This is a genomic window from Bradyrhizobium sp. MI1.10, from assembly GCF_055811035.1.
The window spans coordinates 56,556-113,675 of sequence record NZ_JBVVPN010000012.1 but is presented as its reverse complement, the minus strand read 5'-3'; the positions used below and the strand labels follow the sequence as shown (position 1 = coordinate 113,675).

Genomic DNA, 57,120 nt, shown 5'->3' with positions numbered 1-57,120 from the left:
TCACGCATCAGGATTCGATTCCGCGCGTTGAGAGCACCGCCTTCATCCGCCGCGTCGCCAACTCCGGATCGGCGAGCAGCCCGGCCTTGTCGGCCAGCCGGAACAACTCGGCCAGATGCAGCGTCGAGCGCGTGCTCTCCTGCCCGCCGACCATGGTGAAGTGGTCCTGGTGGCCGTTGAGATAGGCCATGAAGACGACACCGGTCTTGTAGAACCGGGTCGGCGCCCTGAAGATGTGCCGCGACAGCGGCACGGTCGGACCCAGCACGTCGTGGAAGCCTGCCTCATCACCAGCAGCCAGCCGCGACAAGGCGTAAGACGCCGCCGGCGCGATCGCATCAAAAATGCCGAGCAGCGCGTGCGAGAAGCCCTGCCCGTCTCCGGCGATCAGCTCCGCATAATTGAAATCGTCGCCGGTGTACATCTTGATGCGCTTGTCGAGACGACGGCGCATGTCGATCTCGCGCTGCTTGTCGAGCAGCGAAACCTTGACACCGTCCACCTTGGCGGCGTTGCCGTTGATGATGGCGACCGCAATATCCATTGCCTTGTCGAGATCGTTGGTGCCCCAATATCCCGTCAGCGCCGGATCGAACATGTCGCCGAGCCAGTGGATGATCACGGGCTCGCGAACCTGCGACAGCACACGGTCATAGACCTTGGCATAATCGTCGGCGTTGCGGCCCAGCTTCGCCAGCGCGCGCGACGCCATCAATATGATGCGGCCGCCGACCTTCTCGACTGCCGATATCTGCTCCTCATAGGCGCGGATCACGTCGTCGAGATTCTTGGCGTCCTCGACCGCAAGATGGTCCGTGCCCGCTCCGGAAAACACCAGCGCGTTGCGGCGCTTGGCGGCGGACACCGAGCGCGTGATCAGCTCCAGCGAGGTCGGCCAGTCCAGCCCCATGCCGCGCTGCGCGGTATCCATGGCTTCCGCCACGCCGAGACCGAGATCCCAGACGTGCTCGCGAAAGGCGATGGTCTTGTCCCAGTCGACGGCAGCGGAGAGCCACGGGTCGTTGTCGGCAAAGGGATCGATCACGGTATGGACGGCGGAGAACGCAATGCGGTTCAGCGGACCCTCGAGCTTTGCGGGAAACGTTCGCGAGGCCGCGAGCCGGTAAGTCTCGATCGAGCGATCGACCTTCGGCAGTTTGAGCGACAACGACAACATCGGCTGGACGGGCTTGTTCATGATTTCAGACCTCTCCCCGTCATTGCGAGGAGCGAAGCGACGAAGCAATCCAGACTGTGTCCGCGGAGGGTTCCTGGATTGCTTCGCTTCGCTCGCAATGACGGCTCAACAACATCGATGATTATCCGATAGACCTCAGACCTTGATCGGGGCGACGTCGATCCATCGCCGCTCCTTCCAGCTCTTCAGCGCGCATTCGGCGAGCTGCACGCCCTTGACGCCTTCGAGCAGCGTGAACTTGTAGGGCGCATCCTCGTAGACATGGCGGATGAACATTTCCCACTGCTCTTTGAAGCCGTTGTCGTAGGTGACGTTGTCAGGCAGCTTCTGCCAGTCGCTGTAGAAATCGTGCAGCCGCTTCTCGTCGGGATTCCACACCGGTCGGGGCGTCGCCTGCCGCGCCTGGATCATGCAGTCGGAAAGGCCGGCGACGGCCGAGCCGAGCGTGCCGTCGACCTGGAAGGTGACGAGATCATCGCGATAGACGCGCGTCACCCAGGACATGTTGATGTGGGCGATGGCGCCGCCCTTGAGCTGGAACGTGGCATAAGCGGAGTCGTCGGCGGTCGCCTTGTACTTCTTGCCCTGCTCGTCGAAACGCTCGGGAATGTCGGTGTTGCCGATGCAGCTCACGCTCTCGACCTCGCCGAAAAGATTGTCGAGCACGTAGCGCCAGTGGCAAACCATGTCGAGGATGATACCGCCGCCGTCCTCGTCGCGGTAATTCCATGACGGCCGCTGCGCCTCCTGCCAGCCGCCTTCGAACACCCAATAGCCGAACTCGCCGCGCACCGAGAGGATGCGGCCGAAGAAGCCGGAGTCGCGCAGGAAGGCGATCTTCTTCAGGCCGGGCAGGAACAGCTTGTCCTGCACCGTACCGTGCTTGACGCCCTTGGAATTGGCGAGCTTGACGACCTCGAGCGCCTCCTCGAAATTGGTCGCGATCGGCTTCTCGCAATAGACGTGCTTGCCGGCATTGATGGCCTGGGTCAGAAGCCCCGGCCGCGCCTGTGTGGTCGCGGCATCGAAGAACATGGTGTCATTCTTGTCGGCGAGGGCGGCGTCGAGATCGGTGGTCCAGCGCGCGATGTTGTAGCGCTTGGCGAGCCCCTCGACCTTCTCGGCGCTGCGGCCGACCAGGATCGGGTCGGGCATCACGCGGTCGCCGTTCTTCAAGCGGACGCCGCCCTGCTCGCGGATCGCGACGATCGAGCGGATCAGATGCTGGTTGAGTCCCATGCGGCCGGTGACGCCGTTCATGATGAGGCCGAGGCGTTGGGTGGTCATGCCGACTGCTCCTGCAGAGATTTTGGCTGTTCGAGCGGGCGTAGCGCCGACCAGTCCGGATGAACCGACGTCGCAAAGCCCGTTGCATTGAGCGATCCCGTGAGGAGATCGCCGTTGTGAATGGAGAGGCGGATGCCCTGCCCGGCATCCGCGTAGAGATCGGGATGCGCGACGGCGAAAGCCTGGGCCTCCGCGGCGGGCGTATCACCGAAGCCATCGACGTAATGGTGGCCGTTACGTTCGGCATGGGTGATGCCGATGAAGGCCCCGAGCGCAAGGTCCTGCTGCACGGCGAGGCCCGCCTGGCAGGTGAGGTCCTCGCCGGTCACGAAGAATCTTTCGCCGGCCAAGCTCCATTTCGCCGCGCGTGTCGCGTTGACGATGGACTTGTAAAGCCCTTTGCAGGACTTCGAGGAGATGCCGTGATAGCCGAGCGCCCGTGCCGCGGGAAACGCGTCGTAGGAATCGTCGGCTTCGTCGATGATGAAGCCGCGCGCCGCGAGCGAGCCGAGCGGCGACTGCCTCGTGACATCGCGCGGCATCGGCTGCTCGACATAGAGCAGCCTGGATGAAATCGATCGCAGCGCAGTGTCATGGTCGAGCCGGCCGATGAGTTCATGCAAGGCTGCGAGATCGGCATATTGCTCGTTGGCATCGAGCGTCACTTTGTAGTCCCGGTCCAGCGCATCGAGCTCCTTGCCAATGCGCGCCAGCCGCGCTGCATCGCCGACGGGGTCCCCCGACAGCTTCAGCTTGAAGTATCTTGCACCGGAGTTCTCGTGGGGATCTGCAACTCCGCCCTCGCCTTCAACGGTGTCGTCGAGACCGACGGTATGCCTGATGGCAACGCGCGCCAGCGGCTTCCGGCCGGATAGAAAGGCCGTGATATCCGTTTCCTTCAGGTCGGACGAAAGCCGCGCATCGATGCCGGCGATGTTGCCGGCCATGCCGCCGAAGAAATTGGTCTCGGCAGCGCGGAGCAGCGCATCGAGGATCGCTTTGTCGATTTCGGCGGGTCCGCAAGCCGCGGCAAGCGCCGGAATGTTCTTTTTCGCACAGGTCGCGACCTGGGCACCGATGCACGATGCATGCAGATCGAATGCCGTCAAAAATCCGGTTCGCGCGAGATAAAGCCCCCGCGCGATCTCCAGCGAGCGGCGCAAGTCATCGACGGTCTGGGCCGGCGAAAGCTCCGGCCGCTTGTCGAACCATTTTGGCACCAGCAGCTCGGCACTCGCACCGACAGCACTTCCCCTGCCCTCGACCTCGATCCCGACCCGCACGAACAGCTGCGGAGTCGCGTTGATCGTGATCGCGCCAAAGCGGAACGGCCGCGCGAACTGCACGGGACGTTCGAAGAAGGCAATGTCTCGCAGCTTCAGGCGCGGTGACATGGTGTCGCAACGAAATGAGGTGAATTTGGTGCGAGCGGTACAGCCGCGGGCGACTCGCCTCTCCCGCTTGCGGGAGAGGTCGGCACGAAGTGCCGGGTGAGGGCTTTCTCCTCTGGGGGAGTGTCCCGTTGTTGAGACACCCTCTCCCCAGCCCTCCCCCGCAGGCGGGGGAGGGAGCGCACCGTTCGCGCAGCAGAGGCCACGGGAAATCCCATCCGTCCTAATCCAACGTCCCTTGCGAGAAGAAATGCTTGCGGATCCGCTGCACCAGTTCGGTGAAAACAGGATCGGCCATCACGTCCAGCGAACGGGGCCGCGGCAGCGGCACGTCGTAGATCGCGGCGATCGCGCCGGGCCGCTCGGTCATCACCAGCACGCGATCGGCGAGGAACACGGCCTCGGGGATCGAGTGCGTGATCAACAGCACCGTCTTCCTGGTCTCGCGCTGGATCCGCATCAGCTCGACATTCATGCGCTCGCGCGTCAGCGCATCGAGCGCGCCGAACGGCTCGTCCATCAGCATGATCCGGGGATCATGCACCAGGGCGCGGCAGATCGAGGCGCGCTGCTGCATGCCGCCGGAGAGCTGCCACGGCAGCTTTTTCTCGAAGCCTTCGAGCCCGACCAGCTTCAACAGCGCCTTGGCCCGGTCGAGATATGTCTGCCGCGGCAGCCCCTTCATGTCGATCGGCAGCATGACGTTGGACAGGATGTTGCGCCACGGCAGCAGCAGCGCGTTCTGGAACACGATGCCGACATTGCCGTGCGGCGCCGTCACCTTCTCGCCCTCGACCAGGATCTCGCCCGTCGTCGGCGGCAGCAGCCCCGAGATCAGCTTGAGCAGCGTGGACTTTCCGCAGCCGGATGGGCCGACGACGACGAAGAACTCGCCGTCATTGATATGGAAGTCGAGCGGCCGCAACGACGGCACATCGCCGTCGCGCGTCCGGTAGGTCTTCGACACGCCTGAAAGCTTGATGCCCGACGCATCGCCGGCAGCCCGGTCGCTCACCAGTCTCAGATGCGCGGCCGGTTGCAGGGTTTCACTCATGTTCGTCGCAGGTTTCACGAACCGCTCTTCGGCAGATAGTCGTTGGTGTAGAACGCCTTCGGGTTCTCCTTGGCCTTGGCATCGAGCCCGCCATATTCGACCATCAGATTGACCGAGTCCGTCATGTTCTGGTCGGTGACCTGGAACGGGCGCTTGCCCTTGGTCTCAGGCGTCCGGTACAGCGGAATGGTCAGCTCAAAGCCCTGCGTCAGCGTGTCGATCTTGCCGCCCTTGGGGTTGGCATCGAGGATCGATTGCGCCGCGGCCTTCGGCTCCTTCTCGGCGGCTTCGACCGCCTTGGTCGTCGCCGACATGAAGCGGCGGACGAGGTCGGCATTGGCCTTCACATAATCAGTGTTGGCGATGATGCCCGACGAGACCATGTTGATGCCGTAGTCGGCGAACTTGATCGGATAGACGTCCTTGCCGGTGGCGTCCTTGATCTTCATCGACTGGTCCATGACGTAGCCGAGCAAGAGATCGGCCTGGCCGTTGATGACGGCGTTGAGCTTGGTCTGGCCATCGCCCGCCACCGTCTGGAAGTCGCTTTCCTTGAGGCCGGTCTTCTTCAGGAACAGCGGCCAGATCTGGGTCATGGAATCGGCCGGCGTGATCGCGACCGTCTTGCCCTTGATATCCTCGGGCTTCCTGATGTTCTTGTCGACGAAGCCCATCGCGGACATCGGGCTGGTCTGGAGCAGCACGCCGGTCGCAACCACTGGCGCACCCTTGATCGCGGCGCGCATCATGGTGGGCACGTCGACATAGCCGAAATCGGCGGTCTTGGCGGCCACCGCCTGCGTGGTCGCGGCCGAGCCGCGGCCTTCCTGGATCTCGAGGTCGATGCCTTCGGCGGCGTAGATGCCCTTGGCCTTGCCGTAATAGAACGGTGCGTGCTCGCCATAGACGTACCAGTTCAGCATCAGCACGACCTTGTCGGCCGCTTGCGCCGGCATGGCCGCGAACACCATCAGCGCCGCCGAGACAGCTCCTATCCATCGCTTCATCGTCACTCTCCCTTGTCGTTGTTTGCGTCGGCCGTTGGCGGCCGTTCGTTGCTTTGGTTGTCGTCAAGAGGCGAAAATCACGTCCTCGCGCTGGCTGACATGCCAGGGAATGACCAGCTTCTCGATCCGGTCCACGATCCAGAACAGGATGACGCCGAGCAGCGCGAGGATCACGAGCGCTGCGAACATCGTCGGCAGGTCGAAGGTGCCGATCGAGCGCTGCATCACATAGCCGATGCCGGAATTGGAGCCGACGAACTCGCCGACGACGGCGCCGACCACGGCCAGCGTCACCGACACTTTGAGGCCGGAGAAGATCGCCGGTAGCGCATGCGGCAGGTTCACCGCGCAAAACACCTGGAAGCGGCTGCCCTGCATGGCGCGGGCGAGATCGACCATATCTGGATCGACCGATTTGAAGCCCTGCACGGCGGAGACCACCACCGGAAAGAAGCCGAGCAGGAACGCCGAGATCACTTTCGGAATGATGCCGAAGCCGAACCAGACCACGAACAGCGGCGCGATCGCGATCTTCGGCACGGACTGAGAAAACACCAGCAGGGGATAGACGTAGCTCTCCACGGTCTTGGATCCCGCGATCAGCATCGCGATGGGGATACCGAACAGCGCCGAGAGCGCGAAGCCGCAGACGGTCGCATAAGTCGTCGGCCAGGACTGGCGCAGCAGTTCCGGCCAATCGGTGCGCAGCACCGCAATGACATCGCCCGGCGACGGGATCTGATAGGCGGGAATCTTGAACAGCCGGATCGCGAGATCCCAGGCCACGACGATGAACACCAGGAACAAAAACGGCCGGATCCAGGCCGCATTCAGCATCTTGGACACCGCACTCTGCGGCTTCAGCTCAGCCACGTCTCACTCCCGGTCGTCTTGTTCGTTGGGCGAGAAATTAACCCGTTGGGTAAATACTGTCCAGCGGTTTTCCTGCGACGTTTTGGGCGGGGGTTCCGCAAGGTTTGGGCGGGGGATCGCGGCGGAACGTGCCGTCCCTCCAAACATTCGGTGTCGTCCTGGCGAAGGCCAGGACCCATAACCACAGGGTGAAGTTTGGCGAGGCTGGTCGTTCGGGATTGGCACCACGCGCGGTCGATGGATCACGCGGTATGGGTCCTGGCCTTCGCCAGGACGACGTTGGGGGTGCAGTCCGACTCCACAATTTCCATTATCGCAAGCAGCGATACGACGAAGTCGCGCTAAACCGTCTGCACCACCGCGGCGCGCGATTTCGGCGTCTTGGTCATAGCTAACAGTGCGGCCGACTGTCCGGTCAGCGCTGCCAGCACGAGGCCGACCATGTGGTCTAGCCGCTCGTCCTTGGCGTCCTTGGCCAGCAGATCGCGACCGAAGATCACGCTGAGCGTCGCCGAGTTCGAGAGATAGAAGAAGCACAGCCCCGCGATCGAGATGTAGAGCTGGACAGGATCGACCGCGACCTTGAAGTCGCCGCCGGACACACCGCGCCGCACCACGGTGCCGATCATTTCGACGAAGGGCGAGTGCATCGACTTGACCTTGGTCGAGCGCTTCAGGTGCTTTGCACGGGCGAGATTTTCGGTCTGGAGCAGCGACAGGAATTCAGGATTGCGCAGGAAATAATTCCAGGTGAACTCGATCAGGCGGCGGATCGCCTCGGGCGGATCGAGATGCTCGAGATCGAGCCCGCGCTCCTCGCTGCGGATCTTGTCGTAGGCGCCTTCGAGCACCGCGAGATAGAGCTCGTCCTTGTTGCCGACGTGATAATACAGCATCCGCTTGTTGGCGCCGGCGTTGGCCGCGATGCGGTCGACGCGCGCACCGGCGAGCCCGTGCGCCGAGAATTCCTGCTTGGCGGCTTCGAGAATGCGCAGCCGCATCCCCTCGGGATCGCGCTGCCATTTCAGAGTTCGCTTTGCCGCTGCTTTCGCCAAACCGGGTGCTCGCTGGATGCTTCAAGACGCATGTAACACGCGCGCGGCGGTTTGAGAACGATCTCGTGCCCCGGACGCAGCGCAGCGCTTCTTCAGCGGTGCGCTGCAGAGCCGGGGCCCATATCAATGAGAGGTCGCCGCCTTCTGGGTCCCGGCTCTGCGCAGCAGCGCTGCGCGCTGCAGCGCGTCCGGGACACGAAGAGAGCGGAGATCAATCCACCGGCTTCGGCGAGCGCTCCAGCAGGACCGTCTGGATGCCGCAGGTGCCGGTCCTGACCGTCATCACCCGCGTGCCCGGCTTGCGGCCGTTGCGCACTTCGCTGACGTCGAGGCCGGCGGCGATCAGGCGGGCGCGCGTGGCGTCGATGTCGGTCACCCGCCAGCTCAGGCCCCAGAGGCGGTCATGCAGGGGATCGCCGCCCGCAACAGGGCGGCGCACCAGCTCGACGACGAGATCGCCGCAGCGGAAGAACATCAGCTGGCCCCAATCCTGGTGCGAGCGGTCGAGCGCCAGATCGAGCCCGAGCCGCGCGCCATACAGCGCGGCGGCACGATCGGAGTCCTCCGTGGTGATCACGACGTGGTCGAGTGCATCGATCGGCCCGATATCGGTCGCCGGCGAAAGCGGACGCTCATCAGCCAGTTCGAGGAAGAAAATGCGCACGCCGCGCGTGAGCTCCGTGGCGGCGCGCGTCCGCTTCCAGTGCAGGACCGCGCCGCTCTCCGCGTCGCTGCTTTCGACCTCGGCAACCGGATCCGGCTTGAGCGCCACCCGCTCCAGCCGCCGGTGCATTTTGCTCATGTCCGCGACACGAAAGCACAGGCTGGCGAGCACGCCTTCCTGGTCGCCGAGCAACGCGCGCATGCGGTCGGCGGTCACGCTGAAGCCGTTCGGCGCCATCAATTCGATGGTCATGTTGGCGAGAGTGAACAGCACCCGATCTGCGCCCTCGCCCGAATTCTGCCAGGCCGGCGCGCGCCCGAGCAGCGTCTGATAGGCCGCCCTGGCCGCACCGATATCCCTGACCAGTGCGACGACGTGATCGAGGCCGGTGATCATGCTACCCCCTGTTGAACGGCCCGGAACCGTGGACCGAGAGACGGCGTTTGTCCGGGCTTGGCATTGTCCGGTGATGGTCGTATTCCGGCCGCATGCCGACCTCAAGCATTCCGGGCGGCGGTTTTGCGAATAATTTCAGCGGTCCCGCGGCGGAACCGGTGTTACAGTAAGCGCGCCGGCCGGGACCACAAAGCGCATCACGGACAAGCAATGCAGGCTCTCTTCATCGGACAGACCTATATCGACGTCGTCTTCATCACCGACCACATGCCGACCGGCGACGAGAAGCACGTGGCCTCCGACTACGCGGTTTCCTTCGGCGGCAATGCGGTGACCGCGGCGTTCTGCTGCGCCAAGCTCGGCATCGTGCCCGATCTGATCGCGACCGCGGCCAATGACTGGCTCGGCCGCATGTTCATGGACATGTGCGCGAAATACGCGATCTCGCTGCATGGGCGGAAGGTCAACCAGTCCTCGCTGTCCTTCATCATGCCAAAGGACGGCAAGCGCGCCATCGTCCGCTGCCGCGACGACGACCACATCCATCCGTTCCCGATGCTCAATCTCGGCGGCTGCCGCGCGCTGCATGTCGACGGCCATCAGCCCGATGCCGCGATCCACTACGCAAAAGTCTGCCGCGAGGCCGGCATTCTGACCTCGCTCGACGGTGGCGGCCTTCGCACCAACACGCATGAGCTATTGGAATTCATCGACGTCGCCATCGTTGCCGAGCGCCTGTGCGAGCAGATGGATCTGACGCCGGAGAAGATGCTGGATTACCTCAAGAGCCGCGGCTGCAAGATTGGCGGCATCACCATGGGCGAGAAGGGCCTGCTCTGGTACGACGAGACCGGAACGGTGCAGGTGATGCCGGCGATGCCGATTCCGCGCGAGCGCGTGATCGACACCAACGGCGCCGGCGACGTCTTTCACGGCGCCTATGTCTATTCTTATCTCGCCCATCCCGGCAAAAGCTGGCGCGAGCATTTCGATTTTGCCCGGGCAGCCTCGACCTTCAAGATCCAGCGTCTCGGCAACGAAGCCGGCCTGCCGACCCTTGTCGACATCGCCAAGGTCAGGCACGAGTTCGAGGTCAGGGTCTAGCGTTCGCAGAGGTCTCTCATGGGGCGGGTCTTCGTCGCCGGCAGCATCAACATGGATGTGGTGGCGACGGCCGATCGCCATCCCCGGGTCGGCGAGACCGTCGCCGGCAAGCAGGTGTTGTATTTTCCGGGTGGCAAGGGCGCCAACCAGGCGGTGGCGGCGTCGCGGCTTGGCGCGCGGACCACGCTGATCGGCCGGCTCGGCAAGGATTCGTTCGGCGGTGAGCTGAGGACGTTCCTCGGCGCGCAAGGCATCGATCTCGGCGCGATCCGCGAGACGGCCGAAGCGCACACCGGCACCGCCATCATCACGGTGGCGGAGGCCGACAACACCATCGTCGTCATTCCCGGCAGCAATGCGCTGGTCAGCGTCGATGACGTCGCGGCCGTCCCGCTGGCAAAGGGCGATGTCGCGGTCAGTCAATTCGAGATCCCGCTGCCGACGATTGCCGCGTTCTTTCAACGGGCTCGCGACACCGGCGCCACGACGCTGCTCAATCCGGCCCCGGCACAAACCATGTCGAGCGAATTGCTCGCGCTGGTCGACATCCTCGTGCTGAACGAGACCGAGCTCGGCCTCCTCGCCGGCGTGGAGTTGTCCGACAGTGACGAGGCCGCGCGGATCCTCGACGTCGCGCGAAAACTTCAGGCGCGCGAGGACCAGACCATCTGCGTCACGCTCGGCAAGCGTGGCGTGCTCGCGCTCGCCGGACGCGAGGAGATTTCGGTGTCCGGCCGCGTGGTGAAGGCGATCGACACCACAGGCGCAGGCGATTGTTTTGTGGGAGCACTCGCGGCGCAACTTGCCGACGGCGTCGACTTGCGCGCGGCACTCGCCTTCGCCAATGCCGCCGCCTCGATCTCCGTGCAGCGCATGGGCGCGGGGCCGTCGATGCCGACAGCCGCGGAAGTCGGCGCGGTGATGTAGACCGCGCGCTTCCTTCACCTCGCCCCGCAAGCGGGGCGAGGGAGAAAAGCTCATGCCAGCGCGCCCTTCAGGTCGAAACTTTCGTCGGCGGCCTGCTCCGGCGTGATCGAGCGATCCAGGCCGAACAGGCGGCGGCCGAACATGTGGTCGCCGGCACGGTTGACCGATTCGATGCCGAGCAGACTGTCGCCCTTGTAGCAGAACGCCGAGAACGCCTTCTTGCCGGGATCGCCGCGCAGCACGACGCGGTCGTAGCCGGTGGTGAGGCCCGCGATCTGGAGCTTGTCCTCGCCCTGGTCGCTCCAGAACCAGGGATGGCTGTCATAGGCCTTGCGGTCGCCGGTCAGCCGCGCCGCGAGGCAGCGCGCGTGATCGGTGGCGTTCTGCACCGATTCCAGCCGCTGCGATCCGCCGAAGCGCGGGCTGTTGAACAGCGCGCAATCGCCGATCGCCGAGATATCGGGATCGGCCGTCGCGAGATATTCGTCGACGATGATACCGGCGGCGACCGGCAGCCCCGCCTCCGCCGCAAGCTCGATGTTCGGCAGCACGCCGACGCCGACCACGACGAGATCGGCCGGCAGATGCCTTCCGTCGCTCAAGGAGACGCCGGTGACCTTGCCGCCCTCAGCCTCGATGGACGTTGCCTGCACGCCGAGGTGAATGCGGATGCCGGCCTCGCGATGCCGCGCCTGAAAATACTCCGAGACCTCCGCCGTCACCGCGCGCGCCATCACGCGCGGGGCGAGTTCGAGCACGTCGACCTCGAGGCCCTTGATGCGCGCGGTGGACGCGAATTCGAGGCCGATGAATCCCGCGCCGATCACGACCACCCGCGTCTTCGAGGGCATGATCTTCCGCAGCGCCTCGCTGTCGTCGAGGATGCGCAAATATTTCACGTCGGGAAGGTTCGCATTGGGCAGATCGAGCAGCCGGTTGCGCGCGCCGGTCGCCAGCACGAGGTGGCCATAGGGCAGCGTCCTACCCGAGGCGAGCAGCACCTTGCGCCCCGCGCGGTCGATCGACACGGCGCGGTCCGCCACCAGCTCGATGGTCTGGTCCTGGTAGAATTTCTCCGGCCGGAACATCAGGCTCTCCGGCCCGGCCGCGCCCTTGATGTAGGCCTTGGACAGCGGCGGCCGCTGATAGGGCAGATGCGCCTCGTCGTTGATCAGGCAGATAGCAGCGGAAAAGCCCGCCTGGCGCAGGGATGCCGCGACCTGGTAGCCGCCATGGCCGGCACCGACAATGATCACCGGGCCATCGGTCATTGGACAGCCCATTTCCGCAAGACACGAGCGTCACCCATGTCGTCTCCTCTCTCGCTGATTTTGGCTTGCTTGCCCAGGAGGAGCCGGCGCTCGTGTCCGTCCCTGACGAAGGCAGGCCCATTTGAACCTATCGTTCCGGCTTGCGCAAGGGCGGCTGGCAGGGATTGTCACCCCTCGCCTTCTGCGATTTAGTCGCACGAACGACCTCATGCCGGGGATTACTCAGATGCCTGCTCCCGTCTCCCAGCCCGATGATCCCGCCTTGCTGCGGATCGACGGCCCGATCGCGACCATCACGCTGAACCGCCCCGCCGCGTTCAACTCGATCAATCTGGCGATTGCGCAAAAGCTCGAACAGCTCGCGGCCTATCTCGAGGGCGACGATGGCATCAGGGTTTTGGTGATTGAGGGCGAAGGCCGCGCCTTCTCGGCCGGCGGCGATCTGCAGACGATCGGTGCCGCGGCCGAGGCCAATACGGTGACGCCTGTCGTCGGCGAGCTATTGAAGCACTATCATGCCTTCATCGAGATCATCCGGCGCATGCCGAAGGTCTCGCTGTCGAGCGTGCACGGCTCGGCGGCCGGCGCCGGCATGGGCCTCGCCTTCGTCACCGATCTCTGCATCGCCGCGGAGGATGCCAAATTCACGCCGGCTTATGCCAAGATCGGGGTGTCGCCGGATGGCGGATCTACGGTCGGCATCGTCAACACGGTCGGCTCCCGCCGCGCGCTGCAGATTTTCCTGGCCGAGGATAATTTTACCGCGCAGCAGGCCCATGAATGGGGCCTGGTTGCGAAGCTAGTTCCCGCCGCCGAGCTGAAGGCGGCAACGCGAACCCTCGCCGAGCGTCTGGCGCAGAACCCGATCGCCGCGATTGCCGGCACCAAATCGCTGGTCTACCAGGCCGCCACGACGTCGGTGAAGCAGCAGCTCGACGCCGAGGAGCACAAGATCATCATGGCCATGAACACGGAGGAGTTTCGAACCGCCGTGAAGAAATTCACCAGCAAGAGCAAGTAGCGTTCACTCAAGCAGGCTTACTTGGGACAGATGTACCCAGTCCCCGCCGGCGACTTGAAGCAGCCGACCGATTCCGGCAGCACTTGCCGCGGCAGCCACAGCACCACGCTCGGGAAATAGATCGCAAACGCGATCGTCCCGAGGAACACCAGATAGATCGGCAACGCGGCGCGTAGCGCCTTTGCGAAACTGACGCCGACGAATTTCGAGGCCATCAGCAGCACCAGGCCATAAGGCGGCGTGATCAGGCCGAAGGCGAGCGTGGCGATCAGCACCACGCCCATATGCACGGCGTTGATGTCGCCGGCTTCCGTCAGCGTGTTGACCAGCGGCATGAAGATGATGATGGTCGGCACCGGCTCGATGAAATCGCCCACGATCGTGAACAGCAGCACCATCAGCAGCATGATCAAATGCGGATCGTTGCCGGCGATCGAGGTGATGACTTCGGCGATGTAGCTTGCACCGCGCAAATAGGCGAGCATCCAGCCGAACGCATTGGCGGCGCCGATCGTGATCAGCGGCAGCGAGAAGATCAGGCCCGCAAGGCAGAAATCGTACGGAATCTTCCTGATATGGCCGCGGTTGAGCGCGGGGATCACGACCGCGACAATCCAGACCACCGCAACGACGCCGGCTTCCGTCGGCGTGAACCAGCCGGTCAGAATGCCTCCTAACAGGATCACTGGGATCATCAGCGGTAGCGCCGCATCGCCGGCCGCGAACACCACCTGCCGCAGCGGCGCGCGCGGCTTGCGCAGGCCGGACGGGCCGAAGAAATAGCAATAGATCATCAACCCGAAGCCGATCATCAGGCCCGGCACGACGCCTGCCATGAACAGGCCGGCGATCGAGACGTTGCCGACGGCGCCATAGACCACGGCCGTGATGCTCGGCGGCACCAGCGCGGCGATGGTCGAGGCCGACGCGATGATCGCGGCGATGAAGGCGGGCTCATAGCCCTCGCGTTTCATCGGGCCGCCCAGCGCGCGGCTCATCACGGCGACGTCAGCGGTGGTCGAGCCCGACATTTCCGAGAAGAACATGCTGAAGACGACCACGACCTGCGAGAGGCCGCCTCTGATATGCCCCACCAGGGACACCGAGAGGTTGGCTATCCGGACCACCACATTGGCCGAGCTCATGAGCTCGCCGACCAGCAGGAAGAAGGGGATCGCCAGCAGTGCCTCGGAATCGACGCCGTCGAAGATCTTCTGGATGATCGCGGCGAGCGAGACGTCCGACAGCAGCGCGCCGATGAAGACGCCGGCCATCAGCGAGAACGGCACGGGCACGCCGAGATAGCCGAAGGACAGGAAGCAGACCGTCATCAACGCCAGAACAATGGGTGCGCTCACGGCTGCGCCCTCATCTGCGCGTCGGTGATGACAGGCGCCCCGTCATCCTCTTCGGGCGGCTCGGGGTGGTCAAAGCCGTTGCGCACGCCGTTGACGAGCTGCTCGATGGTGAACAGGCCGATCAGCACGCCCGACAGCGGAATGATCGCGTAGAGCGAGGCGATCGGCGTGCCCGACGGCAGGCGAAAACTGCCGAAGCCGCGAAGATAGTTCTGATAGCCGTACACGATCAGGCAGAAGGCGACGCCAAGCACCACGATCCGGATGATGATCTCGACGATCAGACGCGGCGTGCCGTGCATCGCCTCGGAGATCGCGGTGAGATAGAGGTGGTCGTTGCGCCGCGTCGCAGCCGCTGTGCCGACGAAGATGGCGTAGATGAACAATGTCGAGGTCACTTCCTGGAGCCAGAGCCAGGGATGGCCGATGGTGCGGGTGACGATGTCGGCGGTCACCGACAGCGAGAAGCCGAAGCAGAGCACGCCGCAAAGGATCATCAGCGCGAGTTCGAGCCAGTCGAGCCCGCGCCATTTGAGGTGGCGTTGGCGTTGCACCAGCAGTTTTTCGGCGATGGGCATTGTTGCTCCCGGCTGCGGGTTTTCTGAACCTCTCCCGCTTGCGGGAGAGGTCGGCGCGAAGCGCCGGGTGAGGGCTCTCTCCTCATCGGGAGTCTCTCCGCGGAGACACCCTCTCCCCTACCCTCTCCCGCAGGCGGGAGAGGGAGCGCACCGTCTTTCGGCATCACGTCAATTGATCGAGCGGATCAAATCCTTGATCTTCTCGGCGTGCGGGCCGAGCTCCTTGGCGAGCTTGTCGAGATAGGGATCGGCGACCGCCGTGAAGCTCTTCTTGTCGACGTTGTCGACGATCTTCACGCCCATCTTCTTGAGCTTCTCCGCCGCGGTGCGTTCGAGGTCGAAGGCCTTCTGCGGCTCCTTGGAGCTGACCTCGTTCCCCGCCGCCTGCACCCAGCCCTTCTGCTCCGCCGACAGGCTCTGCCAGAGCTTGTCGGAGATGAACACCAGCGCGTTGTTGGCCTCGTGCTCGGTGATGTTCAGGACCGGCGCGACCTCGTAGTGCTTGTTAACGAGGTAGACGTTGATGCTGTTCTCGGCGACGTCGACGACGCCGGTCTGCAAGCTCGTGTAGACGCTCCCGAACGGCATGTGCACGGTTTGGGCGCCGTAGGCCGGGAACATGGTGTCCTCGGTCGCGGTCGCCTGCACCCGGATCTTCAGGCCCTTGATGTCACCGACGTTATGGATCTCCTTCTTGGAGTACATGTGGCGCACGCCCTGCGAACCGGTCGCGATCACATGCAAACCCTGCGTGGTCTCGTCGATCATGGTCTTGAGCGCCGCGAACACTTTTGGATCGGCCAGGCCCTTGACCACGTGGTTCTCGTCGCGGAAGAGGAAGTGCAACGACATCACGCCCGCTTGCGGCGAGATCGTCGCGGTGTTCGCCGAGGAGATGATCGCAAATTCGACGTCGCCCGCTTTCACGAGCTGGAGCACCTGCGGCTCCTGCCCGAGCTGCGCGCCCGGATACTGGTCGATGATCATGGTGCCTTTGCTCAATTCCTTGAGCTTTTCGGCAAAGAGGTCGCCCGCGATCGAATAGCCGGTGTTGCGCGGCTGGTCATAGGCGAAGCGATAATGCTTCACCTCCTGTGCCGACGCGCTCGTTACGAAGAGAACAGCGGCCGTTGCCGCCAGCCCAAGCATGGATCGTGCAATCATCGTTTCCCCCTGTTTTATCGCTCGCCGCTTTAGCGGTCTAAGCGTTCGTTCGGGTGGTTGGTCACCCCTTATCCGTCTTCTTCCCAGTTCTCTGCATAAAATCGAAATCGCAGCCCTCGTCGGCCTGCATGATGGTCTCGTTGAACAGCCAGGCATAGCCGCGCCGCGCCTCGTCGGGAGCGGCTGCCGGCTTCAATAAGGCATGGCGCCGTTCCAGCTCGGCCGCATCGACCAGCAGCTCGATGCTGCGCTTGGCGACGTCGAGCCGAATCATGTCGCCGTTCTTCACCAGCGCCAGCGGCCCGCCGACGGCGGATTCCGGCGTGATGTGCAGCACGATGGTGCCGAACGCGGTGCCGCTCATACGCGCGTCGGAAATGCGCACCATGTCCTTGGTGCCGCCACGCGCGAGCTTCTTCGGGATCGGCAGATAGCCCGCCTCGGGCATGCCGGGCGCGCCCTTGGGCCCGGCATTGCGCAGCACCAGCACATCATCGGCGGTGACGTCGAGATCGGGATCGTCAACCCGCAGCGTCATATCCTCGACGGATTCGAACACCACGGCACGTCCGGTGTGCTGCAACAGTTTTGGGCTTGCAGCTGACTGCTTGATCACCGCGCCGCGCGGGGCGAGGTTACCGTGCAGGACGGCGAGGCCGCCTTCCTTCTTGATCGGATTGTCGCGCGCGCGGATCACGTCCTGGCCGGGTACGTGTTCCGCGTTGGCGGCGACATCGCGCAGGCTCTCGCCCGTGATGGTCTTCGCGTCGAGATCGACGAGGTCACCAAGCTGCGCCAGCAGTTTCGGCACGCCGCCGGCGTGATGGAAATGCTCCATGTAATGCTCGCCGGACGGCTTGAGATCGATCAGCACCGGCACCTCGCGGCCGATCTGGTCGAACACGCCGAGGTCGAGCCGGTGCGGCGAGCGATGTGCCATCGCGGTCAAATGAATCAGGCCGTTGGTCGAGCCGCCGATCGCCTGGAGCACGACTTGGGCATTCCTAAAAGATGCAGGCGTCAGCACCTCGCTCGGCTTCGGACCCTTGGTCTTGGCCATCTCGGCGGCCACCCTGCCGCTCGCTTCGGCGAGCCGAAAGCGCTCCGCATGCGGCGCGGGGATCGTCGCGCTCATCGGCAGCGACAGACCCATGGCCTCGATCATGCAGGCCATGGTGGAGGCCGTGCCCATCACCATGCAGGTGCCAACCGACGGCGCGAGACGGCCGTTGACCGCCTCGATCTCAATGTCATCCATTTCGCCGGCGCGATACTTGCCCCAGAGACGGCGGCAATCGGTGCAAGCGCCCAGCACCTCGCCCTTGTGATGACCAACCACCATGGGGCCAACGGGAATGACCACCGTCGGCAGATCGGCGCTGATTGCGGCCATCACCTGCGCCGGCAGTGTCTTGTCGCAGCCGCCGATGACGATCACCGAATCCATCGGCTGGGCGCGGATCATCTCCTCGGTGTCCATCGCCATCAGATTACGCAGATACATCGAGGTCGGATGCGCAAAGCTTTCGGCGATCGAGATGGTCGGGAAAACGAACGGCATCGCGCCCGACAGCATCACGCCGCGCTTGGCGGCCTCGATGATCTGCGGGACGTTGCCGTGGCAGGGATTGTAGTCGCTATAGGTGTTGGTGATGCCGACGATCGGGCGCTCCAGCGCGTCGTCGGAATAGCCCATGGCCTTGATGAACGCCTTGCGCAGGAACAGCGAGAAGCCGGCATCGCCATAGCTTGTCAGCCCTTTGCGCAACCCACTCGTCATCATACCGCTCCCATTACCGGGTCATTGTCGTACAGCCTGCCCCTTGATTGTCAATAAGACAGACGTCAAACCTGCTATTTTGGCCGTCGACGCCCCGGTGATGACCAGATTATTGACAATCCAAGCCTTCCCTGCTCCACAGGACGGACCGGCCGAGCGCCGGGAGGCCGAGGGCATGTCCGACACTCACACCGCAGATGCCACGATGGTCCGGCGCGACGATCCGGACGACATCGTCGCGCGGCTCGAGGAGGACATCATCTTCGGCCGCCTCGCGCCCGGCGCGCGCCTGACCGAGGACGCGCTGATGTCGGCTTACGGCACCTCGCGGCACTTCGTGCGCCAGGCGCTGGTGGATGCCGAGCGCCGCGGCATCGTCCGCCGTGAGAAGAATGTCGGCGCCACCGTGCGGTTCTATTCGGCCGAAGAGGTCCGGCAGATCTACGAGGTCCGGGAGATGCTGACCCGGCAGGCGGCGCTGATGATCCCCCTGCCCGCACAGCAAGGCCTGATCGACGAGCTCTCCGGATTGCAGCGGCAATATTGCGCGCGAGCGGATTTGCAGGACCTGCGCGGCATCCATGAAGCCAATGACGCCTTCCACCTCGCGCTGTTCTCGGCCTGCGGAAATCCGTATCTGGTGCGCTCGCTGCAGGACTACATGAACCTGACGCTGCCGATGCGCGCCAAGAATCTCGCCGACCGAGACGGCCTGGCGCAATCACGGCGCCAGCACGAGCTGATGATCGAGCTGTTGAAAGGCCGCGACAGCTGGGCGCTGGCCCAGCTCTGCGTCGATCATATGCAGTTCAGCAAGAAGGATTATCTGGCGCGGATTGCGGGTGAGGCCGAGCGCTAGCGCGTGCGCCCGTTAGGCCATGGCAAGCCAAGTCGCAGGTTCAGTACCGTCTTAGCAGGCCGCGCTCCACGCTGGTATCACCGTAGTCGGCGCAGGCCGCTTTCGGGTCGTTGATCAACTGCGCTCGGATGCGCCTGAACGTTTTGGCGGCCGCGTCGGACACCTCGATGCGGAATTTACCGGCATCGTAGTTTTCGCCGTCGCGGGCCTTGATGGCTGCCGCATAGGCGTCGATCATCGCCATCGCGGCATCCGTGCTGCCGAGAAGTCGGGCGCCGAGCTGGACACTGCCGGCACCATTGACCTCGTAGCCGACGCATCGTTGTTCGAGCACCGCGGACGCGGTGACGAGCTGGTCGAGAAACGTCGCCTCGGCGTCGCTGAGCATCGCGGCTCGCGCCGGGGCCGACATGATCAGCGCTAGCAGTACGACGGCTGGCAATTTGATTTTCATTGTTCTGACTCTCGCCGCCGCAATCGAACCGTGATCGCGGCACCGGTTGCCGAAATGCGATCGCGCAGATCGAGAACCAAATGCCGAAGGCAAGGTTGACCTGGATCAATGGGCAGGGCGGCCAAGCCAAAGCTCGGCCCCCGCATGCGCTCGTCCTCAATGAACCGGGGGCCACCGCGGGCGTGATGGACATCAAAACCTTTTGTCAACCCATCGAAATAGCGCGCCGTCGGAAATAGATAGGACCGGCGTCCAGCCGCGAATCGCACGTTCTTCCCCGTATTCCCTCCCGAATGAAATGCCATGACCGAACAAACCCTGACCGAGCCGATCGTCGAGTCGCAGGAGCGATCCCGCGGTTTTACGCGCTACCAGACGATCCTCGTTGCGCTGCTGGCGCTGGTCCAGTTCACGATCATCATCGATTTCATGATCATGTCGCCGCTCGGCGCCATCATGATGCCGGCGCTCGATATTTCGGCCGCTCAGTTCGGCGTGGCGGTCTCGGCCTATGCGTTCAGCGCGGGAATTTCCGGCATCCTGGCGGCCGGCTTTGCCGACCGGTTCGACCGCAAACGGCTGCTGTTGTTCTTCTACGCCGGCTTCACCCTCGGCACGGCGCTGTGCGCGATCGCGCCCAACTATCATCTGTTGCTGCTGGGGCGGATCGTGACCGGCCTGTTCGGCGGCGTGATCGGCTCGGTCGTGCTCGCCATCGTCACCGATCTGTTTACGCTGCAATTGCGCGGCCGCGTCATGGGTTTCGTGCAAACCGCCTTCGCTGCAAGCCAGGTGCTGGGCATCCCAGCCGGCCTTTTCCTCGCCAACCAGTGGAACTGGCACGTCGCGTTCGGCGCGCTGGTCGGCCTTTCGGTGATCGGGATGACCGCCGTGATGTTCGTGATGAAGCCCGTGAACGGCCATCTCGGGCTTAAGCAGGATCGAAACCCGTTCCGGCATCTGATCGCAACGGTCTCTCAGCCGCGTTATTGGATGGCTTTCTCGGTGACGACCCTGCTGGCGACCGGCGGCTACATGCTGATGCCGTTCGGCAGCGCCTACACCGTGCACAATCTCGGCATCGACATCGTGCATCTGCCGACGATCTATCTCGTCTCCGGCCTGTTCAGCATTGTCATCGGCCCGCTGGTGGGACGCGCGAGCGATGCCTTCGGCAAATACCCGACCTTCGTCTTCGGCAGCGCGATGTCCATCGTCATGGTGCTGATCTACACCCATCTCGGCGAGGTGAGCCTGACGGTCGCGATCCTGGTCAACGTGCTGATGTTCGTCGGCATCTTCTCCCGCATGATTCCGTCGCAGGCGCTGATTTCCGCAATCCCCGAGCCGGCGCAACGCGGCTCCTTCAGCGCGGTCGGCGCGTCGCTGCAACAGCTCTCCGGCGGGCTCGGCTCCGTGCTCGCCGCCGCGCTGATCGCGCAGGACGCCGACGGTACGCTCCGGCATTTCGACCGGCTGGGATACGTCGTCGTGACGACGGCGGTGATTTCCTTGATCCTGATGTATTTCGTGCAGAGGCCCATCGCGGCCCAAGCCGGCAAACGCGTTGTCTAGGGCGTCGATTCCGACGCCCTAGATTTGCGAATGCGCTCCTACCGCTTATTCCAATCGATGATCCGACTTGTGTCGCCGTCGAACTCGGTGCTGCAGAACGCGCCGCCCTGATAGTAATCGCCGACCGGATCAGGCTTCAGCTTGGCTTGCTCCGCCATCGCGTGCGCCACGTGGTCCTCGGAGCGCCCGGTGGGGCGGTAGCCGAACTCGTAGGCGCGGTGGTTGTCCCACCAGGCGCGCTCGTTCAGGGACACGCCGTAGAAGATCTCGAAATGAATGTCGGGATGCTCGAGCCCGATCTGGCAGAGCTGCACCAAATCTTCCGGCTTCAGCCAGATCGAAATCCGGCGAAGGTCCAGCGGCACGTCGCCGAAATTGCCAATGCGAAGGCAAGTCACCTTCAGGCCATGCTTGTCGGCATAGAGCGCGCCGACCGCTTCGCCGAACACCTTGCTGACGCCATAGCGGCCGTCGGGGCGCGGGGTCACATCGGTGCCGATCTTGTGGTGGCGCGGATAGAATCCGACGGCATGGTTCGAGGAGGCGAACACCACGCGCTTGACGCCCTTGCGATACGCGGCCTCGAACAGATTGTAGCCGCCGATGATGTTGGCCTGGAGGATGTCGTTCCAGGGACCTTCGACCGAATAGCCGCCGAAATGGATGATGCCGTCGACGCCCTCGCAGATCGCCTCGCACTGCGCCAGGTCAGAGAGATCCGCCGCCTTGAATTGCTCGTTCGCGCCGAGGTCCTTCGGCGGGCGGATATCAGAGAGCAGCAGGTCCGGATAGATCGGCGGCAGCAGTTTCCGCAGGCGCGTTCCGATCCCGCCCGAAGCTCCCGTCATCAAGATACGCGGCATGTCTTTCCTCGCCTTTGGCAACCAATTTGCGGTCACATGTCTCTGATGATAGCAGGATTGTCCAGAGGGAACGAAACGAGAGAACCGACATGAATGAGGCATCGTCCTATCCCCAGGAGCGGCCAGGCTGGCGGCCGGCGAGCTACTATCCCGATCCGGCGATAAAGGCACTCGATCCCCGCTTCGAAAAATACTGGCTAAAACTCTCGGCGGTAGAGCGGCTGACGACCGGCCTGCGCTGGGCCGAGGGTCCAGTGTGGGTCGGCGATGGTCGTTACTTGTTGTGCAGCGACATTCCGAACCAACGCATCGTCAAATGGGAAGAGGAGACCGGTGCGGTCTCGGTGTTCCGCAAGCCCTCCAATTTCGCCAATGGCAACACTAGGGATCGCCAGGGCCGGCTCGTCACCTGCGAGCATGGCGGCCGACGTGTCACCCGCACCGAATATGACGGCAGCATCACCGTGCTGATGGACTCGTTCGGCGGCAAGAAGCTCAACTCGCCAAACGACGTCGTGGTGAAGTCGGACGGTGCGGTCTGGTTCACCGATCCCACCTTCGGCCTGCTCGGCAATTACGAGGGCTACAAGGCCGAGCCCGAGATCGAGCCGAACGTCTACAGGTTCGATCCCGCGACCGGCAAGGCGACCATCGTTGCCGAAGGCGTGCTCGGGCCGAACGGGCTGTGCTTCTCGCCGGACGAGAAAATCCTCTACGTCGTGGAATCGCGCGGCGTGCCGAACCGCAAGATTCTTGCTTATGACGTCTCGCCTGACGGCACCACGATCTCCAACAAGCGCGTCCACATCGACGCAGGTCCTGGCACGCCGGACGGCATGCGCTGCGACATCGACGGCAATCTCTGGTGCGGCTGGGGCATGGGCGATCCCGAGCTCGACGGGGTCGTGGTGTTCGCGCCCGACGGCGTCATGATCGGCCGCATCGCGCTGCCCGAGCGCTGCGCCAATCTCTGCTTCGGCGGCGTCAAGCGCAACCGCCTGTTCATGGCGGCGAGCCAGTCGATCTACGCGCTATATGTGAACACGCAGGGCGCGGTGGGGGGATAGGCTCCCCAACTCTCTCCTCGTCATTGCGAGGAGCTCTTGCGACGAAGCAATCCAGACTGCACCCTCGGAAAAATTCTGGATTGCTTCGCTTCGCTCGCAATGACGGAACGAAAAGCGCCGGAGCGGTTTCCCGCTCCGGCGTTTTGTTTACCCAGGCGATATAGCCTACGCCGCGTTGAAGCCCGCAACCGCCTTCACTTCGAGGAAGTCCTCGAGGCCGTACTTGCCCCATTCGCGGCCGTTGCCGGACTGCTTGTAGCCACCGAACGGCGCGGAGCGGTCGTTGGGCACGCCCTGCAGATTGACGTTGCCGGCGCGGATCTGCCGGCCGACGCGCTTGGCGTCCTCGACGGAAGCACCCGTGACGTAGCCGGCAAGCCCATAGGGCGTGTCGTTGGCGATGTGCACGGCCTCGGCTTCGTCCTTGGCGCCGATGATGGTGAGCACCGGTCCGAAGATCTCTTCACGCGCAATCGTCATGTCGGGGGTGACGTCGGCAAAGATGGTGGGACGGACATAGAAGCCCTTGTTGACGCCTTCGGGCAGGCCGGGGCCGCCGGCGACGAGCGTTGCGCCCTCATCGATGCCCTTCTTGATCAGGCCCTGGATCTTGTCCCACTGGCCGCGGTTGACCACCGGACCAATGGTGGTGCCTTCGGCGCGCGGATCGCCCGCCTTGGTCTTGTCGGCGACCGCCTTCGCGATCGCGGCGACTTCCTTCATCTTCGAGGCCGGCACGATCATGCGCGAGGGCGCGTTGCAGGACTGGCCGGAGTTGTTGAACATGTGCATCACGCCGCCGGTCACCGCCTTCGTGAGGTCGGCGCCTTCGAGAATGACGTTCGGCGACTTGCCGCCGAGTTCCTGGCTGACGCGCTTCACGGTCGGTGCGGCGCGCTTGGCCACGTCGATGCCGGCGCGGGTCGAGCCGGTGAAGGAGATCATGTCGATATCGGGATGCTCGCTCATGGCGGCGCCGACCTCGGGGCCGAGACCGTTGACGAGATTGAATACGCCCTTCGGCACGCCGGCTTCATGCAGGATTTGCGCGAAGATCAGCGCCGAGGTCGGGGTGAACTCCGACGGCTTCAGGATCATGGTGCAGCCGGCGGCAAGCGCGGGCGCGACCTTGCAGGCGATCTGGTTGAGCGGCCAGTTCCAGGGCGTGATCATGCCGACCACGCCGACCGGCTCGCGCAGCACCATGGCGGTGCCGACCGGTTCCTCGAAATGATAGTTCTTGAGCACGTCGAGCGTGGTCATGAGGTGGCCGAGACCAGCGCCGGCCTGCAGCTTCTCCGCCATCGGCAGCGGCGCACCCATTTCGTCGGAGACGGCAGCACCGATCTCCTTGAGGCGGCCCTTGTAGATCTCGATGACCTTGGTGAGCAGCGCGACGCGCTCGTCACGGCTGGTCTGGGAGAACGTCACGAACGCGCGCTTGGCGGCGGCAACGGCTTTATCAACGTCGGCCTTGGAGCCCAGCGCAACCTCGTACATCGCCTCTTCCGTCGCCGGATTGACCACGGCGGTGGACTTCTTGACGGCGGGATCGACCCAGGCGCCGTCGATGTAGAACTGCATGCGATTGACCATAGTGAACCTCTTCTTGGGGGCTTGGAGGGGGCGTTTCGGCAGGCATCCTTGCACGAAAGCGCCGGCAATTGAACCCGCCATATGCGGGGCCAGCATTGCGGCGGACGGAGGTTATATGAGCCGATGGCGGAGGGGTGGCAAGGTCTCGCCTCACTCACGATGTCATCCCGGCCTAGTGCCCATTGCGCGCTAGGCCGGGATGACGAACTACACAGCCATCTTCCGATGCAACACCGGCGCGCCGGTGGTGAGGCTTTCGGCCGCATCGATGATGGCGTTGGCGTCGATGCCGTAGTGGCGGTAGAGGTCGGCGATGGTGCCGGTCTGGCCGAACTGCTCGACGCCGAGTGCCTCGACGCGATGGCCGCGGACGCTGCCGAGCCAGCCGAGCGCCGCCGGATGTCCGTCGATCACGGTCACGATGCCGCAGTCGCGCGGCAGCGGCGCGAGCAGTTTTTCGATGTGGCTGAGATGCTGCACGCCGCGCCGATCCCGGCGCAATTTCCGTGCGGCGGTCCACCCCGCATGCAGACGATCTGCGGACGTGATCGCGAGCAGGCCGATGTCGCGCCGGCTCTCGCCGATGAAGCCGGTCGCTTCGATCGCTTCCGGCGCAACTGCGCCGGTATAGGCGATGACGGCTTCGGCATTGGGGCCCGGCTTGCGCAGCCAATAGGCGCCGTCGGTGATGCCCTGCGCGAGCTCCGGCGTCATGATCCGCTGCGCCTGCTCGATCGAGCGCGTCGAGAGCCGCAAATAGACCGAGCCGCCCTCGCCCGGATCGCGCTGCATGTGGTTGAAACCCCACCCCATGATCACGGCGAGCTCGTCGACGAAGGCAGGCTCGAACGAGGCGAGGCCGTCCTGCGCCATGCCGATCAAAGGCGTTGCGATCGACTGGTGCGCGCCGCCTTCGGGTGCCAGCGTGATGCCCGACGGCGTTGCCGCCACCATGAAGCGGGCATCCTGGTAGCATGCATAGTTCAGCGCATCGAGACCGCGCTCGATGAAGGGATCGTAGAGCGTGCCGACCGGCAGCAACCGCTCGCCGTTGATCTGGTGCGACAGGCCGAGCGCCGAGAGCATGATGAACAGGTTCATCTCGGCGATGCCGAGTTCGAGATGCTGGCCCTTGGGCGAGAAGTCCCAGTTGAAGGTGGATGGAATTTTCTCGCTGCGGAATAAGTCCGCCTTCTCGCCGCGCGCAAACAGGCCGCGCCGGTTCACCCACGGACCGAGATTGGTCGAGACGGTGACGTCAGGCGACGTCGTCACGATGCGCCTGGCAAGCTCGCTGTCGCCGCGCGCGATCTCGTTCAGCACCAGCCCAAAACCCTGCTGGGTCGACATCTGCGGCGCCGGCTTGAAGGCGAGCTGCGACGGCACTTCGATCACAGGCGCGGTGAGCCGGCGGCCGTCCTGGTTGAACGGCACGCCCGCGAGGAAGGCGTCGAGCTCGGCAGGACTTTGCGCGAGACCCTCGTATCTGTCCCATTCGTGTCCGGGCCGGATGTTCTGGCTGTCGCGATATTTCTCCATCTGCGCGACTGTCATCAGGCCGGCGTGGTTGTCCTTGTGGCCCTGGAACGGCAGGCCGACGCCCTTGATGGTGTAGGCGATAAAGCAGACCGGGCGATCGTGATCGATGGATTCGAACGCATCCAGCATGCTCGCCATATCATGGCCGCCGAGGTTCGACATCAGCGCCAGCAATTCGTCGTCGCTGCGCTTGTCGATCAGTTTGGTGATGGGGCCCTGATCGCCGATCTCATCGTGAAGATGTTTGCGGAACGCCGCGCCGCCCTGAAAACACAAGGCGGCGTAGAGCGCGTTCGGGCAATTGTCGATCCAGCGCTTCAACGCCTCGCCGCCAGCTTCGGCAAAGGCCTCGCGCATCAGGCGGCCGTATTTCACGATCACCACGTCCCAGCCGAAATTGCGGAATACGGTCTCGAACTTTTCCCAGAGGCCTTCGCGGACGACGGCGTCCAGCGACTGCCTGTTGTAGTCGACCACCCACCAGGTGTTGCGCAGGCCGTGCTTCCAGCCTTCCGCCAGCGCCTCGAAGATGTTGCCCTCGTCCATCTCGGCGTCGCCGACCAGCGCAATCATCCGCCCTTCGCGGCGATCCTTCATCCAGCCATGTGCCTTGACGTAGTCCTGCACCAGCGAGGCGAACAGCGTCTGCGCGACGCCGAGGCCGACCGAGCCCGTGGAGAAATCGACGTCGTCGACGTCCTTGGTGCGCGAGGGATAGGACTGCGCGCCCTTGAAGCCACGAAAATTCTCCAGCTTCTCGCGGCTCTGCCGGCCGAACAGATACTGGATGGCGTGGAACACCGGGCTCGCATGCGGCTTCACCGCGACGCGATCTTCGGGCTTCAGCACGTGGAAATACAGCGCCGACATGATGGTTGCGAGCGAGGCCGACGAGGCCTGATGTCCCCCAACCTTGAGGCCGTCCGCGTTCGCGCGGACGTGGTTGGCGTGATGGATGGTCCATGACGACAGCCACAGCGCCTTGCGGGCGAGCGCGGTCAATGTGTCGAGGCGGGCGATATCAACGGGCATGGCAATGCTCCCGGAAAACAGGTGCCGATGATACCCCTGCCGGAAGCGCCAAACTTCTCAATTTTTCGCGCAGTACCAGCCCATATTGGGATATCTTACCAATCGATCGGTAAAAACGACAGGTTCATCCCAATGCCCGCCCTCGACGCCATCGACCGAAAAATCCTCAGCTACCTCCAGAACGACAGCCGGCTGACCATGCAGGAGCTGGCCGATAAGGTCGGGCTGTCGGTGTCGCCCTGCCATCGCCGGGTCAAACTGCTCGAGGAACGCGGCGTCATCTCGCGCTACATCGCGACCGTCGACCAGAAGGCGCTGGGGCTGCATGTCAGCGTCTTCATCTCGATCAAGCTGGCGCGGCAGAAGGAGGAGGACCTCAACCGCTTCGCGCGCGCGATCTCGAAATGGGACGAGGTGCTGGAATGCTACCTGATGACCGGCAACCGCGACTATCTTTTGCGCGTCGTCGCAGCCGACCTCGCCTCCTACGAGACCTTCCTCAAGACCAAGCTGACCCGGCTCGACGGCATCGCCTCGATCGAGTCGAGCTTCGCGCTCAGCCAGGTGAAATATTCGATCGCGCTGCCGGTGTGAGGCATCACCGCCACGGCTGCACGATGATCTTGGTGTGCGCCTCAGGGTTGGCGAGATCGGCGAAGGCCTTTGCGACGCCGTCGATGCCGATCTCGGCCGTCACCATCGCAGCCGCATCCACCTTCCCTTCCGCGATCAGGCGCAGCGAAGCTGCGAATTCGTCCGGCGTGTAGCCGAGCACGTACTGAACGTTGAGCTCCTTCATGATGCCGAGCATGGGCTCGCTCCTGTCGGTCTCCATGCAGACGCCGACCACGACGATCCTGGCATCGCGCGGCGCGCCTTCGAACACCTGCTGCAACAGACCAGGCACGCCGACGCATTCGAAGATGATCGCGGGCTTCAGCGCGGGCAGCATCGCCTGGAACGGCGGGCGCGCCGCCTTTTCCTCGTCCGACATTTGCGCATGCTCGGCCCAGATCGCATAGGGCTGCGACACCCTTGGATCCACGACGATATCGGCGCCGAGTTTTGCCGCAAGCGCGCGCCGCGCCGGCGAATAGTCGGCCGCGACGATCGGATGCAGGCCCTTGAGCTTCAGCGCCGCAATCACCGCGAGCCCGACCGGGCCGCAGCCGATCACGAGCGGCACTTCGCCGCCTCGGATATTGGCCTTGGCGACGGCGTGAACGCCGACCGCGAGCGGTTCGGTGAGCGCGGCATGCTCCGGCGCGAGACCGTTGGGTACCTCGAGCAGCAGCGCTTCGCTCAGTAGCATCGCCTCGGCATAGCCGCCAATATTTTCGTTGGAATAGCCGATGCCCTCGATGCCCTGCGGCGTCACGAGGGCCGGCAGCGAGCACACGCGCGTGCCCGGCTTGAGCTTGCGCACAGTGCCCGGGCCGAAATCGACGATCTCGCAGCAGAACTCATGGCCGAACACGACGTCGCGGGCGAGGTCCATCGGCTTGCGGCCGCTCTTTCGCGCCATCTCCACCATGCGATGGGCGTGCTGGCGCGCGTGCAGGTCAGAGCCGCAGATGCCGCAGGCGAGCGTCTTGACCAGCACCTGGCCGGGGCCGGGCTTTGGCTCCGCCATCCGATCGACGACAATCTCACCGTTCCTGAAAATCGCAGCGCGCATTCGGCTCCTCCCGGCTTGTTGGAGCCATTGATAGCACGAAGCGGACGCGTGAACTTGCGTCAGGGGTTCGGGGAACGCTCTTCCATGATCAGGAGCTGGGCGCGACGGATGCGCTCCCGATGGGCGATGTAGAGGCCGCTGGCGACGATGAAGGCTGCACCGGTGACGGTCCAGACATCAGGCACTTCGCCGAACAGGAAGAAGCCCAAAATGCTGACCCAGAGCAACTGTGTGTAGGAGAACGGCGCCAGCACCGAGGCATCGCCGTAGCGATAGGCCAGGACGATGATCCACTGGCCGACGGTGGAGGCGACGCCGATCACGATGCCAAGCCCGATCGCGGTCCAGGTCGGCGTGACCCAGACGAATGGTACCATCAGGGAGAGGATCGCAACGCCCGTCAGCGCCGAATAGGCCATGGTGGTGAGGACGGCTTCGCGCCCGCTCATCATGCGCGTCAGGATCAGCGCCGCAGCCCAGCAGAACGCCGAGACGATCGGGAAGAACGCGGCGGCGTGAAACGCGCTGGAGCCCGGGCGCAGGATGATCATCACGCCCGTCAAGCCGATCGCGGTGGCGATCCAGCGGCGCATGCCCACCTTCTCGCTCAGAAACACGATCGAGAGCGCGGTGACGAACAGTGGCGAGACGAACCCGGTCGCGGACGCTTCCGCGATCGGCAGGAAGCTCAGGCCGGTGATGAAGAACAGCGAAGAGCCGAGCAATGCCGCGCCGCGCATCAGCTGCAGGCCGAGGCGCTCGGTGCGCATGGCATGAAGCGGCGAGCCCGGCAGCATTACCGGCGTGAACATCAGCGCGAACGTTACGAAGCGGATCCAGGTGATCTCGATCGACGGCAGGCTCGACGACAAATATTTCGCGGTGACATCGGAGCAGCCGAGAAAGATCGTCGACAGCAGCACCAGCGCGATGCCCTTGAAGGGATGATCGACGCGCGCCGGCGCGCGGCGCGCCTGCGGCTTCTTTTCCGGCATGGACATGGGAATACTGTCGAGCCTTGCGGCTGCGGCGGGCGGCGGGGTCACGGCTGGAACCTAGGAGATGCGAATCGGGAATGATCGTTAAAAACGATAATTGCGCCGCTTTCACAACTTCCGAAAACAGGATGCCGATATGCGCTCACGTCCGCGCGCGTCAAGACTCCATTAAGAATAGGCGTTTGTGCACTACAGCATGGGCAGACCGCGCGGCTTCGGACCGCGCGGAAACGCCGCATCGAGCGCCGCGATCTCGTCTTTCGTCAGCACGAGATCGCCGGCCGCGGCATTTTCGCCGGCGTGTTCCGCGGACGACGCCTTCGGGATGGCGAACACCGTAGTCGCACGGGTGAGGAAGCTCAGCGCGATCTGGCGCGGCGTTGCGCGACGCGCCTCCGCGATGCGCGCCAGCACTACACCGCCCTTGCTGTTGCTCGCAGGGAAATCGTCGTGGCCGAACGGCGAGTAGGCGACCACGGCGACACCATGCTGTTCGCACCACGGGATCACCGCGTGCTCGATCGCGCGTTCCCTCAGATGATAGAGCACCTGATTGCAGGCGATGCGGCCTTCGCCGGCAGCGTCGAGCATCTCGTCGAGATCATCGGCATCGAAATTGGAGACACCCCAGGATTTGATCTTGCCGGCCTTCACCAGTTCCTCGAACGCGGCCACAGTGTCCTCCAGCGGATACGAGCCGCGCCAATGCAGCAGATAGCAGTCGAGCCGATCCGTCTTCAGCCGCTTCAGCGAGCGCTCACAGGCGGTGATGGTTCCGCGGCGCGAGGCGTTGCTCGGCAGCACCTTTGACACGAGGAACACCTCGTCGCGTCGCCCCGCGATCGCATCGGCAATGACGAGCTCGGCGTCGCCATACATCTCGGCAGTGTCGATGTGGGTCATGCCGAGATCGAGCCCGCGCTGAAGCGCCGCGATCGCGCGCTTGCGATCGCCGTGGTCGAGATACCAGGTGCCCTGCCCGATGACAGAGACGCTGGCGCCGGTTTTGCCGAAGGGGTTCGTGTTCATATTTGCTCCGATACCACTCGTTCGCTCAGGCAACCGCCATCGAGCTCAAGAGTTCAATCCGCCGATGTCAGCGACCAGTACGCTACCGGTCGCAGATTCCGTGATGTAGAGCTGATCTTTGTTCGCGCCACCAATCGCGACATTGGTGCAGTTCGGCCCGGCACACGACTTCACCCGCGCGATCAATTCGCCGTTGGGCGCGAACACGAAGACATGGCCGAGCGATGCGTGGCCGACGAACAGACGGCCCTTGGCATCCATGGTCAAGCCATCGGGGCCGCTGGTACCGAACAGCGAACAGAAGCGGCCGACCTTCGAGACACTGCCGTCCTTCATGAACGGCAGCCGCCACACTGCGTTGTCGCGCGTCATCGCGACGAACAGCACGGTCTCGGTTGGATCCAGCACCAGACCATTCGGACTGATTCCAGTGTCGATCAGGCAATCCAGCCGGCCGCCTGGCGTCAGGCGATAGACGCGGCCGCTCGGGTCATGCAGGCCGGTCTGACCCTGGTCGGTGAAATAGATATCGCCGTTGGACGCGAGGTGCAGGTCGTTGCAGCCGCGGAAGGATTCCGAGTTGCGCGAGGTCAGCAACGGCGCCATGCGCCCCGCGTTGGCGTCGAACTCCATGATGCCGTGCCTGTAGTCGGCGACCAGGATGCGGCCGTCCGCCGCGATCTTCAGCCCGTTCGGCCAGCCCTCATATTCGATCGCCAGCGACCACTCGCCGTCAGGCGCAATGCGGAAGATCCGCCCGAAAGGAATGTCGACGATGTAGAGATTGCCGTCCCTGTCGAACGATGGCCCTTCGATGAAGGAGTCCGTCGGCACACCCGGCCGGTTGGCATCGGCCCAATCCGTCCGCTCGCCTTTGCGGCGGAATTTGTCGGGCATGGCGGAAAAGAGCCTGGTTTCGATCAGGCGCGGCGGCGTTTCCAGGTACATCATTGTTGTTTTTGTCGTTGTTGATGGGAGAGCGCGGCACCATAGGGCACAATCGCGGGGACGTCGATTGGGCCGAGGCATAGCGCCCCGCCCTCGCTGTCATTCCCCGCGAAGGCGGGGAATCCAGTACGCCGTGGCCTCTCCGCTTGATCACCGGCGTCTCGGCGTACTGGATCGCCCGGTCAAGCCGGGCGATGATGGCGGAGTATTCGGCGACGACCGAGAAAGCGCCCCTACCCCGCCGCGCCCGCACGCTTGGCCTGCATCGCCGGTGCCACCTCGGTGGTCGCGATCAGGCGCTTCAGCTCGGGGATACAGGAGCCGCAATTGGTGCCGGCCTTGAGCTTTGCGCCGATCTCGGCGGCCGTGCGCGCGCCTGCGGCGATGGTGTCGCAGATGGTGCCGCGGCCAACGCCGAAGCAGGCGCAGACGACGGGGCCGGTCGAAGCCGCGCCCTCGCTCGACTTGCCAGACAGCAGCATGCGCCGCTGCTCGTCGGTGACATTGTCGGCCACGAACAGGCTCTTCACCACTTCCCAGTCGCCGGCGTCATGCGCGGGGCCGACGAACAGGCAGGTTTCGATGCGGTCGCCCGCAAACGACGCTGCGCGATAAACGCCGCCGCCGAAGTCGCGATAGTCGGCGACGTCCTCGCCGGCAACGCCTTCGAGCCAGGCCGGCCAGCGCGACAGATCCGCATTGTCGGCGAAGAGATAGCCGAAGCCGCCGGCAACAGTGACGCGGGTCCACATCAGATTCGACGGCAGCTCCAGCTGCTTGCGCGATAACGCAAAGCCGCGGAAGACGTATTCATAAGGCACGATCGCGGCCGGTGTCGCCTTGGACTCCGGCTGCCCCGAGAACGGATCGGTGAACGGTGCGACCAACGCCCCGACCCGACCGTGCGAGGCGTTCATTGCACTCCAGTGGATCGGCGCGAACAGCGTGCCGCGCTGCTGGCGGTCGCTGACGACGGCCTTCAGAATGCACTGGCCATAGTCGGTGGTGATGCGGGCATAGCCGTCGTGGACGATGTTGTATTTGTTGGCGTCATCGGGATGAATCTCGACGAACGGCTCGGGCAGATGCGCGCTGAGCCGCTGGCTGAGGCCCGTGCGCGTCATGGTGTGCCACTGGTCGCGGATGCGCCCGGTGTTGAGCCGCAGCGGCCGCGACGGTCCGGTCTCGCCACGCAGCGCCGGCATCTCCGGCGCGACGAAGCGGCCCTTGCCGTCATTGGTGAAGAACCCGCCCGCCGCGAAGAAGCGCTCGCCGGGCGCCTCGCCCTGGCGCGCGGGCCACTGCACGGGCTTCAAGGCGTCAAACGCCTCGTCCGACAGCGAGGTCAGCGCGCCGATGTCGAAGTCGCGGCTGCCATCGTTCTCGAACGCGGAGAGCGCGGCGTGCTCGCGAAAGATGTCGGCTGCGGATTTGTAATTAAAGCTGTCGCCGAAGCCGAGGCGCTTTGCGGTTTCGCTCAGGATCCACCAGTCCGGCCGCGCCTCGCCGGGCGCCGGCAGGAACGAGCGCTGGCGCGAGATCCGGCGCTCGGAATTGGTCACGGTGCCCGACTTCTCGCCCCAGGCGAGCGCGGGCAGCAGCACGTGCGGTCCGGCCTCGACGGTGTCGTTGGAGAGCACGTTCTCGGAGACCACGAACAGCTCGAGCTTCTTCAGCGCCTCGCGCACGAAGTCGGCATCGGGCAGCGACACCGCGGGGTTGGTGCCCATCACCCATAGCGCCTTGACCTCGCCGCGGTTGATGGCTTCGAACAGCTGCACCGCCTTCAACCCTTCATGGGTGGCGATGCGCGGCGCCTTCCAGAACCGCCGCACGCGATCGATGTCCGGCGGCGTGAAGTTCATGTGCGCAGCGAGCTGATTGGCGAGGCCGCCGACCTCACGGCCGCCCATCGCGTTGGGCTGGCCGGTGAGCGAGAACGGCGAGGCACCCGGCTTGCCGATGCGCCCCGTTGCGAGATGGCAGTTCAAGATCGCGTTGACCTTGTCGGTGCCCTGCGCCGATTGGTTGACACCTTGCGAGTACAGCGTGACGACGCGGGGCGTGTCACGGAACATCTTGAAGAAGGTCGCAACGTCCTGCTCGGAAAGGCCGGTCGCCAGTGCGGTCGCGGTGACGCTGCCGGCAATGCTGCGGGCGCGCGCCAGAGCGTCGTCAAAGCCCGACGTGTTTTGCGCGATGTAGTCCTGATCGAGCGCACCATTGTCGGCGAGGTGAACGAACAGGCCGGAAAACAGCGCCGTGTCGGTGCCGGGCTTCAGACCCAGGAACAGATCGACGTCGGTCGCGGTGTCGGTGCGGCGCGGATCGATCACGATCATGCGGGCGCCGCGCTCCTGCCGGTTCCTCAACATGCGCTGGAACAGCACGGGATGGCACCAGGCGGCATTCGAGCCGACGAATACCAGAAGATCGGCCTGATCGAGATCCTCGTAGCAGCCGGGTACGGTGTCGGCGCCGAAGGCGCGGCGGTGGCCGGCGACCGAGGACGACATGCAGAGCCGCGAATTGGTGTCGACGTTGGCCGTGCCGACAAAGCCCTTCATCAGCTTGTTGGCGACGTAATAGTCCTCGGTCAGCAGTTGGCCCGAGAGATAGAATGCGACCGCGTCGGCGCCGTCGCGAGCGACGATGTGCTGCATGCGGTGGGCGACGTGATCGAGCGCATCGCTCCAGGCGACGCGTTCGAGCACGCCCTTGCAGCGGATCATCGGATAGAGCAGCCGGCTTTCGAGCCCGACGGTCTCGCCGAGCGCCGAGCCCTTGGAGCACAGCCGGCCGAAATTGGCAGGATGATCGGGATCGCCCGCGATCGCCGCGCCGCCCTTGCCGTCTGGCGTCGCCAGCACGCCGCAGCCGACGCCGCAATACGGACAGGTCGTCTTGGTGGCGCGGAGCGTGGGATCGATCGCCGTCATATCAAGCCGCCTCTATCAAGCCGCTTTGGAGGGACGCGCGAGCGCGCGGCCGAATATCATGTCGACGCGGATGGCCGCCACCTTTTCGCGATTGCGGATCAGTTCGAGATACCAGAGCGCATCGACGGTATCGCCGATCAACAGAGCGCCAGTGAGCCGGCCCTCGGCGATGACGAGCTTCTTGTAGGTGCCGCGCCTGCGGTCTGACAACACGAGGCTCTCGCTGCCCTCCCCGCCCATGAAGTCGCCGGCGGAAAATACGCTGACGCCCGACACCTTCAGATTGGTCGAGACCACGCTGCCCTGATAGGCCGCGGGACGGCCGGCAAGGTGTCGCGCCAGCACGCGTGCCTGCTCGTAGGCGGGTTCGACCAGGCCATAACAGGTGCCGCGATGCTCGGCGCATTCGCCGAGCGCGTAGATATCGGGTGACGCCGTCTGCATCTCATCGTTGACGACGATGCCGCGATTGACGGCGATGCCGGCGTCCTTTGCGAGCGCAATGTTGGGCCTGATGCCGGCGGCGAAGATCACGGCATCGGCCTCGATGCGGCTGCCGTCGGCAAGCTCGACCGCTTCGACATGACCCTCGCCATGGATGCGGGCTGTGGATGCATTGAGCAGGATGCGAATGCCCTTGCGCTCGACCAGTGTCTTGAGCAGGTCGGCGGCGGGGGCATCGAGCTGGCGCTCCATCAGCCGGTCCATCAGGTGCAGCAGCGTCACGGGCGCTCCGGCCTTGGCGAGGCCGTAAGCCGCTTCGAGTCCGAGCAGACCGCCGCCGACCACGACGACGCGCTTCCTGGCGGCAGCGAGCGTCAGCAGCAGATCGACGTCGCGGGTGTCGCGAAAGGTGTGCACGCCGGAAAGGTCGGCGCCGGGCACGTTGAGCCGCAGCGGCGTCGAGCCGACGGCGAGCACGAGCTTGGAGTATTCCATACTCTCTTCGCCTTCGATCTTGAGCTCGCGTCGGCCGGTGTCGATCTCGGTGACGCGATAGCCGTAGCGCACCGTGACGCCGCGATGGCGCCACCAGTCGGCGGGCCGGAGCTCGATCTCGTGCGAGCCGGTCTCGCCGGCCAGCACGGAGGAGAGCAGAACGCGGTTGTAAGCGAGCCGCGGCTCTTCGCCGATCACGGCGACCGCGTAGCGGCCGAGCGAGGTCTTGGCGAGCTCGTCGACCAGACGCGCGGCCGCCATACCGTTACCGACGATGACCAGCGGTTCACTCACAACGCATCTCCTATTCGGCGGCCTGCGGCTGTGCGCCGTAGGCCTCGGAAATCATGTAGCCGGACAATACGCCGTAGGCGTCGGTCCAGGCGGTAGCCAGTTCGGGCGTCCAGGCTTCGCCGAGGCCCTTCTCCAGGGTCCACAGCAAGGTCGCGCCGACCACCGGGTAGTGCTCGGCCTTGGCGCCGTAGCCGACGTGACGCTTCGCAAGCGCCGAGGCCGCGGGAAGAATCGAGTCCAGGTTCGACAGACCGCCGACGACGGCGGCGAGCATGCCCATCAGCTTCTTGCGCTGCTCGGTCATGTCCTCGGGAAACATCGCGCGCACGGACGGCGCCACCTCGAACAGGCGATCGTAGAACAGCACCGCGGCCTGCGCGGAAATCGGCGCGACCTTGGCAAAGCTCTGTTGGACGAGGGTGATCTGTTCTGGCGTCATGATGTTCTCCTGCCTGTTGGGTTTGCCTTGGTGCGCGCCATTGCGAACCAGGTTCATTGTCAAACTGTCGGGCAAAGCTTCTCCCCGCGTACGGGGAGAAGCGAGATTCGTACCAAGTGTTAAACTCGCGCGCCGGCGAGGCTTGAGGCGCCCTCACCTTGCGGGCTGCGACGCAGATAGAACCACCAGGTCAGCGCGAGACAGGAGGCGTAGAAGCCGAGATAGATCGCGAGCGCGAGCTGCGGGCCGCCGGTCAGCGCGATCGACTTGCCGAATCCGGTCGGGATCAGATAGCCGCCGACTGCGCCGACCGCGCCGATGAAGCCGACCGCGGCACCGCTCTCGATGCTCGCCGTCTTCAAGGCGAGCGCGCGCTCCGCATCGCCCTTGCCGCGCACCCTGAACAAATTCTGCTCGCGGAAGATCGAGGGGATCATGCGGTAGGTCGAACCGTTGCCGATTCCCGTCGTCACGAACAGGACCAGGAACATCGACAGGAAGCCGATGAAATCCTTGTGCCCGACGAAATAGAGCACGCCGATCGTGGCGCCTGCCATCACGATGAAATTCCAGAACGTGATCACCGAGCCGCCGATCCTGTCGGCAAGCCAGCCGCCGAGCGGCCGCGACAACGAACCGACCAGCGGTCCCAGGAACGCGATCGCAATCGTGACTTGCGGGAACTGGGTCTTGATCAGCAGCGGAAATGCCGCCGAGTAGCCGATGAAGGAGCCGAACGTGCCGATATAGAGATACGCCATGATCCAGGTGTGCTTGCGTTTGACCACGGCGAGCTGGTTCTTGATCGACGACTTGGCCGTGGTCAGGTTGTTCATGAAGAACACCGCGCCGAAGACCGCGATCGCGATCGGCAGCACCCACATCAGGCCGGCATTCTGAAGAAAGACACCATCGACAGGCGTTGCCTGGAACAGATTGATGACGGCGAGCGTCATCAGGATCGGGGTCAGGAGCTGCACGCTGGAGACGCCGATATTGCCGCCGGCTGCATTCAGTCCCAGCGCCCAGCCCTTCATCCGGTCGGGGAAGAAGAACGAGATGTTGGTCATGCTGGAGGCAAAATTGCCGCCGCCGAGACCGGCGGTCGAAGCAATCAGCAGCATCAGCCAGAACGGCGTGCCGGGCTGACCGACGAAATAGGCCAGCGAGAGCGTCGGAATGAACAGGATCGCCGCACTGAAGATGGTCCAGTTGCGGCCGCCGAAGGTCGTCACCGCGAAGGTGTAGGGAAAGCGCATCAACGCGCCGATCAGTCCGGGCACCGCGACGAGCTGGAACAGCTGGTCGGTGGTGTAGTGGAAGCCCGCCTGCGGCAATTTGGTGGTGACGATGCTCCAGATCAGCCAGACCGAAAATCCGATATGTTCGGCCACGATCGACCAGATCAGGTTGCGTCGCGCGATAGTCTTGCCAGTCGCATTCCAGAACGCCTCATCTTCGGGGCGCCAGTCTGAAATCCAAGTCTGATTACCAGTCGGACTCTTCGTCATTGCAAAATCCCTTCCAGGCTCACCGCTGCGTCGTTGCAGGCTCAGCCTCCGGCCACGGAGGCGCGCTCCGAGGCTTCACCCCGGTGGCGAGTTACGATGCTGATTGATGATGTTGAGGGACGTCGTCGTTGGCGTCGCGGTTGGTGCTTCAATTTCCGTGCCAACTGCGCGCATTCCGGAAACGCAGGAAATTCAGGAGCTTGTTCGGAGTGCTCCGAATTTTTGCAGCACTATTTCGCACGCAAATTTTGCGATTCGCTCAATCCCTGTGCGGCGCACAAGGATTGAGCTTGATGATTCAAAATTAGGCGTTGCGTCAGCACCTGTTGGTGACGCGTTTACGCGGCCTCGACGAAGCGATGACGCTCATAGAGGAATTCGAGCACGCGCTGCCGGCACTTCAAGTAAGTGGTGTTGGTCGCGAGCTCGAGCCGCTTGCGCGGGCGCGCCAGCGGCACCTCCAGCACCTCGCCGATGCGCGCGCTCGGCCCGTTCGTCATCATGACGATGCGATCGGACAGCAGCACCGCCTCGTCGACGTCGTGGGTGATCATCAAAATTGTGTTGCCGAGCTTCTGATGCAGCGCCATCACCGAATCCTGCAAATGCGCGCGGGTCAGTGCGTCGAGTGCGCCGAAAGGCTCGTCGAGCAGCAACACTTTCGGCTCCATGGCCAGCGCGCGGGCAATGCCGACGCGCTGCTTCATGCCGCCGGAGATTTCCGAGGGCCGTTTGTCCTTGGCATGGGCCATCTGCACGAGGTTGAGATTGTGCATGACCCAGGCGTCGCGTTCGGCGCGCTTCTTGGTCTTGGCGAAGACCTTGTCGACGCCGAGCCTGACGTTCTCGTACACGGTCAGCCACGGCAACAGGCTGTGGTTCTGGAACACCACCGCGCGATCCGGTCCCGGCGAGTTCACCTCGCGGTTCTCGAGCAGCACGCCGCCGGTGGTGGCGTTGGTCAGGCCTGCGATGATGTTGAGCAGGGTCGACTTGCCGCAACCGGAATGGCCGATGATCGAGACGTATTCGCCCTTCTCGATGGTGAGATTGATATCCTTCAGCACCTCGGTGGAGGCAGCGCCGCGGGTAAAAATCTTGTCGATGTGGTCGAGCTTCAGATAAGCGGTCATGTGCTTCCCCTTCAGTTCAGCGCGGTGCCGCGGGTGACGATCTTGCCGGCACCCGCGATCAGGCGGTCGAGCACGAAGCCGATGATGCCGACATAGAACAGCGCCAGGATGATTTCGCTGATATGCGAGGAGTTCCAGGCGTCCCAGATGAAGAAGCCGATGCCGACGCCGCCGATCAGCATTTCCGCGGCGACGATCGCGAGCCAGGACAAACCGATGCCGATGCGAAGCCCCGTGAAGATATAGGGCGCGGCGGCCGGAATCATGATCTTGGCGAAGAATTCGAGCGGGTTAAGCTGCACCACCGCGGCGACGTTGCGATAATCCTGCGGGATGTTGCGGATGCCGACCGCGGTGTTGATGATGATCGGCCAGATCGAGGTGATGAAGATGACGAAGATCGCCGAGGGCTGGCCGTCGCGGAACGCGGCGAGCGACAGCGGCAGCCAGGCCAGCGGCGGGATCGTGCGCAAGACCTGGAACAGCGGATCGAGCCCACGCATCGCCCAGACCGATTGCCCGACCAGCACGCCGAGCGCGATGCCGGCAATCGCCGAGAGCGAATAGCCGAAGGCGACGCGTTGGAGGCTAGCGGAGAGGTGCCAGAACAGCCCCTTATCGATGCCGCCGTGATCGAAGAACGGATCGAGGATCAGCTCCTTCGTGTCCTTGAACACCTTCGACGGCGGCGGCAGTGCCGAGCCGGCGCGGCGGCAGACCAGCTCCCACACCAGAAGCAAGAGCGCGATCACGACCAGCGGCGGGATGACGCGCACGGCGGTCTCCCGCGCCATCCGCGCGTAAGTCTCCGAACGCGGCGGCCGCTTCGGTGTCATCGCGACGACCGGCGCGGCAGCGCTTGCGGGCTTCGCGGTCTCAACCTCGATCTTGGTGGCGGGCATGTTCATCGCAATATTTCTCCGGCTGCAAAAGGCGATGCGGCCGCCCGGAGGCGGCCGCTGGCTCCATCAGACTTCGACGCGCTTGATCGCGAGCGACTTCAGATAGGCAGCCGGATTTTCCGGATCGAACACCTTGCCGTCGAAGAAGGTCTCCTTGCCGCGCGAGGTGGAGGTCGGGATCTCTGCGCTTGCGATGCCGAGCGTCTTGGCCGCGTCGCGCCACATGTCTTCGCGGTTGACCTTGGCAATCAGCGCCTTGGTGTCGAAATTCGCCTCGTACTTGCCCCAGCGAATGTCCTCGGTGAGGAACCAGAGGTCGTGGCTCTGGAACGGATAGGAGGCGAAGTCGCGCCAATACTTCATGATGTGCGGCGAATTCTCGACCACCTTTCCCGGAAGGCCGTAGTCGAACTTGCCGGCGGTGCGGTCGAGTACGTCTTCGACAGGGCAGTTCATCCACTGCCGCTTCCCCATGATGGCGGCAAGCTCGGCCTTGTTCTCGGCCTTGTCCGACCACTGCTGCGCTTCCATCACCGCCATCAGCAGCGCCTTCGCGGCCTTCGGGTATTTATCGACGAAGGCGGCGCGCATGCCGAAGGATTTTTCCGGGTGCTTGTTCCAGAGCTCGCCGGTCGTGATCGCGGTATAGCCGATGTTCTGGTGGATCAGCTGCAGATTCCAGGGCTCGCCGACGCAGAAGCAGTCCATCGTGCCGACCTTCATGTTGGCCACCATCTGCGCAGGCGGCACCACGATGGTCTCGATGTCCTTGTCCGGATCGATGCCGCCGGCGGCAAGCCAATAGCGGAGCCAGAGGTCGTGCGTGCCGCCGGGGAAGGTCATCGCCGCCTTCACGGGCTTGCCGGAAGCCTTCTTCTTCTCCAGGGCCGCCTTGAAGGTGGACGCATCGACACCGAGCTTGAGGTCGGCATATTCGCTGGCAACGGAGATGCACTGGCTGTCGAGATTGAGCCGCGCCAGGATGTACATCGGCGTCGGCTGGTTGTTCTGTGTCACCTTGCCGGCCGAGATCAGATACGGCATCGGGGTCAGGATATGCGCACCGTCGATGCCGTTGCCTTCGGAGCCGAGCACGAGATTGTCCCGCGTGGTGCCCCAGGAGGCCTGCTTCTGCACGTCGGTGTCGGGCATGCCGTATTTGGCGAACAGGCCCTTGTCCTTGGCGACGAACAAGGGGCCGGCATCGCTCAGCGCGATGAAGCCAAGCTTGGCGCCCTTGACCTCCGGACCGGCGTCCTGCGCGAAAGCGCCGGCTGGGAAATTCAGCTTCACGGCGGCCAGGAGTGCGGCGGTCGAGCCGGCGGCCTTCAACAATTGACGGCGGCTGAGGCCAGTGTCCGACGGCCGGCGGGTGCGCTTGGTCATAGGCGGTATCGTCCTTTGCGTCGTTGCAGAATGATTGTGTCAGTGCACACGAGCAGCCCGTCCGTCCGGCGACGCCTGAAGCAGCGCATGCGAACGCGCGACGGGGAGACCCCCGTCTGGTGGCGTCGGCAATTCGGATGAGAAGTCTCGCGGGACGGCTTCAATGGCGTCGGCTTGGAACTATTCAAGCTTCATGCCAAGCGTGACGCAGCCGAAAACAAATCGATATCAATAGCTTATTTAGGCCGCGCTAGTCTGTCGCAGGCCTGTCCCGCTCGTGAAATTTGCGGCCTGCCCAACATTTGTGCGGCGCACAAGTCTTGTGCAGCCGCTTAAGCAACAGGCCACTCGGCCCGCAAAAGCCGGTCAGGAAAAGTCGTATCTTCTTGATATCGCTGGGTTCTTATAGGCCAGGCGCACGGCACGCAACTTGCATTTGAGTTCGCGTCAACGAAGACTGCGGCTCGACCGCAATGCTGCAGCCTCAGGCGGCTGCAGCACGGAAGCTCACCTGCTTCGCGGCCCTCCCGGCTTCATCCTCGTGACGCGATTCCCAGAGCTTCCAAATCTCTCCGGCTTACGCGCGGCAACCAGCCCGCACGGCCAATGATGTTCAGTCGCGCTCACGCAGAGTGTGTCGATCTCACCAGGAAGCAAAGGAACCATTGATGTCGTATCTCGCGCCTTCGGAATTCGTCACCAAGATGGTGGATGCGGGCGAGTCCAAAGTCTTCATGTCCACCCGGGATACCATCATCCGGGCCTACATGGCCGGCGCTATCCTGGCGCTCGCGGCATGGTTCGCCGTCACGATCAACGTGAACACGGGGCAGCCGCTGATCGGCGCGCTGCTGTTCCCGGTCGGCTTCGTCATGCTCTATCTGCTGGGCTTCGACCTCCTGACCGGTGTGTTTGTGCTCTCCCCGCTCGCCCTGATCGACAAGCGCCCGGGCGTCACCTTCGGCGGCGTGCTGCGGAACTGGGGCCTCGTCTTCGTCGGCAATTTCGCAGGCGCCCTGACGGTGGCCTTCATGATGGCCTTCGTCACGACTTTCGGCTTCACCCAGGATCCGGACAAGGTCGGCACGGCGATCGGCAATATCGGCGAAGGCCGCACGCTCGGCTACGCCGCGCACGGCGCGGCCGGCATGGCGACGCTGTTCATCCGCGGAATGCTCTGCAACTGGATGGTCTCGACCGGCGTCGTCGGCGCCATGATCTCCACCTCGGTCCCCGGCAAAGTCATCGCGATGTGGATGCCGATCCTGGTGTTCTTCTACATGGTGTTCGAACATTCCGTCGTGAACATGTTCCTGTTCCCCTCCGGCCTGATGCTGCACGCGAAATTCTCGATCATGGACTATCTGATCTGGAACGAGATCCCGACCGTGCTCGGCAATCTCGTCGGCGGCCTCGCCTTCACCGGCATGACCCTCTACGCCACGCACGTCTTGACCCAGCCGAAGCGCCAGGCGGGCAAGGCCTCGTCGCCCCGCGTCGCGGCCTGAGCAAACAACGTCTCGACAGGAGAGCCTTGCCCGATCAGGGTGAGGCTCTCCTTTGCCGGTGATGACGATGACCCGCGGACTTCAGATCTCGGTCGGCCAACATTCCGACAAGGGTCGCAAGCCCATCAACCAGGATTTTCACGGCGTCCTCGTTCCGGACGAGCCGATGCTCAGCCTGAAGGGCATTGCGGCCGTCCTCGCCGACGGCATCTCGAGCAGCACGGTGAGCCAGATCGCCAGCGAGTCGGCGGTCAAGAGCTTCCTGATGGACTATTACTGCACGTCGGAATCCTGGACGGTGAAGACCTCCGCCCGCCGCGTGCTGGATGCGACCAATTCCTGGCTGCACGCGCAGACGCGCAAGAGCCAATATGCCTATGACCGCGACAAGGGTTATGTCTGCACGCTGAGCGCCATGGTCATCAAGGCGACCACCGCGCACATCTTCCACGTCGGCGACTGTCGCGTCTACCGCGTGGCGGGCAAGGCGCTCGAGCAGCTGACCGACGATCACCGGATCATTGTGTCCTCGGAGCAGACCTATCTCGGCCGTGCGCTCGGCATCAATCCGCAACTCGAAATCGACTACCAGAGTTTCGAGATCGAGACTGGCGACACCTTCCTGCTGGCGACCGACGGCGCCTATGAATTCGTCGACGCGCGTTTCATCACGAACGCGCTCAGCGAGCATGCAGCCGAGCTCGACGGAGCGGCGAAGGCGATCGTCGAGGAAGCCTACCGGCGCGGCAGCGACGACAACATCACGGTCCAGATCCTCCGCATCGATGCAGTGCCGCAGCGCGAGCCGGCCGGCATCTTCAACCAGACCTCCCAGCTGCCGCTTCCCCCGCTGCCGGAGCCGCGGGCGATCTTCGACGGCTACAGGATCGTCCGCGAAATCCACGCCAGCAGCCGCAGCCATATTTACCTTGCTGTCGACGCGGTGACCGAGGAGCCGGTCGCGCTGAAGCTTCCGTCGATCGATCTGCGCGACAATGCCGCCTACCTGAAGCGCTTCCTGATGGAAGAGTGGATCGCGCGCCGGATCGACAGCCCGCATGTGCTGAAGCCGTTGTCGCAGTCGAAACGGCGTGGCTATCTCTATGTCGCGACCGAATTCGTCGAAGGTCAGACCTTGCGGCAATGGATGACAGACAATCCGCGCCCCGATCTCGAAACCGTCCGCGGACTGGTTGAGCAGATCGCCGCGGGCCTGCGCGCCTTCCACCGCATGGAGATGCTGCATCAGGACTTGAGGCCCGACAACATCCTGATCGACAAGACCGGCACCGCGAAGATCATCGACTTCGGATCGGTGAAGGTGGCAGGCGTCGCGGAGGCAGCGCCACAGGACGAGGCCGACGAAATTCTGGGAACGGTCCAGTACACGGCGCCGGAATATTTTCTTGGGCAGGGCGGCTCGCCGCGCTCGGACATGTTTTCGCTGGCCGTGATCTGCTACCAGATGCTGACGGGAAAGCTTCCCTATGGCACGCAAATCGCCAGGATCCGGCGCAAGGCGGACGTGCGGAGGCTCAAATATCGCCCGGCCGACGACGACAGCAACGTGCCTGCCTGGGTCGACGGCGCGCTCAGACGTGCGCTCCATCCGGATCCCTACAAGCGGCACGAGGATCTGTCCGAATTCGTCTTCGAGCTTCGCACGCCCAATCCGGCCTATCTCGACACGCGGATCACGCCGCTTTTGGAGCGCAGCCCGCTGATGTTCTGGAAATTGACCACGGCGGCGCTCGCCTGCGTCGTCGTGGTCCTGCTTGCGATGTTGCACGCGCGCTGATCAGGGCTTTAGCCACGCAAAGCGTCACCACGTGATCAGCGGAGACCGATGCAGCCAGGTATCGGCGCGCACTTGATCCAGCACGAATGTAGCAACGTCCTCGCGCGCGATGCTGCCACCATGGAAGCCCGAAAGATCCGTCAGCGCCCGGACCGAGCCGCGGCCGGGCTTGTTATTGAGGATCGAGGGGCGAACCAGGACCCAGTCCAGCCCGCTGTCTCTGACGATCGCCTCCTGCCGGTTCTTGTCGGCGTACACCTTCTTCAGGAGAAGCGGAAAGATCACGTTGTCGGCGACAAAGCCGCCGTGCCCGGCACTGTCGCCGGCGCCCATTCCCGTGATGCAAACCAGCCGCGAGACCTGCTCGGCCTTCATCGCGCTCACGAGCGCGCGCGTCGCGGTCGAGAGCAGCGTCACCTCGCGGAACGGGCTTACCGGTGTACCCAGCGCGCTGACTACGGCCTCACGGCCTTTGAGGGCTTCGCGCAGGGCTGTTTCATCGCGGGCATCTCCGACGATGAGCTTCGCCCCCGTGATGTCACTTGCCTTGCCGGCGGAGCGCACCAGCACGGTGACGTCGTAGCCCCGCGCCGCCGCCTGGTTGACGATCAGGCGACCGGTGGCACCGGTCGCTCCAAGCACCAATATCTTCGTTGCGCCTTCCGGATTCACCGGAACAGTGGCGATTGAAGAGGTCATGATAGGAGTCCTCGTTGTCGTGATGGGGACGTGCCCCTGCCGTCAGGCAGTGGCCGTGATCTCGGAGACGAAGTCGCGATAGGAGCGCAGGGGACGGCCCAACAGCGCGGTCAGACGCTCGACGTCGCCGGCCTCGGGGACCATTCCCTCGGTGAGGAAACGCTCGCTCATCAGCCGCATGTCATAAGCCATCCAGCTCGGCATGAACTGCCTGAGGTTCTTCTCGAAGCCGGCGGTATCGTCACCGGGATAGGCAATCGTGCGTCCCAGCACCTCCGACCAGACGGCGGCGGCTTTCGCGCCGGTGAGCGTATCAGGACCGACGAGATTGATGCGCGTGAGCGGAAGCGGTGTTGCGGCGCGCTCACGACGGACGAGCTCGATGGCGGCGATCTCGCCGATGTCGCGCGCATCGATCATGGCGAGCCCCCTGCTCCCGATCGGCATCGGATAGATGCCGTATCCGGTCACCACGTCCTTGATCGTGACGTCGTTGTTCATGAAGTACGCCGGGCGCAGGATGGTGGCGTTGAAGCCCATCTGCTCGATCATCCGCTCGACGCCGAACTTGCCGGCAAAGTGCGGGACGTTCACGTAGCGATCGCTGTGGATCACCGAGAGGTAGACGACCCGCTCGACGCCAGCCTCGCGGGCCAGGTTGAGCGCGATCAGTGCCTGCGTGAATTCATCCGGCACCACTGCATTGAGCAGGAACAGGGTCGAGACGCCCTTGAATGCGCTGCGGATCGAGTCGACGTCGAGCAGATCGCCCTGCACGACGGTGACGCCTGCCGGGAGGTTTGCCTTGGCAGGATCGCGGGCGAGAGCACGGACATCGGCACCGCGCTTGACGAGCTGCTCGAGGACGTGGCGGCCGATGGTGCCGGTTGCGCCGGTAACGAGGATGGTCATGGGGATCACTCCGGGGTTGGGGTCAGAAGACATCCCGGAAATTACTGATCCACATTCGGACCGATAGCCGCTATATCTGGACAGACTGTCTCACTGGTGGAACAATGGACCTGCTCGCACTCGCCGATTTCAATCTCGTCGCCCGGCACGGCGGGTTCGGACGGGCCGCACGGGCCGCCGGCCGCCCGAAAGCCACCCTGTCGCGGCGGGTCGCGGAGCTGGAAGCCGCGCTCGACCTCCGCCTGTTCGAACGGGGAGCGCGCACCCTGAAACTTACGCAGGAAGGACGCGCCCTTTACGAGCGCACCGGGGCGTTGCTCACCGAGCTTGATGAGACGGCGGCGGCGATCGCTTCGGGCGGCGACAGCCCGCGCGGCAGCTTGCGGATCAGCGCGCCTATGCTGTTCTCGCAGACTGCAATGGGAAACCTCGCGGCCGGGTTCGCGCTCAGATATCCGGAGATCCGTCTTGAGGTCACGACGGAAGACCGCTCCGTCGACATGGTGGAGGAAGGCTATGACCTCGTCATTCGGGTCAATCCCGATCCAGATGACAGCCTTGTCGGACGAATCTTTCTGCGCGATCGGCTGGTGGTGGTGGCGAGCCCGGACCTGAAACCACCGAGGGACGGTATCGCCGTGCCGGCCGTCATGCGCGGCGCGGGCGATCAGCTAACAAGCTGGGACGTGACAACGCCACGCGGACAATCGCGCATTGCGATTGATCCAGTCCTCCGCCTGTCGTCGCTCATCATGGTCCGCGATGCGGTCCGGGCCGGCGTCGGCGCTACGCGCCTGCCAGTGTCACTGGTCAGTCACGACCTCGCTGCGGGCACGCTGGTGCTTTGGGGCGATATCGAGGGACCGGAGATCGCGCTGTGGACGCTTTATCCATCACGCCGGCTCCTGAGTGCGCGCGTATCCGCCTTCCTCGACTTCATGAAAGAAGCCTTTCCGATGGGGACGCCTGACGAGCTGGCGGCCTTTATCGGGAGATGAGAGGGCGGCGCGTGCTCTCGCGCCTGACGGTCAGGCCGGCTCCTCCGCCTTCATCCCCAGCGGCTTGGGCGCCATGCCGCCGCCGGGCTTGAGGTGGAATTCGTAGGTCATCAGGTGCCACTGCCCGCTTGCCCTGGAGCCGTCGGGCATCTCCGGGTCGCTGCGCGGCTCGACCTTGGCGACGAGGTCGTCCTTCACGCCGAACACCACGTCGGAATCCAGATATTTGTCGCCGTCCATAAAGACGTGGGTGATCAGCGGCTCGTAGCCCTTGGCATTGACCAGGAAGTGCACATGCGCCGGGCGCATCGGGTGGCGGTTGGTCTGCACGATCATCTCGCCGACCGGGCCGTCAGTCGGGATCGGGTAGCTGCAAGGCAGGATGGTGCGGAAGAAAAAGCGGCCATCGCTATCGGTGATGAAGCGCGCCCGCGCCGAGGCGCCGACCTCATCATAGTTCGGCTTCTGCGAGTCGTAGAAGCCGTCATCGTCGGCGTGCCAGACGTCAACGGGGACATTCGCGAGCGGCTTGCCCTTGAGATCGGTGACACGGCTCTGCACGAACATCCGTTCGCCGGTCTGATTGTTCGGAGAGATGTCGGTGCCGTGCGCCGTCACCTTGTGCTCGCCGACATAGAACGGCCCGAGCACGGTGGTCTGGGTAGCGCCCTCGCGCTCGCGATGGTTGACCGCGTCGACCAACATGGAGACGCCGAGCACGTCGGACAGGAGGATGAATTCCTGCCGGGTGTCCGTGCATTTCTGGCCGGTGCGGGTCAGGAAATCGATGGCGTATTCCCACTCCTCAAAGGTGAGGCCGGTCTTGCTCACGTAATCGTGCAGCGACTTCACCAATTCCTGGAGCAGGAATTTCGCGCGCGGGTCGGGTGTCTGGTCAAAGCTCCGGACGACGGCTTCAGTGAGTTCGGTCTCGTTGAACTGGGTCATGGTGCGTTTGCCTGGTTTTTTCGTTGACCCGGGTGGGCTCCTTGGAGGCGTTCCAGGGCGCAGCCTACACCAGTCGGACCGGCTGCGTTAAGCGCAACCGGCTTGGAAAGAGGTCGCCATTTCGGCTATCACCTTTCCGATAAAATGCCCCGGAGGAACTGATGCTCGCCCCTACCCCCGCCTCGCCCGAATCCGTCGGTATGTCCAAGTCCGCGCTCGACCGTATCGATGCGCATCTGAAGAGCCGGTACATCGATGCCGGTCGCTTCCCGGGCACGCATCTCCTGGTCTATCGCCGTGGCAAGGTCGCCCACAGCTCTCTGCAGGGCTTTGCCGATATCGAGCGCAAGGCGCCGGTCAAGGACGACACCATCTACCGCATCTATTCCATGACCAAGCCGCTCACCAGCGTCGCCTTCATGATGCTGGTCGAGCAAGGCCTCGTCGCGATCGATGAGCCGGTCGCCAAGTACATTCCGGAATGGAAGGATCTCGGCGTGTTCGTCGCCGGCACCGCGCCGTCCTTCCTGACCCGGCCGCCTTCGCGGCCGATGCTGATCGTCGACCTCCTGCGCCACACCTCCGGCCTCACCTATGGCTTCCAGCAGCGCTCGAATGTCGATGCCACCTACCGCGCTGAAAAGATCGGCGAGGTCGAGAAATCAGGCACGCTGCAGACCATGATCGAGAGCCTCGCGAAAATCCCGCTGGAGTTCTCGCCGGGCGAGGCCTGGAACTACTCGGTTTCGACCGACGTGATCGGTTACCTCGTCGGCAAGATCTCCGGGATCCCCTTCGAGCAGTTCCTGAAACAACGCATCCTCGATCCACTCGGCATGACCGACACTGATTTCCACGTGCCTGCTTCCAAGGCCCACCGGTTCGCCGCCTGTTACTCGGCCGACCCGGGCGGCGGCATGACCTTCCATGCCGGCCAGCGGCGCGAGGGACTGACATTACAGGACGATCCAACCAAGAGCTCGTTCCTGTCACCGCCGTCCTTCATCTCGGGCGGCGGCGGGCTGTGCTCGACGACGGCCGACTATCTCACCTTCTGCCGTGCGCTGCTCAATGGCGGCGAGCTCGGCGGCGTCAGGCTGATCGGGCCGAAGACGCTGGCATTGATGACGACCAACCACATTCCCGGCGGGCGCTTTCTCCCCGAGGTGTCGCGCTCGCTGTTCTCCGAAGCGACCTACAACGGCATCGGTTTCGGCCTCGGCTTCGCCGTGACCATGCGCGCGGCCGAGACACTGGTCGCCGGCAGCCCCGGTGAATACAATTGGGGCGGCGCGGCCACGACGTCGTTCTGGATCGACCCGGCGGAGGAGCTGATCACCATCTTCATGACGCAGGTGCTGCCATCCAGCGCCTACCCGCTCCGGCGCGAGCTGCGCAGCATGGTCTACGCCGCGATCACCGAGAGCAATCTCTAGACAAAATCACCGATCCCGCGGCATCAGAACCGCGGGATCAAGCCCCGTTCATTTCAACATCTCCGGCACGATCAGGCGCGGCAGGAACAGCGAAACGCTCGGCCAGATGATGACCGCCGCCAGCACGAGCAGCATCGGAATCAGCATGATCACCGTGTCCTTGAGCGCATAGCGCAACCGCACCCCGGCGATCGAGCAGGCGATCATCAGGCACAGGCCATAGGGCGGCGTCACCAGCCCGAAGGCCAGCGAGACGATCGATATGATCGCAAACTGCACCGGATGAAGGTCCACCGATTTCGCCAGCGGTTCGAGAACGGTGCCGACGATGATGATCGCCGGAATGGCGTCGAGGAAGCAGCCCACCACCAGAAAGCAGAACGCGATGAAGAAGCCGGCCCCGATCGCACCCATGCCCCAGGTCGAGACGTTGGCCAGCAATTCCTGCGGAATCCTGTAGTAGGCCAGCAGCCAGCCGAACGCGCTGGCGGTGCCCACGCAGAACAGCGCGACACCCGCGAGACGGCCGGTGTCGAGCAAAGCCTTGTAGAGTTCGCGCGCGCCGGTTTCGCGGTAAAAGAATGTCGATAGCGCCACGGAATAAAGCACCGCGACGCAGGCGGATTCGGTCGCGGTGAACCACCCCAGCAGGATGCCGCCGACGATGATGAACGGCGTCAGCAGCGCCGGTATCGAGCGCCAGATGGCGCAGCACATCTCCCTCCAGGTGTCCTTCGGATAGGTCGGATAACCACGCCGCACGGCATAGACATGCACTGTTGCCATCTGCGCGCCGGCGATCAGCAAGCCCGGCACGATGCCCGCGAGATACATCGCGGCGATCGAAGTCGAGATCAGTCCGCCCCACACGATCATCAGGATCGAGGGCGGGATGATGACGGCGAGCACGGCCGACACCGCTGTAATGGCGATGGAGAACGAGAGGTCGTAACCCTCTTTGGTCTGGGCATCGATGAATATCTTGGACTGGCTCGCCGCGTCCGCGGTGGAGGAGCCGGAGATGCCGGCAAAGAACACCGACAGCACGACGTTGATCTGCGCCAGCGACCCCGGCCAGTGCCCGACCATCGAGCGCGACAACGCCACCAGGCGATCGGTGATGCCGCCAATGCTCATCAAATTGGCGGTGAGCAGGAAGAACGGCACCGCCAGCAGGATGAACGAATTGTAGGCGTTGAAGGTTTCCTGCGCGAGCGTCATCAGCGACAGATGCGGTTCGATCAGCAGGATCGGCACGCAGGCCAGACCAAGCGCGAAGGCGACCGGCACGCGTATGATGAGCAGGCCAACGAAAGTACCGAACAGGACCATCGCGGCCTGCCCGGCAGAAAGAACATTGCCGCTCATTGATTTGCCCCAACCAGAATCCGGATCTCGTCGACAATCTGTTCACCGGCGAACACGATCCAGGTCACGCCGGCAACCGGCCAGGCGACGTGGATCAGCCAAAGCGGCAGATCGGCCAGCTCCGAAGTTCTGTTCCAGGCAAAGCGGGTGAACTCGATGCCGGCGGATACGAACACCAGCGCCAGCACCAGCACGCCGAGCCGCGCAAGAATCCGCACCAAGGCTTCGCTTCGGCGTGACAGGTCAGGCCAGACGTCGACTTCAAAATGCTGCGACTCTCTGATGCCGACCATGGCGCCGATCATGATCGTCCAGATGAACATGAACCGCGCCATCTCCTCGGTCCAGATGTAGGACGGAATCAAAGGCGTGTAGCGCGAGATGATCTGCAACGTGACTGGAATGACCAGAAGGCCGACAGAGGCGGCGAGCAGGATTTCCAGCAGTTTTGCATAGGCCGCCGTTGCTCGGCGCCATGGCGACGGGTTCGGCGGCATCGATATTTCGGTCATTACGACTCCGGGGGATCACAATCACGCAATGGGGCAAGCCGTCTGGCTTGCCCCGCTGTCGCGTGGGCGGCGACAGTTCTCAGACGACGTTGATCTTCTCGAAAATGCCTTCCGCGCCGATTTCCTTGGCGTAGGTGGCCATCACGGGATCGGCGAGCTTCTTCATGGCGTCCCGCTCCTCGAACGGGACCCGCTTGAGCTTGCCAGCCTTTTCCAGCGTGTCGAGCTTGACGACCTCTTCGCTCGACTCCAGCTGACGGCCGTAGTCGCCGGCCTCCTTGCCGGCCTTCATGATCGCGTCCTGCAAATCCTTCGGCAGGGTCTTCAGCGTCTTCACCGAGAAGCAGATCGGCCGGATCGACACGGCGTGCTGGGTCAGGTTGAGATGCGGAGCCACTTCGTAGAACTTCATCGCCTCGACGCCGGCCGCCTCGTTCTCCCCGGCCGCTATCACGCCGTTCTGGATCGCGTTGTAGATTTCGTTATAGGCGATCACCGTCGGGCTCATGCCCACGGCCGCAAAGGTCTTGGACCAGATCGGCGCGCCCTGTACGCGCACCTTGAGTCCCCTAAGATCGGCAAGAGTCTTGAGCGGCTTGTTGGCGAAGATATTGCGGATGCCACCGCCGGAATAGCCGATCAGAACGACCTCGGCCTTGGCCGCGACTTCGTCAGCGATCGGCGCCAGGATATTGGCTTCGACGACCTTGTTCATGTGTTCGATGCCCTTGAACACGAAGGGCGCGTCGATGAACGGAGCCGCCTTGGCGAAGGTCGACATGTGAGCCGGCGAGACGATGCCGTAGTCGACGGCTTTGCCCTGCGACATGTACTCGAAATACTGCTTTTCGAGGCCAAGCGAGGAATTCCTGTGCAGCGTGAAGTTGACTGGCTTGCCGTAATACTTCTTCACCAGCTCTTCGAACCGGAGCAGTGCCCGGTTGAAGGCGTGGTCGTCGTTGAACTGGACCGCGCCGTTCAGCGTGATCGGCGACTGTGCCCTGACGATTGACGGCATGCCAATCGCGGCCGCCGCAGTGGTCGCACCGAGCCCAGCGAGAAATGATCTTCGCTTCATCGTCTCCCCTCCCTTTGATGCTCCGGCCCCGTCGCCGGGCCGTGAGCGCAGCCGGTATGCGGCTTGCGAGTGGGAAGCGTATGGAAAACGTCGGCGGGACGGAAGTCATTTCGCGTGCGCGGGAGGTCCTCTTCGTCGCAGGGCCACTCTTCGCGCGAACTGTTGCACTGCAACTTGCGCTCCTGGCGACGCGTGGCAGGCTGAGGGGAGACAGGCTGAGGGGAGACAGGCTGAGGGGAGACAGGCTGAGGGGAGACAGGCTGAGGGGAGACAGGCTTGCGGACCTGTGCGCTGCACGCACAGATCCGCTCGCCTTCCACTGTGCTTTAATGCAAATGGCCGATCAGATAGATGCCGCCGCCGATCACCAGCACGGCAGGAACGGCCCAGAGAATCAGAACTGGCATTTGTCATCCTCCTCAGTTCGACGTGCAGACCTTGACGGTCTTCATGCCGCTTTCAGCCTCGGTGCGCGACTTGTAGATCGTGCCCGACGGGCTGACGACGGTCATGGACGTGTCCGTCGGCTTCTTGTCGACGATCGTGCACTTCTTGGTCTTGACGTCCTGCACGACATAGAACTCGTCGGCAGCGAACGCCGGCAGGGAAAACGCGGCAAGCATCAGTGCTGCAGTTACTATCTTCAACTTCATTGGTCGTCCTCCTCCAGAACCCGAGCCGTTCAGCCCGGTCATCTACAAACGGGAAAAAATGGTAATTGGTTCCCAGAGCCGGGAACGCTGTCGGCGATGAGGGGTTGTTGCGGCGCATATTCGAATGAGGAGAACGAGATGAAGAAGTTGTTCCTGCTTTCCGCCGCCGCGGTCCTGATTTCGACCGGTGCTTTCGCGCAATCGACCGTCGTAACGACGACCGGAACCGGTAACGCGGCGGCCGTTCAGATCGAGCCGCAATACCGGACCAGGATCAAATCCTACGTCACCGAGCATCGCATTCGCCCGGTCACGACGAAGGAGAAGATTATCGTCGGCGCGAAGGTGCCGAGCGACGTCGAGCTCGAGGCCGTTCCGGCCGACTGGGGCCCGTCCCTCACGAAGTATCGCTACGTCTACTCCGGCGATCGCGTGATGCTCGTCGATCCCGGCTCGCGTACGGTCGTTCAGGAAATTGATTGATCCAGGTGTAAGGGGGCCGCCTTGAAGGGCGGCCTCCCTCTCTGGGAGTTGACGTTATGAGATCGCATCGAGAGGCCCGGATCGCCGGGCTCAGCCTGGCGGCCGTGTACGCCATGTGCCTGCTACTAACCGCAATCAGCATGAGCTGAGGCACAGCCGCCGACTGCGATGCAAAATCTTCTGGGCGGCTCGTCCGGACGCGAAAATTATGGCGCGGCGCAAATCCCGCCCCTATGGTCTCCCAAAATCATAAATCCGGCGCTCCCTTGCGCTGGAACCGGGACGCCCGCGTTTGTCAAAGCTCACTTTGCCGGTCCGGCTCGCTCTTCTGGTCACGGGAACGATGTTGCCGCTGATCGTCTTCGCGGTCGGTATTGCCGTCTACAATTACAAGCAGGACCGCAACGACGCGACCCGCCGCGTGCTGGAGAACGTGCGCAGCATGCGCCTCGTGCTGGACTCCGAGGTGCAGCGGATGACCGGCGGCCTGCAAGTGCTTGCGCTGACCAATTCGCTGCGCAATGACGACTTCCAGAGCTTCCGCCGCATGGCCCTCGGCTTCGTCGACCAATATGGCAAGGGCGGCCTGGTGCTGATCTCCGATCGCAAAGGCCGGCTGTTGTTTTCCTCCGCGACCGAGGACACCGCAAGCCTGCCGCCGCGCGGTCATCTCGAGATCATCGAGAAGGTGTTTGCGACCAGGTCGCCGCAATATTCCGACCTGTTCACCGGCGCGATCAACGGCCGACAGGTGCTTACGGTCGAGGTTCCGGTGCTCCGCGATGGCGAGGTGATCTACGACCTCTGCTTCAGTCCGCCGGTCAGCACCTTTCAGGACCTGGTCGAGAAGCAACGGCCCGACCAGAACTGGACGGTTTCCTTGCTCGACACCAAGGCTTTCGTGTTCGCGCGCACGCCGAACCCTACGGAGACGTTCGGCAAACGGGCTACCGGCACGCTGTATGAGAGTATATTGCGCACACCGGAGGCCGCACTCTCGACCGTTTCGCTCGATGGTGTTGCGTTGTCCACCGTCTATACGAGGTCGCGGCTCACTGGCTGGACCATCGTGGCCGGCGTCGCCGAGAGCTCGCTGATCGCTCCGCTCTGGCGCAACATCGCGATCACCAGTTTTATCGGCGGCATCCTGCTGCTGACCGGCCTGACCTTCGCGGTCAGGATGGCGACCACGATCGCGCGCGGCGAGATGCTGCACGATCTCCTGATCGACGAGCTCAACCATCGCGTCAAGAACACGCTCGCCTTGATGCAGGCGATCGCGGTGCAGACCTTCCGCAGCGCCAGCCGGGACGAGCGGACGAAGTTCGAGGGGCGGCTCGGCGCGCTGGCCGAAGCGCACAATTTGTTGAGCCAGGAAAAATGGGCGGGCTCCGAGCTGCGGGACGTGATCACCCGCGCGCTCCAGCCGTTCCTGCTGAACAATCCAGAGCGCATCCGCATGGCCGGACCCGCAGTGCCGCTGTCGCCGCGGCTCGCCGTGGTGCTGTCGATGATCGTGCACGAGATCGCCACCAACGCTGCAAAGTACGGCGCGCTGTCCAATGAGACCGGCCGGGTGACGCTGGAGTGGGAGGTCGTTGCCGAGGCGCCGAAGCCGCGGCTCCGCCTGATCTGGACCGAGATCGGCGGACCGCCGGTGACGGCGCCGGTGCAACGCGGCTTCGGCTCACGCCTGATCGAACGCAGCGCGCGCGACCAGCTCGGCGGCGAGGCAACGGTCGACTTCCTGCCGCGCGGCGTGGTCTGCACGGTGATTTGCGCGCTGGATGAGGCGCGATGAACGGAGGCCGGCAATGAAGATCACAAGCGTTCGCACGCACATCCTCGAAGCAAAGCTGTCGCAGCCCTTCGCCTATTCGCGCGCCTGGTACGACACGCGCACCGCGATGCTGGTCGAAATCGAGACTGACGACGGCCTTGTCGGCTGGGGTGAATGCTACGGCCCGGCACGAATGACGGCGGCGGTGGTTCGCAGCATCGAGCCATGGCTGATCGGCGAAGATCCGTTGCGCACCGACGTGCTGTGGCAGATGGTCTATGCGCGCTTGCGCGATCATGGCCAGAAGGGCGTCGTGATCCAGGGGATGAGCGGCATCGACATCGCGTTATGGGACATCAAGGGCAAGCATTTTGGCGTACCCGTGCATCAGCTTCTCGGCGGTGCCGCGCGCAAGCAGGTTGTGGCCTATGCGACCGGTCTCTACCGGCGCAAGTCAGGCGATCCGCTGACCTATCTGCCGGAGGAAGCGGCCGGTTATGCCGCCGAAGGATTCCGCGCCGTGAAGCTGAAGGTCGGTTTCGGCATCGCCGAGGATGCCGCAGTCACCCGCGCGGTGCGCGAGGCGATCGGCGCCGATGTCGCGCTGATGGTCGATGCGAACCACGCCTATGACGCGGTCGCGGCGATCCGGCTCGGCCGCCTGATCGAGCGCCATGACATCGGATGGTTCGAGGAGCCGGTGCCGCCGGAGGATGTCGCGGGCTATCGCGCGGTGAAATCCGCGCTCACGATTCCGGTCGCCGGCGGCGAGTGCGAATTCACGCGCTTCGGCTTTCGCGAGCTGTTCGTCTCGCACGCACTTGACATCGCCCAGCCCGACACCTGCGCGGCAGGTGGTTTGAGTGAATGCAAGAAGATCGCCGACATGAGCGAGGCGTTCGGCATCCGCTACAATCCGCATGTCTGGGGCACCGGCATCGCGATCGCGGCCTCGCTTCAGCTCCTCGCCGTGCTGCCGTCGCACACGCCGACTTCGCTGTCCTCGCTCGAGCCGATGCTTGAATTCGACCGCACCGAACATCCGATCCGGCAGGCGATTTTGAAGGAACCGATCGAGCATGAGAGAGGCGTCGTGCGGGTGCCCGAGGGGCCTGGCCTCGGCATCGAGATCGACCGCGAGGCGCTGGCGCGCTTTGCGGCGGAGGCCTAGCCGATCGTCTGCAACGCCGGAAACGTCTCCAGCAGCCAGATGCTCACGTTCGAGACCGCGCCGGTGAGGAATCCAATGCCGGTAATCACCATCAGGACGCCCATGGCGCGCTCGACATTGACGAGATGGCCCTTCATGCGCGCGAACAGGGTGGAAAACTGCTCGATCATCAGGGCAGCGATCAGGAAGGGAATGCCGAGGCCGGCCGAATAGACCGCGAGCAGGCCGGCACCCTTCGTCACCGTGGCTTCGGCCGCGGCGACCGAGAGGATCGCGGCGAGGATCGGGCCGATGCAGGGCGTCCAGCCAAAGGCAAAGGCCAGCCCCATCACATAAGCGCCCCAGAGGCCAACGGGCTTGGGCGCGGTCAAGCGTCCCTCGCGCATCAACAGGCCGATGCGCGTCAGGCCGAGGAAGTGCAGGCCCATGACGATGATAACGATGCCGGCGAGGATCGAGAGTTCGGT

General features: G+C 63.9%; 51 protein-coding genes (2 of these 51 running past the window's edge). 14 read left to right on the top strand and 37 right to left on the bottom strand.

The window, feature by feature from the left end; genetic code table 11:
• The 9 genes from AC0L3K_RS14865 to AC0L3K_RS14825 form a co-directional block, all read right to left on the bottom strand.
• Positions 1-8 carry the start of a sugar phosphate isomerase/epimerase family protein gene (locus AC0L3K_RS14865; protein ID WP_007593895.1) on the bottom strand. The gene continues 856 nt to the left of window position 1, outside the view, so the window shows 8 of its 864 coding nt (coding positions 1-8); the start codon lies at positions 6-8; its stop codon lies beyond the left edge, outside the window.
• Positions 8-1,198: a dihydrodipicolinate synthase family protein gene (locus tag AC0L3K_RS14860; RefSeq protein ID WP_473366265.1), complete on the bottom strand. Its 1,191-nt coding sequence runs from the start codon at positions 1,196-1,198 to the stop codon at positions 8-10. Before AC0L3K_RS14860 ends, AC0L3K_RS14865 begins: the two co-directional genes overlap by 1 nt.
• A gap of 135 nt (positions 1,199-1,333) precedes the next feature.
• Positions 1,334-2,485 (bottom strand): Gfo/Idh/MocA family protein, encoded by a 1,152-nt coding sequence (locus AC0L3K_RS14855; protein WP_354127733.1) that lies wholly within the window; start codon positions 2,483-2,485, stop codon positions 1,334-1,336.
• Positions 2,482-3,879 carry an enolase-like domain-containing protein gene (locus tag AC0L3K_RS14850; protein ID WP_007593898.1) on the bottom strand — a complete coding sequence of 466 codons (1,398 nt, stop codon included), beginning with the start codon at positions 3,877-3,879 and terminating at the stop codon, positions 2,482-2,484. Before AC0L3K_RS14850 ends, AC0L3K_RS14855 begins: the two co-directional genes overlap by 4 nt.
• A 220-nt stretch (positions 3,880-4,099) precedes the next feature.
• Positions 4,100-4,930, bottom strand: a complete 831-nt coding sequence (locus AC0L3K_RS14845) for an ABC transporter ATP-binding protein (RefSeq protein ID WP_371261368.1) — start codon at positions 4,928-4,930, stop codon at positions 4,100-4,102.
• 14 nt (positions 4,931-4,944) lie between these two features.
• The gene (locus AC0L3K_RS14840; RefSeq protein WP_007593900.1) at positions 4,945-5,937 is read right to left on the bottom strand and encodes an ABC transporter substrate-binding protein; all 993 of its coding nucleotides are present in this window, start codon (positions 5,935-5,937) and stop codon (positions 4,945-4,947) included.
• A 63-nt stretch (positions 5,938-6,000) separates the two neighbouring features.
• On the bottom strand, positions 6,001-6,810 hold the full coding sequence (locus AC0L3K_RS14835; protein WP_007593901.1) for an ABC transporter permease: 810 nt from the start codon (positions 6,808-6,810) through the stop codon (positions 6,001-6,003).
• Between the two features lie 341 nt (positions 6,811-7,151).
• Positions 7,152-7,811 (bottom strand): TetR/AcrR family transcriptional regulator, encoded by a 660-nt coding sequence (locus AC0L3K_RS14830; RefSeq protein WP_007593902.1) that lies wholly within the window; start codon positions 7,809-7,811, stop codon positions 7,152-7,154.
• Between the two features lie 265 nt (positions 7,812-8,076).
• A complete protein-coding gene (locus AC0L3K_RS14825) occupies positions 8,077-8,925 on the bottom strand; it encodes a VOC family protein (RefSeq protein WP_473366264.1) in 849 nt (282 codons plus the stop codon).
• 210 nt (positions 8,926-9,135) lie between these two features.
• Here AC0L3K_RS14825 and AC0L3K_RS14820 point away from each other — a divergent pair, with 210 nt between their 5' ends.
• Together AC0L3K_RS14820 and rbsK are read left to right on the top strand one after the other, a co-directional pair.
• Positions 9,136-10,029 carry a sugar kinase gene (locus tag AC0L3K_RS14820; RefSeq protein WP_007593904.1) on the top strand — a complete coding sequence of 298 codons (894 nt, stop codon included), beginning with the start codon at positions 9,136-9,138 and terminating at the stop codon, positions 10,027-10,029.
• A gap of 18 nt (positions 10,030-10,047) precedes the next feature.
• Positions 10,048-10,956 carry a ribokinase gene (rbsK, locus tag AC0L3K_RS14815; RefSeq protein WP_473366263.1) on the top strand — a complete coding sequence of 303 codons (909 nt, stop codon included), beginning with the start codon at positions 10,048-10,050 and terminating at the stop codon, positions 10,954-10,956.
• Between the two features lie 50 nt (positions 10,957-11,006).
• Here the strand turns inward: rbsK and AC0L3K_RS14810 are convergent, their stop codons facing one another.
• Complete coding sequence (locus AC0L3K_RS14810; protein WP_473366262.1) at positions 11,007-12,227, bottom strand: NAD(P)/FAD-dependent oxidoreductase; 1,221 nt, start codon at positions 12,225-12,227, stop codon at positions 11,007-11,009.
• A gap of 226 nt (positions 12,228-12,453) precedes the next feature.
• On the opposite strand from AC0L3K_RS14810, the gene AC0L3K_RS14805 reads away from it, so the two are divergent.
• Positions 12,454-13,248 carry an enoyl-CoA hydratase/isomerase family protein gene (locus tag AC0L3K_RS14805; protein WP_473366261.1) on the top strand — a complete coding sequence of 265 codons (795 nt, stop codon included), beginning with the start codon at positions 12,454-12,456 and terminating at the stop codon, positions 13,246-13,248.
• Positions 13,249-13,265: 17 nt separating this feature from the next.
• Here AC0L3K_RS14805 and AC0L3K_RS14800 read toward each other — a convergent pair whose 3' ends face one another.
• From AC0L3K_RS14800 to AC0L3K_RS14785, 4 genes are all read right to left on the bottom strand, one after another.
• A complete protein-coding gene (locus tag AC0L3K_RS14800; RefSeq protein WP_219682719.1) occupies positions 13,266-14,606 on the bottom strand; it encodes a TRAP transporter large permease in 1,341 nt (446 codons plus the stop codon).
• Positions 14,603-15,184: a TRAP transporter small permease gene (locus AC0L3K_RS14795; protein ID WP_007593915.1), complete on the bottom strand. Its 582-nt coding sequence runs from the start codon at positions 15,182-15,184 to the stop codon at positions 14,603-14,605. The genes AC0L3K_RS14800 and AC0L3K_RS14795 overlap by 4 nt, the downstream gene beginning before the upstream one ends.
• 168 nt (positions 15,185-15,352) lie before the next feature.
• Positions 15,353-16,348, bottom strand: coding sequence for a TRAP transporter substrate-binding protein (locus AC0L3K_RS14790; protein ID WP_354163111.1), 996 nt, complete (start codon positions 16,346-16,348; stop codon positions 15,353-15,355).
• Between the two features lie 61 nt (positions 16,349-16,409).
• Entirely contained in the window at positions 16,410-18,128 is a 1,719-nt protein-coding gene (locus tag AC0L3K_RS14785; RefSeq protein WP_007593919.1) for an IlvD/Edd family dehydratase, read from the bottom strand.
• Between the two features lie 175 nt (positions 18,129-18,303).
• On the opposite strand from AC0L3K_RS14785, the gene AC0L3K_RS14780 reads away from it, so the two are divergent.
• Positions 18,304-18,987 (top strand): GntR family transcriptional regulator, encoded by a 684-nt coding sequence (locus tag AC0L3K_RS14780; protein ID WP_473366260.1) that lies wholly within the window; start codon positions 18,304-18,306, stop codon positions 18,985-18,987.
• A gap of 40 nt (positions 18,988-19,027) precedes the next feature.
• Here the strand turns inward: AC0L3K_RS14780 and AC0L3K_RS14775 are convergent, their stop codons facing one another.
• On the bottom strand, positions 19,028-19,441 hold the full coding sequence (locus tag AC0L3K_RS14775) for a hypothetical protein (protein ID WP_007593923.1): 414 nt from the start codon (positions 19,439-19,441) through the stop codon (positions 19,028-19,030).
• 303 nt (positions 19,442-19,744) lie between these two features.
• Here AC0L3K_RS14775 and AC0L3K_RS14770 point away from each other — a divergent pair, with 303 nt between their 5' ends.
• Positions 19,745-21,016: an MFS transporter gene (locus AC0L3K_RS14770; RefSeq protein WP_473366259.1), complete on the top strand. Its 1,272-nt coding sequence runs from the start codon at positions 19,745-19,747 to the stop codon at positions 21,014-21,016.
• A gap of 38 nt (positions 21,017-21,054) precedes the next feature.
• Here AC0L3K_RS14770 and AC0L3K_RS14765 read toward each other — a convergent pair whose 3' ends face one another.
• Positions 21,055-21,879, bottom strand: a complete 825-nt coding sequence (locus AC0L3K_RS14765) for an NAD-dependent epimerase/dehydratase family protein (protein ID WP_473366258.1) — start codon at positions 21,877-21,879, stop codon at positions 21,055-21,057.
• Between the two features lie 89 nt (positions 21,880-21,968).
• Here AC0L3K_RS14765 and AC0L3K_RS14760 point away from each other — a divergent pair, with 89 nt between their 5' ends.
• Positions 21,969-22,946: an SMP-30/gluconolactonase/LRE family protein gene (locus AC0L3K_RS14760; protein ID WP_473366257.1), complete on the top strand. Its 978-nt coding sequence runs from the start codon at positions 21,969-21,971 to the stop codon at positions 22,944-22,946.
• 165 nt (positions 22,947-23,111) lie between these two features.
• Here the strand turns inward: AC0L3K_RS14760 and AC0L3K_RS14755 are convergent, their stop codons facing one another.
• Complete coding sequence (locus tag AC0L3K_RS14755) at positions 23,112-24,542, bottom strand: aldehyde dehydrogenase family protein (protein ID WP_007593931.1); 1,431 nt, start codon at positions 24,540-24,542, stop codon at positions 23,112-23,114.
• A 207-nt stretch (positions 24,543-24,749) separates the two neighbouring features.
• A complete protein-coding gene (locus AC0L3K_RS14750; protein WP_473366256.1) occupies positions 24,750-27,113 on the bottom strand; it encodes a transketolase in 2,364 nt (787 codons plus the stop codon).
• 132 nt (positions 27,114-27,245) lie between these two features.
• Between AC0L3K_RS14750 and AC0L3K_RS14745 the strand changes: the two genes are divergently transcribed.
• Positions 27,246-27,707, top strand: coding sequence for an Lrp/AsnC family transcriptional regulator (locus AC0L3K_RS14745; protein ID WP_007593935.1), 462 nt, complete (start codon positions 27,246-27,248; stop codon positions 27,705-27,707).
• Between the two features lie 4 nt (positions 27,708-27,711).
• Here AC0L3K_RS14745 and AC0L3K_RS14740 read toward each other — a convergent pair whose 3' ends face one another.
• From AC0L3K_RS14740 to AC0L3K_RS14690, 11 genes are all read right to left on the bottom strand, one after another.
• A complete protein-coding gene (locus AC0L3K_RS14740; protein WP_473366255.1) occupies positions 27,712-28,791 on the bottom strand; it encodes a zinc-binding dehydrogenase in 1,080 nt (359 codons plus the stop codon).
• Between the two features lie 59 nt (positions 28,792-28,850).
• Positions 28,851-29,792: a DMT family transporter gene (locus AC0L3K_RS14735; RefSeq protein WP_199198311.1), complete on the bottom strand. Its 942-nt coding sequence runs from the start codon at positions 29,790-29,792 to the stop codon at positions 28,851-28,853.
• 186 nt (positions 29,793-29,978) lie between these two features.
• Positions 29,979-30,818, bottom strand: a complete 840-nt coding sequence (locus AC0L3K_RS14730) for an aldo/keto reductase (protein ID WP_007593941.1) — start codon at positions 30,816-30,818, stop codon at positions 29,979-29,981.
• A gap of 45 nt (positions 30,819-30,863) precedes the next feature.
• Positions 30,864-31,766 carry an SMP-30/gluconolactonase/LRE family protein gene (locus AC0L3K_RS14725; RefSeq protein WP_473366294.1) on the bottom strand — a complete coding sequence of 301 codons (903 nt, stop codon included), beginning with the start codon at positions 31,764-31,766 and terminating at the stop codon, positions 30,864-30,866.
• 233 nt (positions 31,767-31,999) lie between these two features.
• On the bottom strand, positions 32,000-34,705 hold the full coding sequence (locus AC0L3K_RS14720) for a nitrate reductase (RefSeq protein ID WP_354127751.1): 2,706 nt from the start codon (positions 34,703-34,705) through the stop codon (positions 32,000-32,002).
• Between the two features lie 15 nt (positions 34,706-34,720).
• Positions 34,721-35,938, bottom strand: coding sequence for an NAD(P)/FAD-dependent oxidoreductase (locus AC0L3K_RS14715; RefSeq protein WP_473366254.1), 1,218 nt, complete (start codon positions 35,936-35,938; stop codon positions 34,721-34,723).
• 10 nt (positions 35,939-35,948) lie between these two features.
• Complete coding sequence (locus tag AC0L3K_RS14710; RefSeq protein ID WP_007593949.1) at positions 35,949-36,377, bottom strand: globin family protein; 429 nt, start codon at positions 36,375-36,377, stop codon at positions 35,949-35,951.
• A gap of 119 nt (positions 36,378-36,496) precedes the next feature.
• Complete coding sequence (locus AC0L3K_RS14705; RefSeq protein WP_473366253.1) at positions 36,497-37,888, bottom strand: MFS transporter; 1,392 nt, start codon at positions 37,886-37,888, stop codon at positions 36,497-36,499.
• A 338-nt stretch (positions 37,889-38,226) separates the two neighbouring features.
• Positions 38,227-39,021 carry an ABC transporter ATP-binding protein gene (locus tag AC0L3K_RS14700; protein ID WP_007593952.1) on the bottom strand — a complete coding sequence of 265 codons (795 nt, stop codon included), beginning with the start codon at positions 39,019-39,021 and terminating at the stop codon, positions 38,227-38,229.
• 11 nt (positions 39,022-39,032) lie between these two features.
• Entirely contained in the window at positions 39,033-39,929 is an 897-nt protein-coding gene (gene ntrB, locus AC0L3K_RS14695) for a nitrate ABC transporter permease (RefSeq protein WP_007593954.1), read from the bottom strand.
• A gap of 60 nt (positions 39,930-39,989) precedes the next feature.
• Positions 39,990-41,309, bottom strand: a complete 1,320-nt coding sequence (locus AC0L3K_RS14690; protein ID WP_007593955.1) for a CmpA/NrtA family ABC transporter substrate-binding protein — start codon at positions 41,307-41,309, stop codon at positions 39,990-39,992.
• A gap of 668 nt (positions 41,310-41,977) precedes the next feature.
• On the opposite strand from AC0L3K_RS14690, the gene AC0L3K_RS14685 reads away from it, so the two are divergent.
• Positions 41,978-42,817 carry a formate/nitrite transporter family protein gene (locus AC0L3K_RS14685; RefSeq protein ID WP_007593957.1) on the top strand — a complete coding sequence of 280 codons (840 nt, stop codon included), beginning with the start codon at positions 41,978-41,980 and terminating at the stop codon, positions 42,815-42,817.
• Between the two features lie 61 nt (positions 42,818-42,878).
• Positions 42,879-44,615, top strand: coding sequence for a bifunctional protein-serine/threonine kinase/phosphatase (locus AC0L3K_RS14680; protein WP_473366293.1), 1,737 nt, complete (start codon positions 42,879-42,881; stop codon positions 44,613-44,615).
• A 24-nt stretch (positions 44,616-44,639) separates the two neighbouring features.
• On the opposite strand, the gene AC0L3K_RS14675 is transcribed toward AC0L3K_RS14680, so the two are convergent.
• Positions 44,640-45,314: an NAD(P)-dependent oxidoreductase gene (locus tag AC0L3K_RS14675; protein ID WP_354201808.1), complete on the bottom strand. Its 675-nt coding sequence runs from the start codon at positions 45,312-45,314 to the stop codon at positions 44,640-44,642.
• A gap of 42 nt (positions 45,315-45,356) precedes the next feature.
• Positions 45,357-46,226, bottom strand: coding sequence for an SDR family oxidoreductase (locus tag AC0L3K_RS14670; protein WP_473366252.1), 870 nt, complete (start codon positions 46,224-46,226; stop codon positions 45,357-45,359).
• 104 nt (positions 46,227-46,330) lie between these two features.
• Between AC0L3K_RS14670 and AC0L3K_RS14665 the strand changes: the two genes are divergently transcribed.
• Positions 46,331-47,224: a LysR family transcriptional regulator gene (locus AC0L3K_RS14665; RefSeq protein WP_473366251.1), complete on the top strand. Its 894-nt coding sequence runs from the start codon at positions 46,331-46,333 to the stop codon at positions 47,222-47,224.
• Positions 47,225-47,254: 30 nt separating this feature from the next.
• Here AC0L3K_RS14665 and AC0L3K_RS14660 read toward each other — a convergent pair whose 3' ends face one another.
• Positions 47,255-48,172 carry an intradiol ring-cleavage dioxygenase gene (locus tag AC0L3K_RS14660; protein WP_007593962.1) on the bottom strand — a complete coding sequence of 306 codons (918 nt, stop codon included), beginning with the start codon at positions 48,170-48,172 and terminating at the stop codon, positions 47,255-47,257.
• A gap of 161 nt (positions 48,173-48,333) precedes the next feature.
• On the opposite strand from AC0L3K_RS14660, the gene AC0L3K_RS14655 reads away from it, so the two are divergent.
• Complete coding sequence (locus tag AC0L3K_RS14655) at positions 48,334-49,608, top strand: serine hydrolase domain-containing protein (RefSeq protein ID WP_473366250.1); 1,275 nt, start codon at positions 48,334-48,336, stop codon at positions 49,606-49,608.
• A gap of 48 nt (positions 49,609-49,656) precedes the next feature.
• On the opposite strand, the gene AC0L3K_RS14650 is transcribed toward AC0L3K_RS14655, so the two are convergent.
• From AC0L3K_RS14650 to AC0L3K_RS14635, 4 genes are all read right to left on the bottom strand, one after another.
• The gene (locus AC0L3K_RS14650; protein WP_007593964.1) at positions 49,657-50,976 is read right to left on the bottom strand and encodes a TRAP transporter large permease; all 1,320 of its coding nucleotides are present in this window, start codon (positions 50,974-50,976) and stop codon (positions 49,657-49,659) included.
• Complete coding sequence (locus tag AC0L3K_RS14645; protein ID WP_007593965.1) at positions 50,973-51,488, bottom strand: TRAP transporter small permease; 516 nt, start codon at positions 51,486-51,488, stop codon at positions 50,973-50,975. The genes AC0L3K_RS14650 and AC0L3K_RS14645 overlap by 4 nt, the downstream gene beginning before the upstream one ends.
• A 79-nt stretch (positions 51,489-51,567) precedes the next feature.
• The gene (locus AC0L3K_RS14640) at positions 51,568-52,566 is read right to left on the bottom strand and encodes a TRAP transporter substrate-binding protein (RefSeq protein ID WP_219682738.1); all 999 of its coding nucleotides are present in this window, start codon (positions 52,564-52,566) and stop codon (positions 51,568-51,570) included.
• Positions 52,567-52,985: 419 nt separating this feature from the next.
• Positions 52,986-53,219 carry a hypothetical protein gene (locus tag AC0L3K_RS14635; RefSeq protein ID WP_219682739.1) on the bottom strand — a complete coding sequence of 78 codons (234 nt, stop codon included), beginning with the start codon at positions 53,217-53,219 and terminating at the stop codon, positions 52,986-52,988.
• A 138-nt stretch (positions 53,220-53,357) separates the two neighbouring features.
• Here AC0L3K_RS14635 and AC0L3K_RS14630 point away from each other — a divergent pair, with 138 nt between their 5' ends.
• The 3 genes from AC0L3K_RS14630 to AC0L3K_RS14620 all read left to right on the top strand — a co-directional run bounded on the left by AC0L3K_RS14630 (position 53,358) and on the right by AC0L3K_RS14620 (position 56,653).
• Positions 53,358-53,702, top strand: a complete 345-nt coding sequence (locus AC0L3K_RS14630) for a DUF1236 domain-containing protein (protein WP_219682740.1) — start codon at positions 53,358-53,360, stop codon at positions 53,700-53,702.
• A 343-nt stretch (positions 53,703-54,045) separates the two neighbouring features.
• Positions 54,046-55,503, top strand: coding sequence for a sensor histidine kinase (locus tag AC0L3K_RS14625; protein ID WP_007593972.1), 1,458 nt, complete (start codon positions 54,046-54,048; stop codon positions 55,501-55,503).
• Between the two features lie 13 nt (positions 55,504-55,516).
• A complete protein-coding gene (locus tag AC0L3K_RS14620; RefSeq protein WP_354127759.1) occupies positions 55,517-56,653 on the top strand; it encodes a mandelate racemase/muconate lactonizing enzyme family protein in 1,137 nt (378 codons plus the stop codon).
• On the opposite strand, the gene AC0L3K_RS14615 is transcribed toward AC0L3K_RS14620, so the two are convergent.
• Positions 56,650-57,120, bottom strand: partial view of a cytochrome c biogenesis CcdA family protein gene (locus AC0L3K_RS14615; RefSeq protein ID WP_219682742.1) — the 3' portion only. The gene runs 261 nt beyond the window's last position; 471 of the gene's 732 nt are visible here — the last part of the coding sequence; the start codon falls outside the window, past its right edge; its stop codon occupies positions 56,650-56,652. The genes AC0L3K_RS14620 and AC0L3K_RS14615 overlap by 4 nt on opposite strands.

Coding starts and splice junctions, on each gene's coding strand:
- AC0L3K_RS14665 (WP_473366251.1), top strand. CDS start 46,331: ATGGACCTGCTCGCACTCGCCGATTTCAATCTCGTCGCCCGGCACGGC.
- AC0L3K_RS14720 (WP_354127751.1), bottom strand. CDS start 34,705: ATGACGGCGATCGATCCCACGCTCCGCGCCACCAAGACGACCTGTCCG.
- ntrB (WP_007593954.1), bottom strand. CDS start 39,929: ATGAACATGCCCGCCACCAAGATCGAGGTTGAGACCGCGAAGCCCGCA.
- AC0L3K_RS14620 (WP_354127759.1), top strand. CDS start 55,517: ATGAAGATCACAAGCGTTCGCACGCACATCCTCGAAGCAAAGCTGTCG.
- AC0L3K_RS14860 (WP_473366265.1), bottom strand. CDS start 1,198: ATGAACAAGCCCGTCCAGCCGATGTTGTCGTTGTCGCTCAAACTGCCG.
- AC0L3K_RS14840 (WP_007593900.1), bottom strand. CDS start 5,937: ATGAAGCGATGGATAGGAGCTGTCTCGGCGGCGCTGATGGTGTTCGCG.
- AC0L3K_RS14645 (WP_007593965.1), bottom strand. CDS start 51,488: ATGACCGAAATATCGATGCCGCCGAACCCGTCGCCATGGCGCCGAGCA.
- AC0L3K_RS14630 (WP_219682740.1), top strand. CDS start 53,358: ATGAAGAAGTTGTTCCTGCTTTCCGCCGCCGCGGTCCTGATTTCGACC.
- AC0L3K_RS14655 (WP_473366250.1), top strand. CDS start 48,334: ATGCTCGCCCCTACCCCCGCCTCGCCCGAATCCGTCGGTATGTCCAAG.
- AC0L3K_RS14635 (WP_219682739.1), bottom strand. CDS start 53,219: ATGAAGTTGAAGATAGTAACTGCAGCACTGATGCTTGCCGCGTTTTCC.
- AC0L3K_RS14855 (WP_354127733.1), bottom strand. CDS start 2,485: ATGACCACCCAACGCCTCGGCCTCATCATGAACGGCGTCACCGGCCGC.
- AC0L3K_RS14805 (WP_473366261.1), top strand. CDS start 12,454: ATGCCTGCTCCCGTCTCCCAGCCCGATGATCCCGCCTTGCTGCGGATC.
- AC0L3K_RS14845 (WP_371261368.1), bottom strand. CDS start 4,930: ATGAGTGAAACCCTGCAACCGGCCGCGCATCTGAGACTGGTGAGCGAC.
- AC0L3K_RS14650 (WP_007593964.1), bottom strand. CDS start 50,976: ATGAGCGGCAATGTTCTTTCTGCCGGGCAGGCCGCGATGGTCCTGTTC.
- AC0L3K_RS14680 (WP_473366293.1), top strand. CDS start 42,879: ATGACGATGACCCGCGGACTTCAGATCTCGGTCGGCCAACATTCCGAC.
- AC0L3K_RS14670 (WP_473366252.1), bottom strand. CDS start 46,226: ATGACCATCCTCGTTACCGGCGCAACCGGCACCATCGGCCGCCACGTC.
- AC0L3K_RS14825 (WP_473366264.1), bottom strand. CDS start 8,925: ATGATCACCGGCCTCGATCACGTCGTCGCACTGGTCAGGGATATCGGT.
- AC0L3K_RS14775 (WP_007593923.1), bottom strand. CDS start 19,441: ATGAAAATCAAATTGCCAGCCGTCGTACTGCTAGCGCTGATCATGTCG.
- AC0L3K_RS14700 (WP_007593952.1), bottom strand. CDS start 39,021: ATGACCGCTTATCTGAAGCTCGACCACATCGACAAGATTTTTACCCGC.
- AC0L3K_RS14735 (WP_199198311.1), bottom strand. CDS start 29,792: ATGTCCATGCCGGAAAAGAAGCCGCAGGCGCGCCGCGCGCCGGCGCGC.
- AC0L3K_RS14820 (WP_007593904.1), top strand. CDS start 9,136: ATGCAGGCTCTCTTCATCGGACAGACCTATATCGACGTCGTCTTCATC.
- AC0L3K_RS14710 (WP_007593949.1), bottom strand. CDS start 36,377: ATGACGCCAGAACAGATCACCCTCGTCCAACAGAGCTTTGCCAAGGTC.
- AC0L3K_RS14690 (WP_007593955.1), bottom strand. CDS start 41,309: ATGACCAAGCGCACCCGCCGGCCGTCGGACACTGGCCTCAGCCGCCGT.
- AC0L3K_RS14795 (WP_007593915.1), bottom strand. CDS start 15,184: ATGCCCATCGCCGAAAAACTGCTGGTGCAACGCCAACGCCACCTCAAA.
- AC0L3K_RS14770 (WP_473366259.1), top strand. CDS start 19,745: ATGACCGAACAAACCCTGACCGAGCCGATCGTCGAGTCGCAGGAGCGA.
- AC0L3K_RS14785 (WP_007593919.1), bottom strand. CDS start 18,128: ATGACGAGTGGGTTGCGCAAAGGGCTGACAAGCTATGGCGATGCCGGC.
- AC0L3K_RS14625 (WP_007593972.1), top strand. CDS start 54,046: ATGTTGCCGCTGATCGTCTTCGCGGTCGGTATTGCCGTCTACAATTAC.
- AC0L3K_RS14725 (WP_473366294.1), bottom strand. CDS start 31,766: ATGTACCTGGAAACGCCGCCGCGCCTGATCGAAACCAGGCTCTTTTCC.
- AC0L3K_RS14745 (WP_007593935.1), top strand. CDS start 27,246: ATGCCCGCCCTCGACGCCATCGACCGAAAAATCCTCAGCTACCTCCAG.
- AC0L3K_RS14850 (WP_007593898.1), bottom strand. CDS start 3,879: ATGTCACCGCGCCTGAAGCTGCGAGACATTGCCTTCTTCGAACGTCCC.
- AC0L3K_RS14730 (WP_007593941.1), bottom strand. CDS start 30,818: ATGAACACGAACCCCTTCGGCAAAACCGGCGCCAGCGTCTCTGTCATC.
- AC0L3K_RS14660 (WP_007593962.1), bottom strand. CDS start 48,172: ATGACCCAGTTCAACGAGACCGAACTCACTGAAGCCGTCGTCCGGAGC.
- AC0L3K_RS14810 (WP_473366262.1), bottom strand. CDS start 12,227: ATGACCGATGGCCCGGTGATCATTGTCGGTGCCGGCCATGGCGGCTAC.
- AC0L3K_RS14830 (WP_007593902.1), bottom strand. CDS start 7,811: ATGCGGCTGCGCATTCTCGAAGCCGCCAAGCAGGAATTCTCGGCGCAC.
- AC0L3K_RS14640 (WP_219682738.1), bottom strand. CDS start 52,566: ATGAAGCGAAGATCATTTCTCGCTGGGCTCGGTGCGACCACTGCGGCG.
- AC0L3K_RS14755 (WP_007593931.1), bottom strand. CDS start 24,542: ATGGTCAATCGCATGCAGTTCTACATCGACGGCGCCTGGGTCGATCCC.
- AC0L3K_RS14675 (WP_354201808.1), bottom strand. CDS start 45,314: ATGACCTCTTCAATCGCCACTGTTCCGGTGAATCCGGAAGGCGCAACG.
- AC0L3K_RS14765 (WP_473366258.1), bottom strand. CDS start 21,879: ATGCCGCGTATCTTGATGACGGGAGCTTCGGGCGGGATCGGAACGCGC.
- AC0L3K_RS14780 (WP_473366260.1), top strand. CDS start 18,304: ATGTCCGACACTCACACCGCAGATGCCACGATGGTCCGGCGCGACGAT.
- AC0L3K_RS14685 (WP_007593957.1), top strand. CDS start 41,978: ATGTCGTATCTCGCGCCTTCGGAATTCGTCACCAAGATGGTGGATGCG.
- AC0L3K_RS14750 (WP_473366256.1), bottom strand. CDS start 27,113: ATGCCCGTTGATATCGCCCGCCTCGACACATTGACCGCGCTCGCCCGC.
- AC0L3K_RS14760 (WP_473366257.1), top strand. CDS start 21,969: ATGAATGAGGCATCGTCCTATCCCCAGGAGCGGCCAGGCTGGCGGCCG.
- rbsK (WP_473366263.1), top strand. CDS start 10,048: ATGGGGCGGGTCTTCGTCGCCGGCAGCATCAACATGGATGTGGTGGCG.
- AC0L3K_RS14740 (WP_473366255.1), bottom strand. CDS start 28,791: ATGCGCGCTGCGATTTTCAGGAACGGTGAGATTGTCGTCGATCGGATG.
- AC0L3K_RS14705 (WP_473366253.1), bottom strand. CDS start 37,888: ATGACGAAGAGTCCGACTGGTAATCAGACTTGGATTTCAGACTGGCGC.
- AC0L3K_RS14790 (WP_354163111.1), bottom strand. CDS start 16,348: ATGATTGCACGATCCATGCTTGGGCTGGCGGCAACGGCCGCTGTTCTC.